This window comes from Streptomyces olivaceoviridis (genome assembly GCF_014650115.1).
Classification (GTDB): Bacteria; Actinomycetota; Actinomycetes; order Streptomycetales; family Streptomycetaceae; genus Streptomyces; species Streptomyces olivaceoviridis.
Genome location: NZ_BMUI01000023.1, coordinates 1 through 57671, shown reverse-complemented (window position 1 = coordinate 57671; position 57671 = coordinate 1). Strand labels below are relative to the sequence as shown.

At 72.2% G+C, this 57671-nt stretch carries 43 protein-coding genes, 8 tRNA genes, 1 pseudogene and 1 riboswitch (1 of these 53 running past the window's edge); of the genes and pseudogenes, 27 read left to right on the top strand and 25 right to left on the bottom strand.

All coding sequences use genetic code 11. The features are described from left to right. The 4 genes and pseudogenes from IE273_RS43975 to IE273_RS32860 all read right to left on the bottom strand — a co-directional run. A pseudogene (locus IE273_RS43975) lies at positions 1-449 on the bottom strand (DNA-binding response regulator); its annotated part reaches 76 nt to the left of the window's first position; the annotation flags it as partial. A gap of 114 nt (positions 450-563) precedes the next feature. After that, a tRNA-Gly gene (locus IE273_RS32870) sits at positions 564-636 on the bottom strand. A gap of 80 nt (positions 637-716) precedes the next feature. After that, a tRNA-Gly gene (locus IE273_RS32865) sits at positions 717-788 on the bottom strand. A 167-nt stretch (positions 789-955) separates the two neighbouring features. Beyond that, on the bottom strand, positions 956-1273 hold the full coding sequence (locus tag IE273_RS32860; protein ID WP_014673610.1) for a histone-like nucleoid-structuring protein Lsr2: 318 nt from the start codon (positions 1271-1273) through the stop codon (positions 956-958). Between the two features lie 310 nt (positions 1274-1583). Here IE273_RS32860 and purS point away from each other — a divergent pair, with 310 nt between their 5' ends. The 9 genes from purS (at position 1584) to purM (ending at position 11568) form a co-directional block, all read left to right on the top strand. Further along, positions 1584-1847 (top strand): phosphoribosylformylglycinamidine synthase subunit PurS, encoded by a 264-nt coding sequence (purS, locus tag IE273_RS32855; RefSeq protein ID WP_014673609.1) that lies wholly within the window; start codon positions 1584-1586, stop codon positions 1845-1847. Then, on the top strand, positions 1844-2524 hold the full coding sequence (gene purQ, locus IE273_RS32850; protein ID WP_189818787.1) for a phosphoribosylformylglycinamidine synthase subunit PurQ: 681 nt from the start codon (positions 1844-1846) through the stop codon (positions 2522-2524). Before purS ends, purQ begins: the two co-directional genes overlap by 4 nt. Then, positions 2521-4779: a phosphoribosylformylglycinamidine synthase subunit PurL gene (gene purL / locus IE273_RS32845; RefSeq protein WP_189818786.1), complete on the top strand. Its 2259-nt coding sequence runs from the start codon at positions 2521-2523 to the stop codon at positions 4777-4779. Before purQ ends, purL begins: the two co-directional genes overlap by 4 nt. Before the next feature lie 279 nt (positions 4780-5058). Beyond that, positions 5059-5409: an effector-associated constant component EACC1 gene (locus IE273_RS32840; protein ID WP_189818785.1), complete on the top strand. Its 351-nt coding sequence runs from the start codon at positions 5059-5061 to the stop codon at positions 5407-5409. Then, the gene (locus IE273_RS32835; protein WP_189818784.1) at positions 5406-7433 is read left to right on the top strand and encodes a caspase, EACC1-associated type; all 2028 of its coding nucleotides are present in this window, start codon (positions 5406-5408) and stop codon (positions 7431-7433) included. Before IE273_RS32840 ends, IE273_RS32835 begins: the two co-directional genes overlap by 4 nt. Positions 7434-7447: 14 nt before the next feature. After that, positions 7448-8245, top strand: coding sequence for a maleylpyruvate isomerase family mycothiol-dependent enzyme (locus IE273_RS32830; RefSeq protein ID WP_189818783.1), 798 nt, complete (start codon positions 7448-7450; stop codon positions 8243-8245). A gap of 131 nt (positions 8246-8376) precedes the next feature. Continuing rightward, positions 8377-8736, top strand: coding sequence for an META domain-containing protein (locus IE273_RS32825; RefSeq protein WP_229887769.1), 360 nt, complete (start codon positions 8377-8379; stop codon positions 8734-8736). A 202-nt stretch (positions 8737-8938) separates the two neighbouring features. Further along, entirely contained in the window at positions 8939-10468 is a 1530-nt protein-coding gene (gene purF, locus IE273_RS32820) for an amidophosphoribosyltransferase (protein ID WP_014673602.1), read from the top strand. Positions 10469-10500: 32 nt separating this feature from the next. Next, positions 10501-11568, top strand: coding sequence for a phosphoribosylformylglycinamidine cyclo-ligase (gene purM / locus IE273_RS32815; RefSeq protein WP_189818781.1), 1068 nt, complete (start codon positions 10501-10503; stop codon positions 11566-11568). A 66-nt stretch (positions 11569-11634) separates the two neighbouring features. Here the strand turns inward: purM and IE273_RS32810 are convergent, their stop codons facing one another. After that, on the bottom strand, positions 11635-11883 hold the full coding sequence (locus IE273_RS32810; RefSeq protein ID WP_014673600.1) for a DUF3073 domain-containing protein: 249 nt from the start codon (positions 11881-11883) through the stop codon (positions 11635-11637). Positions 11884-12173: 290 nt separating this feature from the next. Further along, positions 12174-13280, bottom strand: a complete 1107-nt coding sequence (locus IE273_RS32805) for a Leu/Phe/Val dehydrogenase (protein ID WP_189818780.1) — start codon at positions 13278-13280, stop codon at positions 12174-12176. Positions 13281-13480: 200 nt separating this feature from the next. Between IE273_RS32805 and IE273_RS32800 the strand changes: the two genes are divergently transcribed. Together IE273_RS32800 and bldC are read left to right on the top strand one after the other, a co-directional pair. Beyond that, entirely contained in the window at positions 13481-14323 is an 843-nt protein-coding gene (locus IE273_RS32800; protein ID WP_189818779.1) for a DUF8083 family protein, read from the top strand. Between the two features lie 519 nt (positions 14324-14842). Next, complete coding sequence (bldC, locus tag IE273_RS32795) at positions 14843-15049, top strand: developmental transcriptional regulator BldC (protein ID WP_003949541.1); 207 nt, start codon at positions 14843-14845, stop codon at positions 15047-15049. 474 nt (positions 15050-15523) lie between these two features. On the opposite strand, the gene IE273_RS32790 is transcribed toward bldC, so the two are convergent. From IE273_RS32790 to hrpA, 3 genes are all read right to left on the bottom strand, one after another. Then, positions 15524-15718 carry a DUF6274 family protein gene (locus IE273_RS32790; RefSeq protein WP_189818778.1) on the bottom strand — a complete coding sequence of 65 codons (195 nt, stop codon included), beginning with the start codon at positions 15716-15718 and terminating at the stop codon, positions 15524-15526. 186 nt (positions 15719-15904) lie between these two features. Then, a tRNA-Asp gene (locus tag IE273_RS32785) sits at positions 15905-15979 on the bottom strand. Positions 15980-16074: 95 nt separating this feature from the next. Then, a complete protein-coding gene (gene hrpA, locus IE273_RS32780; protein WP_189818777.1) occupies positions 16075-20019 on the bottom strand; it encodes an ATP-dependent RNA helicase HrpA in 3945 nt (1314 codons plus the stop codon). A gap of 87 nt (positions 20020-20106) precedes the next feature. On the opposite strand from hrpA, the gene IE273_RS32775 reads away from it, so the two are divergent. After that, a complete protein-coding gene (locus IE273_RS32775) occupies positions 20107-21165 on the top strand; it encodes an ABC transporter permease (RefSeq protein ID WP_189818776.1) in 1059 nt (352 codons plus the stop codon). Here the strand turns inward: IE273_RS32775 and IE273_RS32770 are convergent. From IE273_RS32770 to IE273_RS32750, 5 genes are all read right to left on the bottom strand, one after another. Further along, positions 21162-21482: a hypothetical protein gene (locus IE273_RS32770; RefSeq protein ID WP_189818775.1), complete on the bottom strand. Its 321-nt coding sequence runs from the start codon at positions 21480-21482 to the stop codon at positions 21162-21164. The two genes, IE273_RS32775 and IE273_RS32770, sit on opposite strands and share 4 nt — an antisense overlap. 87 nt (positions 21483-21569) lie before the next feature. After that, positions 21570-21643, bottom strand: a tRNA-Phe gene (locus tag IE273_RS32765). A 24-nt stretch (positions 21644-21667) separates the two neighbouring features. Next, positions 21668-21742: transfer RNA gene (locus tag IE273_RS32760), tRNA-Asp, on the bottom strand. Between the two features lie 36 nt (positions 21743-21778). Continuing rightward, positions 21779-21851 (bottom strand) — tRNA-Glu (locus tag IE273_RS32755). Positions 21852-21931: 80 nt separating this feature from the next. Continuing rightward, positions 21932-23488: a metallophosphoesterase family protein gene (locus tag IE273_RS32750; RefSeq protein ID WP_189818774.1), complete on the bottom strand. Its 1557-nt coding sequence runs from the start codon at positions 23486-23488 to the stop codon at positions 21932-21934. A 60-nt stretch (positions 23489-23548) separates the two neighbouring features. On the opposite strand from IE273_RS32750, the gene IE273_RS32745 reads away from it, so the two are divergent. From IE273_RS32745 to IE273_RS32725, 5 genes are all read left to right on the top strand, one after another. Next, positions 23549-23899, top strand: coding sequence for a metallopeptidase family protein (locus tag IE273_RS32745; RefSeq protein WP_058081062.1), 351 nt, complete (start codon positions 23549-23551; stop codon positions 23897-23899). 645 nt (positions 23900-24544) lie between these two features. After that, the gene (locus tag IE273_RS32740; RefSeq protein WP_189818831.1) at positions 24545-25060 is read left to right on the top strand and encodes a hypothetical protein; all 516 of its coding nucleotides are present in this window, start codon (positions 24545-24547) and stop codon (positions 25058-25060) included. A 235-nt stretch (positions 25061-25295) separates the two neighbouring features. Next, entirely contained in the window at positions 25296-27482 is a 2187-nt protein-coding gene (locus IE273_RS32735) for a DEAD/DEAH box helicase (RefSeq protein WP_189818773.1), read from the top strand. Between the two features lie 176 nt (positions 27483-27658). Continuing rightward, positions 27659-29164 (top strand): amino acid permease, encoded by a 1506-nt coding sequence (locus IE273_RS32730; protein ID WP_189818772.1) that lies wholly within the window; start codon positions 27659-27661, stop codon positions 29162-29164. Positions 29165-29263: 99 nt separating this feature from the next. Then, a tRNA-Lys gene (locus IE273_RS32725) sits at positions 29264-29336 on the top strand. Positions 29337-29467: 131 nt separating this feature from the next. Here the strand turns inward: IE273_RS32725 and IE273_RS32720 are convergent. Further along, positions 29468-30118 (bottom strand): hypothetical protein, encoded by a 651-nt coding sequence (locus IE273_RS32720; RefSeq protein WP_229887767.1) that lies wholly within the window; start codon positions 30116-30118, stop codon positions 29468-29470. Positions 30119-30323: 205 nt separating this feature from the next. On the opposite strand from IE273_RS32720, the gene IE273_RS32715 reads away from it, so the two are divergent. Beyond that, positions 30324-30668 carry a hypothetical protein gene (locus IE273_RS32715; protein ID WP_229887766.1) on the top strand — a complete coding sequence of 115 codons (345 nt, stop codon included), beginning with the start codon at positions 30324-30326 and terminating at the stop codon, positions 30666-30668. Here the strand turns inward: IE273_RS32715 and IE273_RS32710 are convergent. Together IE273_RS32710 and IE273_RS32705 are read right to left on the bottom strand one after the other, a co-directional pair. Further along, on the bottom strand, positions 30665-31291 hold the full coding sequence (locus IE273_RS32710) for a GTP cyclohydrolase II (protein WP_189818771.1): 627 nt from the start codon (positions 31289-31291) through the stop codon (positions 30665-30667). The two genes, IE273_RS32715 and IE273_RS32710, sit on opposite strands and share 4 nt — an antisense overlap. 97 nt (positions 31292-31388) lie before the next feature. Continuing rightward, entirely contained in the window at positions 31389-31916 is a 528-nt protein-coding gene (locus IE273_RS32705; protein ID WP_189818770.1) for a MarR family winged helix-turn-helix transcriptional regulator, read from the bottom strand. 85 nt (positions 31917-32001) lie between these two features. Here IE273_RS32705 and IE273_RS32700 point away from each other — a divergent pair, with 85 nt between their 5' ends. Next, positions 32002-33132 (top strand): dihydrofolate reductase family protein, encoded by a 1131-nt coding sequence (locus IE273_RS32700; RefSeq protein WP_189818769.1) that lies wholly within the window; start codon positions 32002-32004, stop codon positions 33130-33132. A gap of 74 nt (positions 33133-33206) precedes the next feature. On the opposite strand, the gene IE273_RS32695 is transcribed toward IE273_RS32700, so the two are convergent. Beyond that, positions 33207-33280 (bottom strand) — tRNA-Met (locus IE273_RS32695). Positions 33281-33404: 124 nt separating this feature from the next. Here IE273_RS32695 and IE273_RS32690 point away from each other — a divergent pair. The 3 genes from IE273_RS32690 to IE273_RS32680 all read left to right on the top strand — a co-directional run bounded on the left by IE273_RS32690 (position 33405) and on the right by IE273_RS32680 (position 37084). Then, positions 33405-34625, top strand: coding sequence for a PP2C family protein-serine/threonine phosphatase (locus IE273_RS32690; RefSeq protein WP_189818768.1), 1221 nt, complete (start codon positions 33405-33407; stop codon positions 34623-34625). A gap of 203 nt (positions 34626-34828) precedes the next feature. After that, a riboswitch (cyclic di-AMP (ydaO/yuaA leader) is annotated at positions 34829-34995 on the top strand. 10 nt (positions 34996-35005) lie between these two features. Continuing rightward, a complete protein-coding gene (locus tag IE273_RS32685; RefSeq protein WP_189818767.1) occupies positions 35006-36043 on the top strand; it encodes a M23 family metallopeptidase in 1038 nt (345 codons plus the stop codon). 96 nt (positions 36044-36139) lie between these two features. Then, positions 36140-37084 (top strand): aldo/keto reductase, encoded by a 945-nt coding sequence (locus tag IE273_RS32680; protein ID WP_189818766.1) that lies wholly within the window; start codon positions 36140-36142, stop codon positions 37082-37084. Positions 37085-37144: 60 nt separating this feature from the next. On the opposite strand, the gene IE273_RS32675 is transcribed toward IE273_RS32680, so the two are convergent. From IE273_RS32675 to IE273_RS32660, 4 genes are all read right to left on the bottom strand, one after another. After that, entirely contained in the window at positions 37145-38443 is a 1299-nt protein-coding gene (locus tag IE273_RS32675) for a PrsW family intramembrane metalloprotease (protein WP_189818765.1), read from the bottom strand. Between the two features lie 42 nt (positions 38444-38485). Next, positions 38486-39319, bottom strand: a complete 834-nt coding sequence (gene trmB, locus IE273_RS32670; protein ID WP_189818764.1) for a tRNA (guanosine(46)-N7)-methyltransferase TrmB — start codon at positions 39317-39319, stop codon at positions 38486-38488. A 33-nt stretch (positions 39320-39352) separates the two neighbouring features. Next, positions 39353-40570 carry an L-2-hydroxyglutarate dehydrogenase gene (gene lhgD, locus IE273_RS32665; RefSeq protein ID WP_189818763.1) on the bottom strand — a complete coding sequence of 406 codons (1218 nt, stop codon included), beginning with the start codon at positions 40568-40570 and terminating at the stop codon, positions 39353-39355. A 68-nt stretch (positions 40571-40638) separates the two neighbouring features. Next, entirely contained in the window at positions 40639-42063 is a 1425-nt protein-coding gene (locus tag IE273_RS32660) for an NsdA family TPR-like regulatory protein (protein ID WP_189818762.1), read from the bottom strand. Positions 42064-42799: 736 nt separating this feature from the next. Here IE273_RS32660 and IE273_RS32655 point away from each other — a divergent pair. Beyond that, entirely contained in the window at positions 42800-44875 is a 2076-nt protein-coding gene (locus IE273_RS32655; RefSeq protein ID WP_189818761.1) for an asparagine synthase-related protein, read from the top strand. A 210-nt stretch (positions 44876-45085) separates the two neighbouring features. Then, the gene (locus tag IE273_RS32650; RefSeq protein ID WP_189818760.1) at positions 45086-48475 is read left to right on the top strand and encodes an AfsR/SARP family transcriptional regulator; all 3390 of its coding nucleotides are present in this window, start codon (positions 45086-45088) and stop codon (positions 48473-48475) included. On the opposite strand, the gene IE273_RS32645 is transcribed toward IE273_RS32650, so the two are convergent. Together IE273_RS32645 and IE273_RS32640 are read right to left on the bottom strand one after the other, a co-directional pair. Then, positions 48462-50426 carry a sigma-70 family RNA polymerase sigma factor gene (locus IE273_RS32645; protein WP_189818759.1) on the bottom strand — a complete coding sequence of 655 codons (1965 nt, stop codon included), beginning with the start codon at positions 50424-50426 and terminating at the stop codon, positions 48462-48464. The two genes, IE273_RS32650 and IE273_RS32645, sit on opposite strands and share 14 nt — an antisense overlap. A gap of 385 nt (positions 50427-50811) precedes the next feature. Next, positions 50812-51588 (bottom strand): TetR/AcrR family transcriptional regulator, encoded by a 777-nt coding sequence (locus IE273_RS32640; protein ID WP_189818758.1) that lies wholly within the window; start codon positions 51586-51588, stop codon positions 50812-50814. A 376-nt stretch (positions 51589-51964) separates the two neighbouring features. Between IE273_RS32640 and IE273_RS32635 the strand changes: the two genes are divergently transcribed. Continuing rightward, positions 51965-53344 carry an NAD(P)/FAD-dependent oxidoreductase gene (locus IE273_RS32635; RefSeq protein WP_189818757.1) on the top strand — a complete coding sequence of 460 codons (1380 nt, stop codon included), beginning with the start codon at positions 51965-51967 and terminating at the stop codon, positions 53342-53344. Positions 53345-53476: 132 nt separating this feature from the next. Beyond that, positions 53477-55138 carry an ATP-binding SpoIIE family protein phosphatase gene (locus IE273_RS32630; protein ID WP_189818756.1) on the top strand — a complete coding sequence of 554 codons (1662 nt, stop codon included), beginning with the start codon at positions 53477-53479 and terminating at the stop codon, positions 55136-55138. Positions 55139-55422: 284 nt separating this feature from the next. Here the strand turns inward: IE273_RS32630 and IE273_RS32625 are convergent, their stop codons facing one another. Further along, on the bottom strand, positions 55423-56700 hold the full coding sequence (locus tag IE273_RS32625) for an MFS transporter (protein ID WP_189818829.1): 1278 nt from the start codon (positions 56698-56700) through the stop codon (positions 55423-55425). Positions 56701-56822: 122 nt separating this feature from the next. On the opposite strand from IE273_RS32625, the gene IE273_RS32620 reads away from it, so the two are divergent. Next, on the top strand, positions 56823-57371 hold the full coding sequence (locus IE273_RS32620; protein WP_014673551.1) for a MarR family winged helix-turn-helix transcriptional regulator: 549 nt from the start codon (positions 56823-56825) through the stop codon (positions 57369-57371). Positions 57372-57671: the final 300 nt, after the last annotated feature.

The window sequence follows — 57671 nt, the reverse complement described above, 5'->3', positions numbered from 1 at the left end:
GAGGAGTGGTTCCGCGCGGTTCCCGGTGACAGAGCGGCCCGCCCGGTGATCTCCGCGACCGGCGCTCCGTCGGCGGCCGGCTCCGGCGTCCCGGCCTTCCGCGCGGTCGGCGGGGAGCCCCCGGCGGAGATCGCGTCGGCGGCCAACTCGGGTTCCGCGGAGGGGTTTCCGGCGTGCGCGGTGCGGATGATCTCGGCGAGCCGCCGGCGTCAGCGGTCTTCGAGGCGAACCCGCGCACACCGACCACGGGCGCCCGTTTCGGATGCCTGGGCCGCCCGCGCCCGGTGACGGTCGGCACTTCGGCGGCCGGGCGGTTCGGAGCGCGGGGATGTGGCGACCCTCATACCCCGCACGCCCGGTATCCGGAGGGTCCAGGACGGCCATGTCGAGTCGGCGCGGGCGGTCGCCGGCGCCTCGGGGCCGTTCGCCGCCCCCGCGACGACAAACAGCGGTATCAGAGCACTCATCAGTGACTCCTTCCCCATGTGTCACGGACTCGGCTCTTTCCGCCCGGCGGGACGACGAAGAAGACCCCGGTCCAGTGGACCGGGGTCTCATTCCCGAGCGGACGACGAGGCTCGAACTCGCGACCTCAACCTTGGCAAGGTTGCGCTCTACCAACTGAGCTACGTCCGCACTGCTCCCGATCGGCTCCCACCGATCGGTGCGAACACCAGCCTACCTGATCCACAAGTGTGGTCGTGTCGGCGGTGCAGAGCGGGTGACAGGAATCGCACACTGCGCCTTCCCCCTGGAAGGGGGATGTTCTACTACTGAACTACACCCGCACGGTCCTCGGGATCCGGCCTGTCGGCCTCGCCCCTCGGCGTGTTCCAGACATTAGCTGATCAGCAGGGGGGTAGCGCAAGTCGAGTCCCCCACAGGCCCCGTATGCCCCAAGTGCACGGCCCCCAGGGCCCTCTGACGGACCCTGGGGACTCGCCCCTTCGCGGGCTCACTGCGCGGCGCTGAACGCCTCGTAGACCTTCTTCGGGATGCGTCCACGGGCGGGGACGTCCATCTTGTTGGCCTGGGCCCAGGCGCGGACGGCCGCCGGGTCCGGGGCGACCTCCGTCTGCTTGTACGCCTTGCCGGACCGCGACCGCTTGCGGCCGGCCTCGACGTAGGGCGCGAGCGCCTTGCGCAGTTTCTCGGCGTTGCTTTCGTTCAGGTCGATCTCGTACGACTTGCCGTCGAGTCCGAAGGCGATCGTCTCCGCCGCTTCCGAGCCGTCGATGTCGTCAAAGAGAGTGACCACGACCTTTTGCGCCACGAATATCGGTCCCTTCGTGCGGCACGTCGTTACAGCTCAACGCCGACGACATGCCGAGTATCGGCTATTGCCAATTCATTTGTACAGTGCCCGGCAATGCAAAGTGAAGCCCGACTAAATCCGTCCGCGTGTCCGGGCGCAATAGGTGTGGGGGACGGACTGTGGAACTTTCCCAGAACTTTTCATGGGCGTGCGGCTTCGACACCCGATCGTGACGCGCCTCACGTACTTTCCTCCAACTCTACTCGCGTAGAAATTTTGTGCGGGTAGTCTGAAGGAACCTGCTCAGCACCACACACCGGGAGTGCCAGTGGCACGCGTCGTAGTCGACGTCATGCTCAAGCCGGAGATCCTCGACCCCCAGGGCCAGGCGGTCCAGCGTGCGCTGCCGCGCCTGGGTTTCGAAGGGATCTCGGACGTACGTCAGGGAAAGCGTTTCGAACTGGAAGTTGACGGGCCGGTCGACGAGGCCGCGCTCGCGCGCATCCGCGATCTTGCGGAATCCTTCCTCGCCAACACCGTGATCGAGGACTTCACGGTCCGGGTCGACGAAGTCGCGGAGGCGGCCAAGTGACCGCTCGTATTGGCGTCGTCACTTTCCCGGGGAGCCTGGACGACCGGGACACCCAGCGCGCGATCCGTATCGCCGGGGCGGAACCGGTCGCCCTCTGGCACAAGGACAAGGACCTCAAGCAGGTCGACGCCGTCGTGCTGTGCGGCGGTTTCTCCTACGGCGACTACCTCCGGGCCGGCGCCATCGCCCGCTTCTCGCCGGTGATGGAGCCGCTCGTCGAGCAGGCGAAGGCCGGACTGCCGGTCCTCGGCATCTGCAACGGCTTCCAGATCCTCACCGAGGCCCACCTCCTCCCGGGCGCGATGCTCGGCAACGACCACCTCCACTTCATCTGCCGCGACCAGAAGCTGCGGGTGGAGAACGCGGAGACCTCCTGGACCGCCGACTACCGCGCCGGCCAGGAGATCCACATCCCGCTGAAGAACATGGACGGCCGGTACGTCGCCGACGAGTACACGCTCGACAAGCTGGAGGCGGAGGGCCGCGTCGCCTTCCGCTACATGGACTTCAACCCGAACGGCTCGCTGCGGGACATCGCCGGCATCACCAACGAGGCCGGGAACGTCGTCGGTCTCATGCCGCACCCCGAGCACGCCGTCGAGCCGCTGATCGGTACCGGTCGTACCGACGGGCTCCCGTTCTTCACCTCGATCCTCAAGAAGCTGGTCAACGCATGAGCCGGACGCCTCTGGACACGGTCGAGCACGCGGCCGCGACCCCCGACGTCGAGCTGCCCTGGGCCGAACTCGGCCTGAAGAAGGACGAGTACGAGCGGGTGGTGGAGATCCTCGGCCGCCGCCCCACCGGCGCCGAGCTCGCCATGTACTCGGTCATGTGGTCCGAGCACTGCTCGTACAAGTCCTCCAAGGTCCACCTGCGCCAGTTCGGCGAGAAGGCGCCGCAGAGCGACGCGCTGCTCGTCGGCATCGGCGAGAACGCCGGTGTGGTGGACGTCGGCCAGGGCTACGCCGTCACCTTCAAGGTCGAGTCGCACAACCACCCGTCGTACGTCGAGCCCTACCAGGGCGCGGCCACGGGTGTCGGCGGCATCGTCCGCGACATCATCGCGATGGGCGCCCGCCCGGTGGCGGTCGTGGACCCGCTCCGCTTCGGCGCGGCGGACCACCCCGACACCAAGCGCGTCCTGCCCGGCGTGGTCGCGGGCATCGGCGGCTACGGCAACTGCCTGGGCCTGCCCAACATCGGCGGCGAGGTCGTCTTCGACGCCTGCTACCAGGGCAACCCGCTGGTCAACGCCGGTGCCATCGGTGTGATGCGGCACGAGGACATCCACCTCGCGAAGGCCTCCGGCGCGGGCAACAAGGTCATCCTGTACGGCGCCCGGACCGGCGGCGACGGCATCGGCGGCGCGTCGATCCTGGCCTCCGAGACCTTCGACGACGCCAAGCCGTCGAAGCGGCCCGCCGTGCAGGTCGGCGATCCCTTCCAGGAGAAGCTGCTCATCGAGTGCACCCTGGAGGCGTTCCAGGAGAAGCTGGTCGTCGGCATCCAGGACCTCGGCGCGGCCGGTCTGTCCTGCGCCACCTCCGAGCTCGCCTCCAACGGCTCCGGCGGCATGCGCGTCACCCTGGACGACGTCCCGCTGCGCGACTCCACGCTCTCGCCCGAGGAGATCCTCATGAGCGAGTCGCAGGAGCGCATGTGCGCCGTCGTGGAGCCGGACAAGGTCGACCGCTTCCTGGAGATCTGCGAGAAGTGGGACGTCATCGCCACCGTCATCGGTGAGGTCACCGACGGCGACCGGCTGGAGATCTTCTGGCACGGCGAGAAGATCGTCGACGTCAACCCGCGCACGGTCGCGCACGAGGGCCCGGTCTACGAGCGCCCCTACGCGCGCCCCGAGTGGCAGGACGCCCTCCAGGCCGACGACGCGAACAAGCTGCCCCGCCCCGAGACGGGCGAGGAGCTGAAGGCCCAGGTCCTGAAGCTGGTCGGGTCGCCGAACCAGGCCTCCAAGAAGTGGATCACCTCCCAGTACGACCACTTCGTGCAGGGCAACACCGTCCTCGCCCAGCCGGAGGACTCCGGCATGATCCGCGTGGACGAGGAGACCGGTCTCGGCGTCGCCATCGCGACGGACGGCAACGGCCGCTACGCCAAGCTGGACCCGTACACGGGCGCCCAGCTCGCCCTGGCCGAGGCCTACCGGAACGTGGCGACCACCGGCGCCAAGCCGCTCGCGGTCTCGGACTGCCTGAACTTCGGCTCGCCCGAGGACCCGGCGGTCATGTGGCAGTTCGCGGAGGCCGTGCGCGGTCTCGCCGATGGCTGCCGGCAGCTCGGCACCCCGGTGACCGGCGGCAACGTCTCGCTCTACAACCAGACCGGCGAGGCCGCCATCCACCCGACCCCGGTGGTCGCCGTGCTCGGCGTGATCGACGACGTCGCCCGCCGCACCCCGGTCGCCTTCCAGGAGGAGGGTCAGCTGATCTACCTCCTCGGCGACACCCGGGAGGAGTTCGGCGGCTCGGCCTGGTCCCAGGTGATCCACGACCACCTGGGCGGTCTGCCCCCGCAGGTGGACCTGGAGCGCGAGCGCCTGCTGGCCGAGATCCTGATCTCCGCCTCCCGCGACGGCATGATCGACTCCGCGCACGACCTGTCCGACGGCGGTCTGGTCCAGGCCGTGGTGGAGTCCGCGCTGCTCGGTGGCAAGGGCGCGCGTCTGGTCGTACCCGACGGCCTGGACGCCTTCACCTTCCTGTTCTCCGAGTCGGCCGGCCGCGCGATCGTCGCCGTGCCGCGCTCGGAGGAGGTCCGCTTCAACGACATGTGCGGTGCGCGCGGTCTGCCCGCCACCCGGATCGGTGTCGTCGACGGCGACGCGGTCGAGGTGCAGGGCGAGTTCACCCTCCCCCTCGCCGAGCTGCGCGAGGCCCACGAGAACACGATCCCGGCGCTGCTGGCGTAGCGCACCCGGGGCCCACGGCCCGAACGGCACACCGAAGCCCCCGCCCGGACCCACGTCCCGGGCGGGGGCTTCCCGGCTCACCGGAGGGGGTCCTTGAGGACCCTTCCGGGTCCGAGGGACCGTCGCCGGGCAAGCGCGCGGTGGAGGTTCGGGGAGCGTCTTCGGCCGCAGGCGTAACCCCGTGCGGCTCGGGTAAGAAGGGGCTTGCCAACCCAGATGTGCGCGCGGGGTGGCGGGGGAGTCGGCGACATCCGTGAGTGAGCCCGGGGGAGCGGCCGGATGGAGATCAGGTTCGAGGCGGCCGGAGCCGCCCGCGAGGAAGAACTGCTGTCCCTGTACGACTGGCTGGCCGCCGACCGCGCCCTGCGCGGCCAGGTCCGGGTGACCCGGGTCGCCGAACCCGGCGCGGGCACCGGGCGGATGGGCCCGGGTGTCGACCTGGTCCTCGCGGTGCTGTCCGCCGCCAGCGGCCTGGGCCAGCTCCAGCTGTCGTACCTGGCCTGGCGGCAGAGTTCCAGGCCACAGTCCCGTATCACCATCGACGTCACCGGAGCCGACCCCGACCAGGTGGCCGAGCTGCTGCGCAGGTTCGGGCAGGACGGCGACGACGCGGACGGGGAGCCGCGGTGACCGACGCCAAGGACCCCGGGACGGTCGAGAGTTTCGGCCGGATCGACCCGGAGCGCTCCGCCTGCGTCCTGATCGGCGTGGACGACTACGCGCACCTGGACCCGCTGCGCAGCGTCAGGCTCAACCTCACGGAACTCCAGGCCGTGCTCACGGACCCGGAGATCTGGGGCATCCCCGACGACGGCCGGCGGATCCGTACGGTGTCCAACCCGACCTCACCGGCCGAGCTGGTCCGCCCGATCCGGGAGGCCGCCGCGCTCGCCGAGGACACCCTGATCGTCTACTACGCCGGTCACGGCCTCAGGGACCGCCACGAACAGCAGCAGCTGCTGCTCACCCTGCCGGACTCGGTCGAGGACCAGCCGGACACCTGTGTCCGCTCCGGCGACGTCCGCCGCGCCATCCGCGACACGGGCTCCGCGCTGCGCCGGGTCCTGATCCTGGACTGCTGCTACAGCGGGCAGGTGCTGACCGAGATGACGGACGGCCACCGGCACGTCGTCGAGATGGCCGTGTCGACGCTGAAGGACGTCGAGGGCTCCTACGTCATGACGTCCGGGCCGCGCGACCGGCCCTCGCACGCTCCCGACCCCAAGCGCTGCACCCTGTTCACCGGCGCCCTGGTCGACGTCATGCGCGAGGGGTTACCGGGCGGCCCGGAGCTGCTGGGTCTGCACGACCTCTTCCTGGAGGTCAAGAAACGCATCCTCACCCTCAAGCCCGAGGTGCCGCAGGAACCACAGGACCAGGACAGCAACGGCGTCGGCGCCCTCGGCTTCGTCCGCAACGCCGCCGTACGGTCCCGCTGGCCCCGGCCTGTCCAGCAGCCCCCTCCCACCCGCTGGCAGCGCATCCGCACCCCGGTCCTGTCGCTGACGGCCGGCGTCCTGGGTCTCGCCCTCGGCCTGGGCACCCCGCCCCTCGTCGACTGGTGGCACGACACCCACCCGGCAGCCGCCGCCGGTCCCTGCGCGGTCCCCTCGCCGTCCGACCCGGCGGCCCCCCGCGCGGTGCTCCTCGACCACTCCGACGCCCTGGACAAGAAGAACGTCTACTACGAGAAGATAGCGGGCCTGTCCGCCCTGGCCCTGGTCTCGCAGGGCGAGGACGTCAAGGCGCTGGCCCTCGCCGACAACACCCCGGGCCGGGTCTGGCCGCTCGCCCTCGGATCCCCCTTCGAGTTGCACCCCGTCCCCGGCACGTCGGTGCCGCTCCGCCGCGCCGACGGCACGAAGTTCCCGATCGACGGCGACTGGTACGACGGCGAGGGCATGGTCGTCGAGAAGGGCGGCAGGACCATGCTGATCGCCTCCGAGACCGGCCCGGCCATCCGCCGCTTCGACATCGCCGCCGGCCGGCAGATCGGCAAGGACCTCCCCATCCCGAAGGACCTGCGCTTCTGGCCCCGGGGCTCCGCGCAGACCGGCCGCAGCATCGAGTCACTGGCCGTCTCCCCGGACGGCCGCCACGTCTACGCCGGCTGGGAGGCCCCCCTGGCGAAGGACGGCGACCAGCGCGGCCGGGGCATCATCCGCATCCAGCGCTACACCGGAACGCCCGGCGGCAGCTACGCCCTGGACGGGCAGTACGCGTTCATGGCCGATGACGGCATGTACCTGTCCGAGCTGAGCGCCATCGACGACAACGGCAACCTGCTCGCACTGGAACGCCAGTACACCGCGGGACTGGGCTCGGAGATCCGGATCGTCCAGCTCTCCCTCGCCCACGCGCAGAACGTCACCGAACTGACCTCCCTGTGGCACCAGCCTGCGAAGATCTTCGCCCACGACGAACTGGTCGTCGACCTGGCCACCTGCCCCGTGGGCGGCCGAGGCCAGGTCGCCGCCCCGGCCTCGTCCGCCCAGCACCCGCTCCTCGACAACGTCGAGGGCATGGCCCTGGGCGAGACCTGGACGTCCGGCCGCTACAAGGGCTGGCACCCGCTGTACCTGGTCTCCGACGACAACGACAGCGACGACCAGATCACCCGTCTCTACGCGCTCGCGGTGAAGCTGCGCCCCTGAATAGGGTCACCGCCATGCCCACGGCCAAGAAACGCCCCAGGACCTACGACCCCGTCAAGACCCGTACGGCGGTCCTCGCCCAGTTCACGAACGTGCGGGACGCCGTCCGCACCCTCGGTCCCGAGCAGCTCGCCCTGCCGACCCGGCTCGGCGCCTGGACCGTACGGGACCTGATCGCGCACATCGGCATGGCGGTCACCGCCGTCCACCGGGCCCTGGAGCGGCCCGCCCCGCCCCGGCAGACCGTCACCGTGGTCGAGTGGCCGTTCTCCACCGGGTCGCACGCCGGCCGCATCGACGACGTCACCCGGGACCTGGCCACCGCCCACCCGGACCTCGGCGCCTACCTCGACGACGCCGGCCGGAGCCTGCGCGCCCTGCTGGACGAGCACCCCGGCGGCCGGCTGCTGGAGATCGGCGCGGGCGCCCTGCCGCTGGGCGACTACCTCGTCACCCGCGCCCTCGAACTCGTCGTCCACACCGACGACCTGAACGCCGCCGTCCCCGACCTTCAGGTGCCGTACGACCGGCAGGCCCTGGCCGCCGCCACCCGGCTGCTCGCCGACGCCCTCGCCGTGAAGGCGCCCGGCGGCTCCACCGAGGTGCGGGTGCCGCCGTACGCGGTCGTGCAGTGCGTCGAGGGCCCCCGGCACACCCGGGGCACCCCGCCCAACGTCGTGGAGACCGACCCGCTGACCTGGATCCGGCTCGCCACCGGCCGTACGGCCTGGGCCGACGCGCTGGCCGCCGCCGAGGTCAGCGCGAGCGGGGAGCGGGCGGACATCGGGGGGCTGCTGCCGGTCATGGCATAGCGGAACCCGGGCCCGCCCGCGTACGTCGAATCACCATGAACCGGTACAAGCGACGTGTGACCCTGGCGGTGGCCGCCGTGCTTCTCCCGTTCACGGTGGCCTGTGGCGGTGAGAAGGCGGACAGTAAAGCGGTGAGCGTCCAGCAGCCGGTGACCGGGATCGACTGGCGGGTCGACGGCATCACCGTCGGCGCCGCCACCCGGCACGCGCCCGCCACCGCCCGGCTCCGCATCGACGAGGACGGCAAGGCGGCCGGCAACCTGGGCTGCAACCACTTCAGCGCCCGCGCCACCGTGAGCGGGGACCGCATCACCATCGGTGACCTGCGCACGACCAGGATGGCCTGCGGCGAGGAGCGCATGGCCTTCGAGCGCGCCCTCGCGCGCATCCTCACCACCGGCACGCTCACCGCCAGGGCCGACGCCGGGAAGGCGACCCTCACCGACGGCGACGGCGACCGCGTCCACCTCAGCCGGAGCACCCCCGGATGATGTGCGACACCTCACTCACGAATGCGGCGAAGACGCCCGTGACCGGCCCTGTACGGCCCGCCCGGAGCGCCCGCCGGCCGCTGGAATACCGCTCTGACCAGGTGAAACGCGGAATCCCCCAAGGTGATCCAAACCGTCCGGCCCGTTAGGGGCGCGTATCCCCAATTCGGACCAGTGGTCGACCTCGCCTACACTCGGTTGCGTGCCACGTGGTGACGGTCGACTCAATCACGATCTGCTTCCCGGCGAGAAGGGCCCCCAGGACGCTTGCGGCGTCTTCGGCGTCTGGGCTCCGGGTGAAGAGGTCGCAAAGCTCACGTACTTCGGGCTCTACGCCCTCCAGCACCGGGGTCAGGAATCCGCGGGAATCGCGGTCAGCAACGGCTCCCAGATCCTCGTCTTCAAGGACATGGGACTGGTCTCCCAGGTCTTCGACGAGACCTCGCTCGGTTCCCTCCAGGGTCACATCGCGGTCGGACACGCCCGCTACTCGACCACCGGAGCCTCCGTGTGGGAGAACGCCCAGCCGACGTTCCGTGCCACCGCGCACGGCTCGATCGCGCTCGGCCACAACGGCAACCTGGTCAACACGGCGCAGCTCGCCGAGATGGTCGCCGACCTCCCGAACGACAACAACAGCCGCTCCACCCGGGTCGCGGCTACCAACGACACCGACCTGCTGACGGCCCTGCTGGCCGCCCAGGTCGACGAGGACGGCAAGCCGCTGACCATCGAGGAGGCCGCGCACGCGGTGCTCCCGAAGGTCAAGGGCGCGTTCTCCCTCGTCTTCATGGACGAGCACACCCTCTACGCCGCCCGTGACCCGCAGGGCATCCGCCCGCTGGTCCTCGGCCGGCTGGAGCGCGGCTGGGTGGTCGCCTCCGAGACCGCCGCGCTGGACATCACCGGCGCGAGCTTCGTCCGCGAGATCGAGCCGGGCGAGTTCGTCGCCATCGACGAGAACGGCCTGCGCAGCTCCCGATTCGCGGAAGCGAAGCCCAAGGGCTGTGTCTTCGAGTACGTGTACCTGGCCCGCCCGGACACCGACATCGCCGGCCGGAACGTCTACCTCTCCCGCGTGGAGATGGGCCGCCGGCTGGCCAAGGAAGCCCCCGTAGAGGCCGATCTGGTCATAGCGACCCCGGAGTCCGGCACTCCGGCCGCCATCGGTTACGCGGAGGCCTCCGGCATCCCCTTCGGCGCGGGTCTCGTGAAGAACGCCTACGTCGGGCGTACGTTCATCCAGCCCTCGCAGACCATCCGCCAGCTGGGCATCCGGCTGAAGCTGAACCCGCTGAAGGAAGTCATCAAGGGCAAGCGCCTGGTCGTCGTCGACGACTCGATCGTGCGCGGCAACACCCAGCGCGCCCTGGTCCGCATGCTCCGCGAGGCCGGCGCCGCCGAGGTCCACATCCGGATCTCCTCGCCGCCCGTGAAGTGGCCCTGCTTCTTCGGTATCGACTTCGCCACCCGCGCGGAACTGATCGCCAACGGCATGTCGATCGAGGAGATCGGCACCAGCCTCGGCGCCGACTCGCTCGCCTACATCTCCATCGACGGCATGATCGAGGCGACCACGATCGCCAAGCCGAACCTGTGCCGCGCCTGCTTCGACGGCGAGTACCCGATGGAGCTGCCGGACCCGGAGCTGCTCGGCAAGCAGCTGCTGGAGACCGAGCTGGCGGCCGGTCCGGCCGCGACCGCGGCGACCGACGCGATCCGCCGCCCGTAAGTTCTGCCGTACGACACGAAAGTTCTCACCCCATGTCTGAGACGACTGGTGCCAGCTACGCAGCCGCGGGCGTCGACATCGAAGCGGGAGACCGCGCCGTAGAGCTCATGAAGGAGTGGGTGAAGAAGACCCAGCGCCCCGAGGTCCTGGGCGGCCTCGGCGGCTTCGCCGGGCTCTTCGACGCCTCCGCCCTCAAGCGTTTCGAGCGCCCGCTGCTCGCCTCCGCCACGGACGGCGTCGGCACGAAGGTCGACATCGCGCGCCGGATGGGTGTCTACGACACCATCGGCCACGACCTGGTCGCCATGGTCATGGACGACATCGTGGTGTGCGGTGCCGAGCCGCTGTTCATGACCGACTACATCTGTGTCGGCAAGGTGCACCCCGAGCGTGTCGCGGCCATCGTGAAGGGCATCGCGGAGGGCTGTGTGCTGGCCGGATGCGCCCTGGTGGGCGGTGAGACGGCCGAACACCCCGGTCTGCTGGGCGAGGACGACTTCGACGTCGCCGGCGCCGGTACGGGCGTTGTGGAGGCCGACCGGCTGCTCGGCGCGGATCGCATCCGCACGGGTGACACCGTGATCGCCATGGCGTCCTCCGGGCTTCACTCGAACGGGTACTCCCTGGTCCGCCACGTGCTGCTGAACACGGCGGGCCTGGCCCTGGAGTCGGAGGTGGCCGAGCTGGGCCGCACCCTCGGCGAGGAACTGCTGGAGCCCACGAAGATCTACTCGCTGGACTGCCTGGCACTGACCCGCACGGCCGAGGTGCACGCCTTCAGCCACATCACCGGTGGCGGGCTCGCCGCGAACCTGGCCCGGGTGATCCCGGACGGGCTGCACGCCGTGGTCGACCGCTCCACCTGGACCCCGGGCGCGATCTTCGACCTGGTCGGGACGACCGGGAACGTCGAGCGCCTGGAGCTGGAGAAGACCCTCAACATGGGCGTCGGCATGATGGCGATCGTCCCGGAGGAGTCCGCGGAGGTCGCCCTCGCGACGCTGGCCGACCGGGGTGTCGACGCCTGGGTCGCCGGTGAGATCACCGAGCGGGGCGACAAGACCACCGGCGCGGAGCTGGTGGGGGACTACGCGGTCTGACCGGGCGGACAGCACAGAAGCCGGTCGGTGGCTGTGCCACCGACCGGACTGGTGCTCAGTGCAAGGTCAAGCGCCTCGACGGTGCTGTGCGGGACCCTCGTCCTCGTCCTCGTCGTCCTCATAGAGGTCGGCGTAGCGGGAGTACAGGTCGTCGTCGTCATGCTCATCGTCCGTGAAACGGTCGCCGTTCGGCGACTGATTCGACGTCGATGCGCCCAGCTCCTCGGCCAGGCGTGAGAGGTCCGTCCCGCCGCTGTTGTACTTCAGCTGGCGGGCGACCTTCGTCTGCTTGGCCTTGGCCCGGCCGCGCCCCATGGCTCGACCCCCTCAACGACGGGGCTCGACGGCCCCAGAGTCTGACACGCGTTCATGATCTGGAACGGACTCTCCATGGAGAGGCCGGTCCGTAGGGCTTCCACGGTACCTGAGCCCGCGCCCATACGGTACGTCGCCCGCAGCACGCGCGTGTGCCCAAGACCTTCGAGGCGCCCTGTCCTCGCTGGTCAGTGGCGATTTTAACCACTTATCGGGGAACGACCCGCCGGGGGAAGTGAGAGTTCTCTCTAAGTTCCCGCCGACGGGTACCGCTCATGTGTGCGATCGGCTCAGTGCGCGGCGCGGGTCGCGCGGGCGTCGGCCATCCGCTGCTCGGCGATCCGGTCGGCCGCGGCGGCCGGCGGAATCCCGTCTTCCTTCGCACGTGCGAATATGGCCAACGTGGTGTCGAAGATCTTCGCCGCCTTCGCCTTGCACCGGTCGAAGTCGAACCCGTGCAGCTCGTCGGCCACCTGGATCACCCCGCCGGCGTTCACCACGTAGTCCGGCGCGTAGAGGATCCCGCGGTCGGCGAGGTCCTTCTCCACACCCGGGTGGGCCAGCTGGTTGTTGGCCGCACCGCAGACCACCCGGGCGGTGAGCACCGGGACGCTGTCGTCGTTCAGGGCGCCGCCGAGGGCGCAGGGCGCGTAGATGTCGAGCCCGTCGACCCGGATCAGCTCCTCGGTGGTGGCGACGGCCGTGACCCCGACCGGGTACTGCTCCAGGATCCGCTGGACGGCGTCCACGCGCACGTCCGTGATCACGATCTCCGCGCCCTCGTCCCGCAGGTGCTTCACCAGGTGGCGGCCGACCTTGCCGACGCCGGCGACGCCGACCTTGCGACCGCGCAGCGAGGGGTCGCCCCACAGGTGCTGGGCGGAGGCGCGCATGCCCTGGTAGACGCCGAAGGCGGTGAGCACGGAGGAGTCGCCGGCGCCGCCGTTCTCGGGGGAGCGGCCGGTGGTCCAGCGGCACTCGCGGGCCACCACGTCCATGTCGGCGACGTACGTGCCGACGTCGCACGCGGTGACGTAGCGACCGCCGAGGGAGGCGACCATGCGGCCGTAGGCGAGGAGCAGCTCCTCGGTCTTGACGCGCTCCGGATCGCCGATGATCACGGCCTTGCCGCCGCCGTGGTCCAGCCCGGCCATGGCGTTCTTGTACGACATGCCGCGTGCGAGAGCGAGGGCGTCGGCGACGGCCTCCGCCTCGGTCGCGTACGGGTAGAAGCGCGTGCCGCCGAGGGCGGGGCCCAGGGCGGTGGAGTGGATGGCGATCACGGCCTTGAGGCCGCTGGCGCGGTCCTGGCAGAGCACAACCTGCTCATGGCCGCCCTGGTCCGCGTGGAACAGGGTGTGCAGGACATCAGCAGGCGCGCCGGTTACGTCGGTCACTGTGGTGACTCCTGTGTACTAGCGGCGAGTGGGGTGCGGTCCCCGTACGGGTGGCGGGGAACCGTGGCATGAGCGTAGAGCCTCGGTTCACTCACCATCCGCGCAGTGTTCAGGATCACTCTCCGGAGCCCGCTGTGCACGTATGCGCGTGGCACGATTTGCAGTGGTTTCGAGCCGGGTCCGATGGGGAGGGAGCAGGCGTGCCGAAGGTGTCCTCCGTGGTCGTCCCCTATGCCGCGTACCTGCGCGTGTACGAGCCGCTGGGCGCCTTCCCGGAGCCGGAGCGCGGTCACTGGGCGCGCTACGCCCGCCGCTCCGACCGCCCCTCGTACCAGGACGAGCTGCGTCGCTCCCTGGCCGGGCTGCTGCCCGTCCCGCCGATCGCGGTGCCGGTGCACGAGAGCAGCGACGCCTTCGTGCTGGAGGTCGACGGGGTGGTCTGCGTGTGCCCCTGGCGGACCCGGCTGCGCGGCTGGCAGGCCCTGGAGGAGCTGGCCGAGGAGCTGCCCCCGCCGGTGCTGGACGCGGTGCTGCCGCCGGTGGTGCGCCGGCAGGCCGCCCAGGACTACGAGCGCTGGCTCGCCCGCAACCCCGATGCCCGCCCGTGGATCCGCACGGCGACCTGGCAGGTGCCGCTGAACTGGTTCGTGCTGGTCTCGGACGAGGAGCGGCGGTACGACAAGGGGACCGCGGACGTGCCCCCGGTGCTGCGCTACCGCACGCCGATGGTGCAGGCCCGGCGCCGGGTGGCGAGGGCGCTGCGCACGCTGAAGGACACCGTCGAGGAGGGCCCGCTGATCGACGGTGTGGTGGACGTCGGCCGCTGGCTGGAGGAGTTCCATCCGCGCTCGCTGGTGGAGCTGGACTACGGCGGCCTGGTGCATGTGCTGCCGGCCGGCGAGCTGGAGGACGACCACTCGGCGGCGGACGTGGCAGCCGGGATCGAGGCGCTGCGCCGGGGTGACGGGGCGGCAGCCGGGGAGGCCTACGGGCGGCTGGTGGACCGGTGGCGGGCGGTTCGGGACCGGCGTTCCGCGAACTGAGTGACCTACGTCACGGTCAAATCGGTGGGGGAGGACGTACGTTCTACTCGCCTAGACCACCTGACGGGGCGTCGGTTCCAGTCCGGACGTATGTCTCAAGGGTGATGGACGGCACTTACCCGGCTCTTGCGCCTCTTGGCACCCCTCGTGCCAAAATAGGACAAGGAGTCCGGGGAGGGCTCCATCCGTCCACCTGTGCTCCATGTTGGGCGGATTTCTCAGCATTGCACGCTTTGGGGGGTCTGGTGACTCCTGATCGTCCTGTGACTGATCGTCACAGTGGCGTGACTGTCCGCTATGGCATGGTCCATCGGCTTCCGTCGCTGATGAACACCTGGGAGGGCAATTCCATCGGTTTGGCCGACGCGGCTGGACAGATGGTGTAGTTGTAGTGCCGAGGACAAGCCGTTCGTCCTATAACCGACTCGACTCGCGTCCGCCATTTCGGGCAACGCGGGTCAAGGTGCAGAATTTAGAGGAAAGAACCGAGAAGGTTCGGTTCTCCCGAGGAGGCCGCTCATGACCGCTCGCACCCCTGATGCCGAGCCGCTGCTGACCCCGGCTGAGGTCGCCACCATGTTCCGCGTCGACCCCAAGACGGTCACGCGGTGGGCGAAGGCCGGCAAGCTCACGTCCATCCGTACGCTCGGCGGGCACCGCCGCTACCGCGAGGCCGAGGTCCGCGCGCTGCTCGCGGGCATTCCGCAGCAGCGCAGCGAGGCCTGAACAACTCAATAACCGGGCAAGACGGTCGGTTCCCCCAACTGGCCGAGGCGCCCGAAACCCTAGCTCCAAGCGACGCGGGACCTGCCCCAACAGGCCCCTCGCCCAAGCCGAAGAGAACGTTGTAGGCAAGCGACACAGGGTGCGTCGTAGATCGCGCTGGACTCCGCCGGGTCCAGTGCGATCTTTTTTGTGCGCAGGTCGGGGCTGTGGGCGGCTCTTGTGAGCGTCCTTGTCGGAGTCTGGGGAGGGCTGTCGGAACGGCTGTGTGCGACCCCTGGGACCGGTGCAATTGCACATATTAAATTGACCCGTTGTATGACGGGGGTAAGTACCGCTGTTTCAAAAACCCATGCGGTGACTCCCGTCACATGCCTGGACGCTTGTTGCCTCCGGCTCGTATGCGTTAGAGGAGCGCCCGGACGGGGTGCGCGCCCCAGACTCCCACGCCTGTACGGAGGTTGGGGCCGGCGGAGGTCAGGTGCGACGAGCGGCCTCGCCGTCCTCGGGGGCCTCCTGCTCGGCCTCCTGGGCCTGCGGGGCGGCATCCATCGCCAGCCGCAGGAGATGGTGGCAGATGGGGCAGTGGCGGGTGAGGTGCCGGTAGGAGGAGGCGGCCGACAGGTGCGCCCTCAGGAGCGCCCGCGTCTCGTGCCTGACCGACGCCGCCATACGCCACCTCCGGGGGTCGCACAGGGGAAACGAGCCTGCTCCCTGAGTACCGAGGGAATGTGACGCCGTCAAGACGGCGCGGGCTCCGCGAGCCTCGCCCTCGCACGCCGGGCGGGCTGGTCCCGCCGGCCGGAGATACGACTGAGGCCCGCACTCCCTTGCGGGGTACGGGCCTCGGCCTCTATGCGGTCCTGACGGGATTTGAACCCGCGGCCTCCACCTTGACAGGGTGGCGAGCACTCCAAACTGCTCCACAGGACCAGGTTTCGCGGCGCTTTTTCCTGCGTTGCGCTGCGAGAAGAGACTGTACAGGAGGGTGAGGGTCCTGGTCGAACTCACCCTCCGTACGGGAGCGGTTACGGGACGGCCGCGTCGATCGCCTTGACGATCCGCTTGTCGGAGACGGGGTACGCCGTGCCCAGCGCGTGGGCGAAGTAGCTCACCCGCAGCTCCTCCAGCATCCAGCGGATGTCCAGGACGGCGGACGGCACCGGGCGGCCCTTGGGTAGCTGTTCCAGGAGCCAGGCGTACTCGTCCTGCATCTCGTGGACCTTCTCCATGCGGGTCGTGTCCCGCTGGACGTTCGTCGGCATCTGCTGGAGGCGCCGGTCGGCGGCCACCAGGTAGCGCATCAGGTCCGGCAGGCGCCCTATGCCCGCCCAGGTGACGAAACCGGGCTTCACGAGGGCGTCCAGCTGCTTGCGGACGTCCGTCAGGTTCGCGAGCAGCGTGGGGCTGCCGACGGCCTTCAGGCGGCGCTCACAGGCCTGCCAGGCGGCGAGGACCTGCTGCACCTGGGCGACCGTGCGGACCGTGGTGTCCACGATCTCCGCGCGCACCTTGTCGTACAGCTTCCGGTACGACTCCTCGTCCCACGCCGGCCCCCCGAAGTCCGCGATCAGCCTGTCCGCCGCGGCCATCGCGCAGTCGTCGAACAGGGCCTGGATCGAGCCGTGGGGGTTGGCCGAGAGGGCGAGTTTCTGGGCGTTCGTCAGCTTCTCGGACGCGAACTTCGCCGGGTTCACCGGGATGTTGCGCAGGATGAGGCGTCGGGTGCCCTTCCACATGGCCTCCGCCTGCTCCGCCTCCGTGTCGAAGAGGCGGACGGAGACCGTGTCGCCGTCGTCCACCAGCGCCGGGTACGCCTTGACCGGCTGGCCGGCCCGGCGTGTCTCGAAGACGCGGGTGAGGGTGCCGATCGTCCAGTCCGTCAGGCCCTTGCGCTCCAGGGACTCCCCGCCCTCGCGGGACGCGGTCGCCGCCGCGGCCTGCGACAGGGCCTCGCGTGCCTTCGGCTTGAGCTGGAGCTTCAGCGTCTCCAGGTCCTTGTCCTCGGCCAGCTTCCGGCGCCGCTCGTCGACGATCCGGAACGTGATCTTGAGGTGGTCGGGGACCTTGGCCCAGTCGAAGTCCTCCGCCTCGAACGGGACGCCGACCATCCGCTTCAGCTCGCGCGCCATCGTGACGGTCAGCGGCTCCTGGAGGGGCACCGCCTTCTCCAGGAACGCCTTCGCGTAGTTCGGCGCCGGTACGTAGTGGCGGCGGATCGGCTTCGGCAGGGAGCGGATCAGCTCCGTCACCACCTCCTCGCGCAGGCCCGGGATCTGCCAGTCGAAGCCCTCGTCCGTGACCTGGTTGAGGACCTGGAGCGGGATGTGGACCGTCACACCGTCGGCGTCCGCGCCCGGTTCGAACTGGTACGTCACCCGGAACTTGAGCTGCCCCTGCCGCCAGGTGTCGGGATAGTCGGCCTTGGTGACCGCCTCCGCGGACTCCCGGATGAGCATCTCCCGCTCGAAGTCCAGGAAGTCCGGCTGCTCGTGCCGCTTCCGCTTCCACCAGGAGTCGAAGTGGGCGCCGGAGACGACGTGTTCGGGCACCCGCTGGTCGTAGAACTCGAAGAGCGTGTCGTCGTCGACCACGATGTCCCGGCGCCGGGCGCGGTGCTCCAGCTCCTCGACCTCGCTGAGCAGCTTGCGGTTGTCGGCGAAGAACTTGTGGTGCGTGCGCCAGTCGCCCTCCACGAGCGCGTTGCGGATGAACAGCTCGCGGGAGACCTCCGGGTCGATCCGGCCGTAGTTCACCTTCCGCTGGGCGACGATCGGGACGCCGTACAGCGTGACCTTCTCGTACGCCATCACGGCCGCCTGGTCCTTCTCCCAGTGCGGTTCGCTGTACGTCCGCTTGAGCAGGTGCCCGGCGAGCGGTTCGACCCATTCCGGCTCGATCTTGGCGTTGACCCGCGCCCAGAGGCGGCTCGTCTCCACCAGCTCGGCCGACATCACGAACTTCGGCTGCTTCCTGAACAGCGCCGAGCCCGGGAAGATGGCGAACTTGGCGCTGCGGGCGCCCAGGTACTCGTTCTTGTTGCCGTCCTTCACGTCCTTCATCCCGACGTGGGAGAGGAGGCCGGCGAGGAGGGAGACATGGACGCGGTCGGCGGGGGCCTCGTCCTCGTTGAGGTGGATGCCCATCTGCTTGGCGACCGTGCGCAGCTGGGTGTAGATGTCCTGCCATTCGCGAATGCGCAGGAAGTTCAGGTACTCCTGTTTGCACATTCGGCGGAAGGACGACGAGCCGCGCTCGCGCTGCTGCTCGCGGACGTACCGCCACAGGTTCAGGTAGGCGAGGAAGTCGCTGGTCTCGTCCTTGAAGCGGGCGTGCTGCTGGTCGGCCTGGGCCTGCTTCTCGGCCGGGCGCTCACGCGGGTCCTGGATGGACAGCGCGGCGGCGATGACCATGACCTCGCGGACACAGCCGTTCTTGTCGGCCTCCAGGACCATCCGGGCCAGGCGGGGGTCGACGGGGAGCTGGGCCAGCTTCCGGCCGGTGTCCGTGAGCCGCTTGCGGGGGTCCTTCTGGGCCGGGTCCAGCGCGCCCAGCTCCTGGAGGAGCTGCACGCCGTCGCGGATGTTGCGGTGGTCCGGCGGGTCGATGAAGGGGAACTTCTCGATGTCGCCGAGGCCGGCCGCGGTCATCTGGAGGATGACGGAGGCCAGGTTCGTCCGCAGGATCTCCGCGTCCGTGAACTCCGGGCGGTTGAGGAAGTCGTCCTCGGCGTACAGGCGGACGCAGATGCCGTCGGACGTACGGCCGCAGCGGCCCTTGCGCTGGTTGGCGCTGGCCTGGCTGACCGGCTCGATGGGCAGCCGCTGGACCTTGGTGCGGTGGCTGTAGCGGCTGATCCGGGCGAAGCCGGGGTCGATGACGTACTTGATGCCCGGCACGGTCAGGGAGGTCTCGGCGACGTTGGTGGCCAGGACGATCCTGCGTCCGGTGTGCGGCTGGAAGACCCGGTGCTGCTCGGCGTGCGAGAGCCGGGCGTAGAGGGGGAGCACCTCTGTGAAGCGGTACTTCTTCTTCTCCAGCGCGTCCGCGGTGTCGCGGATCTCCCGCTCGCCGGAGAGGAAGACGAGGATGTCGCCCGGTCCCTCGGCCTGGAGTTCCTCCACGGCGTCGCAGATGGCGGTGATCTGGTCGCGGTCGGCGTCGTCCGAGTCCTCTTCGAGGAGCGGCCGGTAGCGCACCTCCACGGGATACGTCCGCCCGCTGACCTCGATGATCGGGGCGTCGCCGAAGTGCCGGGAGAAGCGCTCCGGGTCGATGGTCGCCGAGGTGATGACGACCTTCAGGTCGGGCCGCTTCGGCAGCAGCTGGGCGAGGTAGCCCAGCAGGAAGTCGATGTTGAGGGACCGCTCGTGGGCCTCGTCGATGATGATCGTGTCGTAGGCGCGCAGCTCGCGGTCGGTCTGGATCTCGGCGAGCAGGATGCCGTCCGTCATCAGCTTGATGAAGGTGGCGTCCGGGTTCACCTGGTCGGTGAACCGCACCTTCCAGCCGACGGACTCGCCGAGGGGCGTCCTCAGCTCCTCCGCGACCCGCTCGGCGACGGTCCGGGCGGCGATCCTGCGGGGCTGGGTGTGCCCGATCATGCCGCGCACGCCCCGGCCCAGCTCCAGGCAGATCTTCGGGATCTGGGTGGTCTTCCCGGAGCCGGTCTCACCGGCCACGATGACGACCTGGTGATCGCGGATGGCGGCCGCGATCTCGTCCTTCTTCTGGCTGACCGGCAGCTGCTCGGGGTAGGTGACGGCCGGCACGCGTGAGCGCCGCTCGGCCATCCGGGCCTCGGCCTTGCCGATCTCGCCGTCGATCTCGGCGAGGACGGTGGCACGGGCCTCCGGCTTACGGATCTTGCGTGCGCCCTCCAGCCGTCGCCCGAGCCGATGCGCGTCGCGCAGCGACAGCTCGGTCAGACGGGGGGCGAGGGTGCCGAGGGCGGGGGCGGGATGCGTAGACATACGCGGTCCAGGATCTCACCTGGGGCGAAAAACAAGCGAACGATTTGACCGGGGCGCGATGTCACGGCATGACCTAGCGTGGTCGATATGCCTGATTCCCCGCACGGAGACCACGGCCGCCCCCCGACCCGCGCGGAGCGCTGGGCGGCGTTCACGGCATCCCCCTTCCTCCCCGCCACGGTCCTGCTCCTGATCATCGCCGCCGCGGCCGGCTTCTTCGCCGGGTCCTACACGTACGCCATGGCGAACCCGACCCCGCACAGCATCCCCACGGCGGTGACCGGTGCCTACGACCAGCCCGCGGCCCGGCGGTTCGTCGACGGCATGGAGAAGGCGCTCGGCGCCTCCTTGAAGCTGCGGACGTACGCCAACCGGGAGGACGCGGTACGGGCGGTGGACCAGCAGAAGGTCTTCGCGGTGGTGGACGTGCCCGCCGGCGGCCGGATGATCACCCTCGACGTGTCGGGGGCGTCCGGTGCGACGGTGGCGCAGGTGCTGGGGGAGGCGGCGTTGAAGGTCGGCAAGGCCACGAGCATCACCGTGGTGCTCCACGACCTGAAGCCGTTGCAGAAGGGCGACCCGAGAGGTCTGGCCATCTTCTACATCTCCCTGGCCGCCGTGATCATCGGATTCATCGGCGCCATCCAGCTCAGCGTGCACGCGTCGGCGCTGAACCCGCTGGAGCGGATCTGCTTCACCGTGGCCTACGCCCTGCTCGGCGGGTTCGCGATCGCCGCGGTGGTGGACTGGCTGCTGGGGGCGCTGCGGCTGCCGTTCGTGGAGTCCTGGGCGATCCTCGCCTTCACCATGTTCACCTCGGGCATGGTGTTCACGATGTTCAACACCCTGTTCGGACGCTGGGCCATGCTGCCGACATGGGGGCTGATGGTGCTGCTGGGCAACCCGTCGTCCGGCGGTGCCGTCTCCTGGCCCCTGTTGCCGTCCGTGCTGGGGACGATCGGCCGCTGGCTGCCGCCCGGTGCCTCGGTGAACGCCCAGCACACGGCGGTGTACTTCCGCGGCAACCAGCACGTGTTCCCGTTCCTGGTACTGGCGGGCTGGGCGGTCGTCTCCTGCGCGGTCTTCCTGATCTGGCGGCACCGCCATCCGGGCGGCAGACCGCGCCGGCCGGCCCACGCGGCCTAGGAGGTGCGCTGGGCGGGCGGGGCCGGCGGGGTGGCCTCGGTGTGCCGGCGCGCCTGGCCCTCCCCGAGGGCGATCGACTTCGCGGTGTTGGAGACGGCCTTGATGCCCAGGTAGGCGGTGGTCGTGCTGCTGACGGCGGTGAACGCGGCGGTGAGGATGCCGACGATCACCGCTTTGTCCCCGTCGAGCTGCCAGACACCGAAGACGGCGACGGCGGCGATCGCCAGATTGCTGACGACGACCGCGAGCAGCCCGTACCGGGCCCGGTCCTTCTCCAGCTCGGTCTCCTGGATGGCTCTTCCCTGGTCCCGGCCCATGTCTCCCCCGCTGAACTTGGTCCCCGATACAGAGAGCCCCTCTCCAGTGATCCTGGAGAGGGGCTCAAGCCCTGGTGAGGGCGGTTGTGGCTGGGGCCGGGGTCGAACCGGCGACCTTCCGCTTTTCAGGCGGACGCTCGTACCAACTGAGCTACCCAGCCACGGTGTTTCACGTGAAACACCAGCGGTCCTGACGGGATTTGAACCCGCGGCCTCCACCTTGACAGGGTGGCGAGCACTCCAAACTGCTCCACAGGACCAAGCTTGCGTGCAACAGTGTCGCACACGGTATTGCGTGCCCCCAACGGGATTCGAACCCGTGCTACCGCCTTGAAAGGGCGGCGTCCTAGGCCGCTAGACGATGAGGGCTATCGGCCCGCCTGGGCGCTTCTCAGCGCGTCGGGGACGTGAGAAGCATATGGGATGGCGAGGGGTATCGCCAAAACGGTTTACGGCGAGGTGCCGGACGGGGTCGGTGAAGGGGAGCGCGAGGTGCCGGTGGCGCCCGGTTGGTTCCCGTCCGCCAGGTGGCGGCTGACCTCGGCCGTCGTGAGTCCCAGGCCCCCCAGCTTGATCGCGTCCCAGGCCTGGAGCCTGCGGCCGTCCCGGTCGAAGTAGAGGATCGAGGCCTCGATCGGGGCCGGGTACGTGTGCTCCACGGCCCGCAGCCCGCTGCCGCCGGTCGAGCCCTCCATGCGCAGCCGGGTGCCGTACGGCAGCAGCTCCGTTCCCTCGTGGTGGAGATGCCCGCAGAGCACCAGCGGCACCGTGCCGTCGGTCTCCCGGGCGGCGGACGGCTCGTGCGCGACCGCCACGTCCACGGGGGTGCCGGCCGTCCGCTGATCGCGCAGGGCGCTGGCCAGCCGGTCGCCCGCCAGTTGCTCGGACGCGGCACTGCCGGGCGCCGTCGAGCGGTCGGGGGTGAACTGCGGATCCCCGATGCCCGCGAAGCGCAGGCCCGCCACCGTCTCCGCCCGCCCGTCGTCCAGGACGCGCACGTTCTTCATGCGCTCCAGGTAGCGCTGGGTCGTCCGCGAGTCATGGTTGCCGCGCACCCAGACGTACGGCACGCCCAGGTCCCGGATCGGGTCGAGGAAGCCGTTCTCCGCCGCCGTACCGTGATCCATCGTGTCGCCGGAGTCGACGATCACGTCGACCTTGTACTGCTCCACCAGCGAGCCGATGATCTTCCAGCTCGCCGGGTTGAGGTGGATGTCCGACACGTGCAGGACGCGGATGGTGGAGGGGTCCGGCCGGTAGGCGGGGAGGGTGGAGGTGACGTCGTAGAGCTTCGTCACGTTCGTCACCAGGCGCGCCAGCTCCTTCTGGTAGACGTCGAACTCCGTGACGATGCTGCGGGCGTTGCCGACCACCGACGGTGCCGAGCTGAGCAGTCCGGAGAACCGCGGCTCCAGGACCGACTTCGGGTTCCAGGTGGCGTACGCCGACGCGCCCGAGGCGGCCAGCAGGGCCAGGGCCAGTCCGCCGGCGGCGAGGGCCCGGCGCGGGCGGCGGTACACGGCGAGGCCGAGGGCCGTGGCCCCGGAGACCACGGCGACGCAGGAGCGCACGGCCAGGTCCAGCGTGCCGTGCTCGACGTCCCGGGCGACCTCGTCCTGGAGGCCGGAGAGCCGCTCGGGGTGGTCGACCAGCGCCTGCGAGCGGAGCGGGTCCAGTTGGTCGACGTTCACGTCCAGGCGGACCGGCGCCGCATGGCTGTCCAGGCTGAGCGAGCCCAGCGGGGAGACGTTGATCTTCGTGCCGCCGCTGAGGGAGGGGCGCAGCGTCATCGTCGTGTCCATCGGGCCGACCGGGGCCCGGACGTCGCCGACGATCAGCAGGCCCAGCCAGGCGCCGACGAGGACGACCGTGGTGAGTCCCAGGGCGCGCAGCCAGGGGCTGGGACGGTCGGCGAGTTCCAGGGCGGGGAGCGAGCGGGGGCGGGCGGGGCGGTTCGGGTTCCGGTTCAGCATGGTGCTCAGGGCTGCGACGGGGACGCGGGCCATTGGTGCCGTATGCCCACGTCCCCTGGTGGATATGCGGCGGTGTTCCCGGACAATGACCCTGTGCTGGAGATGACGCGCGAGGAGTTCGAGGAACTGGTCGCCGAGGCGCTCGACCGGATCCCGCCGGAGCTGACGCGGCTCATGGACAACGTGGCCGTGTTCGTGGAGGACGAGCCGCCCGCCGACGACCCCGAGTTGCTCGGGCTGTACGAGGGCACCCCGCTCACCGAGCGGGGCGAGTGGTACGCCGGTGTCCTGCCGGACCGGATCACCGTCTACCGCGGGCCCACGCTCAGGATGTGCGACAGCCGTGAGGACGTCGTCGCGGAGACCGAGGTGACCGTGGTGCACGAGATCGCCCACCACTTCGGAATCGACGACGCCCGACTCCACGCCCTCGGCTACGGCTGAGCGCGGCGGCTGAGCGCGACGGCACGCACGGGCCGGGAAGCGTGTGCGGCGCCGATGACCGCATCGGGGAGCGCTGGTCCGTGCGTGAGGCCGGAGAGCCGCGCGGCGGGTGGACGGGTCCGGTGTGCCGGCGGGGATCGAGTCGGCCGGACGGGCGGGCGGGTCCGGGTGTGCCGGGCGGGTCCGGGTGTGCCGGGCGGGGGTCGGCTCGCGTGGCTGAGTGCGGGTCGTGGGTGCCGAGTGGGTGGGGCGTACGGGTGTGTGGGCGCTTGCGCTGGGCGTTATGGCCGCAGGGCCGGGCGTGGGTCCGTGCAGGCGGGCGGATGACCGTACGGGCGGGCGGGTCCAGGTGTGCCGGGCGGGTCCGGGTGTGCCGGGCGGGGGTCGGCTCGCGTGGCTGAGTGCGGGTCGTGGGTGCCGGGTGGGGTGGTGCGCGGGCGTGTGGGGGCGCGTGTGCGGGGCGCGGATCGGCTCGCGTGGCCGGGGCCGCGTGTGCTGGGCCGGGAGCGAGGTGCGTGGCCGGGTGCGGGGCTGTGTGCTGGGTGGGCCGGGTACGGGGCGTCGATGCGGGCGGGGCGCGTGTCCTCTTGTCGGCGGCGGGAGTTGGGGAGGTTGACTCCTTTCCTCGCCCCGGAGGTGGCCGCCGTGCGCCCCTTGTACGTACCCGTCCGTCTCGCCGCCGCGGTACTGGCCGTCACCGCCGCCGCCGGCTGTGTGAGCGTGGGCGACGACGGGGGCCGGGCCCGGCCCTCGCACTCGGCGGGGCAGCGCGGCGGCGAGGTGCCCGACGGCGGCCCGGTGGCCGGCGCGGGCGGTTTCGCCGGGGAAGGCGGTGAGCCCGGTGACGGCAAGCACGGGCACGGCGGCAAGGCGAAGCGGGGGAAGAAGGGCTCGGCGTCGGCCACCCCGTCCGCCGCGCGCAGCGCCTCCCACGCGCCGGCCGAGCCGGGCAGGACCGCCGACCCCGGCGAGCCGGTGCCGACGAACGCGCCGCCGACGCCCCCCGTCGTGACCTCCGCCCCGCCCGAGCCGCCGGCCTCCACCCCGCCGCCGCCCGTCACCGAGCCTCCGTCGGCCGAGCCGTCCTCGTCGGCCCACGAGGAGACGGGCCCGCAGCTGGTCCAGCGGGAGCCGGCGCCGGCGGCGGGCGTGCCGGCGTAGACGCGTGCGGCCGGACAGCGAGTGTGAGCTGCGCCTCTGCGGCTCCATTTGCCTTCGGGGGTGGTAGGTGCGTATGGTGGTAGATCGTTTGATCCCATTTGCCCGGCGCCACCACAGAGCGCGCCGTGTGGCGCGTACTCTCCTTTGCCGTGGCGGACCGCATTGAGGCGGTCGTGAGCGATTCACGGAGTTGACGGGCGCGTGCCGAAGAGACTCCGGAAGGTTTCGCATTCGCATGTCCGTGTCCAGCACTGACCAGATCGTCGTGTCCGAGAACGAGATCGAGATCGAGAACACCACCGAGATCGAGAACGCACTCGTCGACGAGACGACCGAGGTCACCGAGGCCCCCGAGGCCGCTGACACCCCCCAGACCACCTTCGCCGACCTCGGCCTCCCCGAGGGCATCGTGCGCAAGCTCGCGCAGAACGGCGTGACGACCCCCTTCCCGATCCAGGCCGCGACCATCCCGGACGCCCTGGCCGGCAAGGACATCCTCGGCCGTGGCCGCACCGGCTCCGGCAAGACCCTCTCCTTCGGCCTGCCGACCCTGGCCCAGCTGGCCGGCGGCCGTACCCAGAAGCACAAGCCCCGCGCGGTCATCCTCACCCCGACCCGCGAGCTGGCCATGCAGGTCGCCGACGCCCTCCAGCCGTACGGTGACGTCCTCGGCCTGAAGATGAAGGTCGTCTGCGGCGGCACCTCCATGGGCAACCAGATCTATGCCCTGGAGCGCGGCGTCGACATCCTCGTCGCCACGCCGGGCCGGCTGCGCGACATCATCAACCGCGGCGCCTGCTCCCTGGACGACGTGCAGATCGCCGTCCTGGACGAGGCTGACCAGATGTCCGACCTGGGCTTCCTGCCCGAGGTCACCGAGCTGCTCGACCAGGTCCCGGCCGGCGGCCAGCGCATGCTCTTCTCCGCCACGATGGAGAACGAGATCAAGACCCTCGTCGACCGCTACCTGAACGAGCCCGTCCTGCACGAGGTGGACGCGGCCCAGGGCGCGGTGACGACCATGTCGCACCACATCCTCATCGTGAAGCCCAAGGACAAGGCGCCGGTCACCGCCGCGATCGCCTCCCGCAAGGGCCGCACGATCATCTTCGTCCGCACCCAGCTGGGCGCCGACCGCGTCGCCGAGCAGCTGCGCGAGGCGGGTGTGAAGGCCGACGCGCTGCACGGCGGCATGACCCAGGGCGCCCGTACCCGCACCCTGGCCGACTTCAAGGACGGCTACGTCAACGTCCTGGTCGCCACCGACGTCGCCGCGCGCGGCATCCACGTCGACGGCATCGACCTGGTCCTCAACGTGGACCCGGCCGGCGACCACAAGGACTACCTGCACCGCGCGGGCCGTACCGCCCGTGCCGGCCGCACCGGCACGGTCGTGTCGCTCTCCCTCCCGCACCAGCGGCGCCAGATCTTCCGCCTGATGGAGGACGCCGGCGTCGACGCGGCCCGCCACATCATCCAGGGTGGCGCCGCCTTCGACCCGGAGGTCGCCGAGATCACCGGCGCCCGCTCCATGACCGAGGTCCAGGCCGAGTCCGCCGGCAACGCCGCCCAGCAGGCCGAGCGCGAGGTCGCCCAGCTCACCAAGCAGCTGGAGCGCGCCCAGCGCCGCGCGACGGAGCTGCGCGAGGAGGCCGACCGGCTGGTCGCCCGGGTCGCCCGCGAGCGCGGCGACGACCCGGAGGCGGCGGTGGCCGAGGCCCAGGCGACGGCGGCGGAGCAGCTGACCGTGGCCGAGGAGCCCGTGGAGCGCGAGACCGAGCGCGAGGAGCGTCCGGCGGCTTCGGCGCCGTACGAGCGCCGGGAGCGGCGGAACTTCGACCGTGACCGTGGCTTCGAGCGTCGTGACGACCGTCGGGACGACCGCGGTGGCCGTTCCTTCGAGCGTCGCGAGGACCGGGGCGAGCGCCGTCCGTTCGACCGCGACCGGGACCGTGACCGTGGCTTCGAGCGTCGTGACGACCGTCGGGACGACCGCGGCGGCCGCTCCTTCGAGCGCCGCGACGACCGCCGTCCCTTCGACCGCGACCGGGACCGTGACCGTGGCTTCGACCGTCGGGACGACCGCGGTGGCCGTGGCTTCGAGCGTCGTGACGACCGTCGGGACGACCGGGGTGGCCGTTCCTTCGAGCGCCGTGAGGACCGGGGCGAGCGCCGTCCGTTCGACCGTGACCGGGGTGGCCGTTCCTTCGACCGCCGTGACGACCGTGGCGGCTTCCGCCGGGACGAGCGCGGTGGCCACCGGGGCAGCGACCGTCCGTTCAACCGCGACCGCCGCGACGACCGCCCGGGTTTCCGCTCCGCCGGTCACGACCGTCCCTACGGCCGTCGTGACGACCACCGCGGCACCGGCGGCTCCTTCGGCCGCCGCGAGGACAAGCCGCGCTGGAAGCGCAACGGCTGACACGGCATCGGCTGACAGCCACCGCATCGGCCGGCACCCCGGCGGGTGACGCCGGGTGAGACAGGGCGAGGGCCCGTACGACACCGTTCGTACGGGCCCTCGCGCATACCCGGGCCACCGATTTCCGGTCACCGAGTGACGCATGTCACGTGCCCGGTGGGGGAATTGCTGGGGGCATGACAGATGACGTGAGCGCCGGTGGCCTGTCGGACGAGGAACGGCTGGCCCAACTCGGCTACACCCAGGTCCTCGCCCGCCGTATGTCGGCGTTCTCGAACTACGCCGTCTCCTTCACGATCATCTCGGTGCTGTCCGGCTGCCTGACCCTGTACCTGTTCGGCATGACCACCGGCGGCCCCGCGGTGATCACCTGGGGCTGGGTGGCGGTGGGCCTGATGACGCTGTCCGTGGGCCTGTCGATGGCCGAGATCTGCTCGGCCTACCCGACCTCTGCGGGCCTGTACTTCTGGGCGCACCGCCTGGCGCCCCCGCGTTCGGCGGCGGCCTGGGCGTGGTTCACGGGCTGGTTCAACGTGCTGGGCCAGGTGGCGGTGACCGCCGGCATCGACTTCGGCGCGGCCTCCTTCCTCGGCGCCTACCTGAACCTCCAGTTCGGCTTCCGGGTGACCCCCGGCCGCACGGTGCTGCTGTTCGCGGCGATCCTCCTCCTGCACGGCCTGCTGAACACCTTCGGCGTCCGGATCGTCGCGTTCCTGAACAGCGTGAGCGTGTGGTGGCACGTCCTCGGCGTCGCGGTGATCGTCGGCGCGCTGGCGCTCGTCCCGGACCACCACCGGTCGGCGTCCTTCGTCTTCACGCACTTCGTCAACGAGACGGGCTGGGGCAGTACCCCGTACGTGGTGCTCCTGGGCCTGCTGATGGCCCAGTACACCTTCACCGGGTACGACGCCTCCGCCCACATGACCGAGGAGACCCACGACGCGGCCACCGCGGGCCCGAAGGGCATCGTCCGCTCCATCTGGACGTCGTGGATCGCGGGCTTCGTCCTCCTGCTGGGCTTCACGTTCGCGATCCAGTCGTACGACGGGGCACTCACGTCGCCCACCGGCGCACCGCCCGCCCAGATCCTCCTGGACGCCCTCGGCGCCACGGCCGGCAAGCTCCTGCTGCTGGTGGTGATCGGTGCCCAGCTCTTCTGCGGCATGGCCTCGGTCACCGCCAACAGCCGCATGATCTATGCCTTTTCCCGGGACGGCGCGCTGCCCTTCTCCCACCTCTGGCACACGGTCAGCCCGCGCACCCGGACCCCGGTGGCGGCGGTGTGGCTGGCCGCGCTCGGAGCCCTGGCCCTGGGCCTGCCGTACCTGATCAACACGACGGCCTACGCCGCGGTGACGTCCATCGCGGTGATCGGCCTGTACATCGCGTACGTCATCCCGACCTTCCTCCGCGTCCGCAAGGGCGCCGCGTTCACCCCCGGCCCCTGGCACCTGGGCCGCTGGTCCCGCCTCATCGGGGTGATCTCGGTGACCTGGGTGCTGGTGATCACCGTCCTGTTCATGCTCCCGCAGGTCTCCCCGGTCACCTGGACGACGTTCAACTACGCCCCGGTCGCCGTCCTTGTCGTCCTCGGCTTCTCGGCGACCTGGTGGCTGGCCTCCGCCCGCCACTGGTTCCTCACCAGGCGCCCCGCACCCGCTCCCATCCCGGCCGAAAAGTAACCATCCCCCCACACCGGTGACATCCGACGTGGCCGTGTCCCCGATACCCGATCGGCGACACGGCCTCGTCCGGCTATGCTCGGACAGGCAACATCGCACGGGCCGTTAGCTCAATTGGCAGAGCAGGGGACTTTTAATCCCTTGGTTGTGGGTTCGAGTCCCACACGGCCTACCGTCCGCGGGCCCCGGGGGGCACCCCCTCCGCCCCGCGGCACAGCGCCCGGGACGGCTTCGGCCGGCTCGGGCGCTGTCGCGTTCTCCGGGGGCGCTGCCGCCGGTGCGCCTGCGCCGGCCCCTGAGCCGTCAGTACCTCTGCGCCTTGGCCAGTTCGGCGGTCAGATGGGGCTCGGGAGGCTTGTGGCTGATGGCGTAGCGCTCCGCCTTCTGCCCCGGCTTGACGTTCTGCGCCCCCACGACGACGGTCTCCACGACCTTGCCGTGGGAGTCGCTGAAGTCCACCTGGACCGCGAAGGACGCGGGCTTGTCGGTGCGGTTGGTCATCGTGACGAGGAGAGCGCGGACGTTGTGGGTCTGGGACAGGGGGACGCCCGTCATGGAGACGTCGTTCGTCGCGTTGCCCCGCCCCTTCACCTTGGCGAGCTGCTTCTGGGCCTCCGCGCGGGCGCGCTCGGTGTCCGCGGACACGGATGCCTCGAACTCGGACGCGCGGGCGGAGGCCGACGAGGCCGCGGCGGAGGCGGAGGCGCTGGCCTCCGCCTTCTTCGACTCCGCCCAGGACGACATGCCGGACGGCACGGTGCCGGAGAAGTTCGACGTGGCGGGCGCGGTCGGGGTGGAGGTGCCGACCCCGCCGTTGCTGTTGCCGTTGCCGCACGAGGCGACGGCCAGTACACCGGTGAGCGCCGCGCCCACGCCGTACACGACCGGCCTCAGGCGTGAGCGTGCGGTGCGGGACGACGCGGCGTCCTGGCCGGTCACGTTGGATTCCGACACGGCGACCTCCACGGTGATGCGGGCACGGGTCCGTCGGTCCTGGTACAGACCAGAAATATGGTCATACAAGGTGGGCTGATGCGCGATCCGGGCTCCGCCGCTCCGCCGCCCCGTGAGCCCTGAGGAGCGCGCTCACCCCGGCCCTGAGCAGGCGGTCCGTCTCCGGTTCCGGCAGGGGCAGGACGCCGTAACGGGTGTGGGGCTGTTGGCGTGGCAGACCGGCATGGCGGGGGTCGCGCTCTGGCGGATCGTCGTCGCGGGCGCGGTGATGGGCGTCGGCGCCGGGATGACGCTGATGCCGGCGATGACGACCGCGACCCGTGGCCTGCCCCCGGACCGGCTGCCCGGGGCGAGCACCGCGCTGAACACCGCGCCGAGCGTCACCACCCGGCTCGCCGCGTCGGCCGGTACGGCCCTGCTGTCGGTGGTGCCGGCCTCGGCGGGCCCGTCGCCGGCCGGTTTCCGGCTCACCCGCACCGTGACGGCGGCCCTGCTCCTCCTCGGTGTCCTCTCGGCCCGCCGGCTCCCCGGCCGCTCCGCCGCCGGCTAGCCCGCCGTCAGTTCGGCCAGCGGCAGGGTGTGCTGGGTCTGGAGCACCTTCGCGCGCAGGTAGCGGACGTTGTGGGGGGTGGTGAAGACACCGGTCGGCACCCGGTCCCGTACCGCGATCCCCAGCGAGCGCAGCTGTGCGGCCTTGTCGGGGTTGTTGGAGAGCAGGTCCAGCTCGGTGATGCCGAGGGCGCCGAGCATCTGGGCGGCGGCCGTGTAGTCGCGGGCGTCCTCCGGCAGACCGAGGGCGGCGTTCGCCGCGTAGGTGTCGAGGCCCTCGTCCTGGAGGGCGTACGCGTCGAGCTTGTTGTAGAGGCCGATGCCCCGGCCCTCCTGGCGCAGGTAGAGCAGGACGCCGCCGCGGCCGGCGATGCGCTCGACCGCCTCGCGCAGCTGCGGTCCGCAGTCGCAGCGGGCCGAGCCGAAGACGTCCCCGGTCAGGCACTCGGAGTGCAGGCGCACCAGCGGGACCGGGCCGGGCTCGCCGAGGACGACGGCGAGGTGTTCCCGGCCGTCGGTGAGGCCGTGGAAGGTGACGAGTTCCGCGTCGGCGCCGTAGCCGTCGGCGAAGCGCAGCGGTACCCGGACGCGGGCGCGCGGGGTGGCGGCGGGGATGTCGGGCATGCGGGTCCTCCGGGACAGTTGCTTCAGATTTGAAGCAGCGGTTCGCAGGGACCCTACCTCTGCTTAAAAGTTAAAGCAATCGGCGGGTCCGGCCCGTTCAGGAGGACGCCGGGGACGACGAGCAGGACGAACGGCGCCGCCAGGGGACGTCCTCGGCGCCGGACGCGTCGTCCTCGCCCTGGAGGCCCCGCGCGATCCCCGTGCAGATCTCCTCCAGCTGCCCCACCTGCTCCGGGGTGAGCCGGTCGAACAGGGTGCTGCGGACCGTCTCGACATGCCCGGGTGCCGTACGCTCCAGGACGGCCACCCCCTCGTCCGTCAGCATGGCGAGCGAGCTGCGCTTGTCCCAGCGGCAGTTCTCCCGGCGCACCAGGCCGTCCCGCTCCAGCCGGGTCACCACGTACGTGAGCCGGCTGCGCGTGATCTTCAGCCTCTCGGCGAGATCGGTCATGCGCAGCCGCCGGTCGGGGGCCTCGGAGAGGTAGGCCAGCACCGAGTAGAACAGGTGCGGCATGCCGCCCTCCTGCTGGAGCTGCCGGTCGATGGCGTCCTCCAGGAGGCGGGAGGCGGCCATGTAGGCGCGCCAGGCGCGCTGCTCCTCGGGGGTGAGCCAGCGGGTCGTCATGCCGCCAGTGTAAGTTTGTTTAAAACTTGAACCAAGCCCGTCCGCCCGGACGAGTGAGGTCCGCCTCCGCGAAGAGAGGGCGCCGATGCCCCTGCCGTACGTGCTGCTGTCCGCCGCCGTCTCCCTCGACGGCTACCTGGACGACACCAGCCCCGAACGCCTGCTGCTGTCCAGCCCGGCCGACTTCGACCGGGTCGACGCGGTACGGGCCTCGGTCGACGCGATCCTCGTCGGCGCCGGCACGATCCGCGCCGACAATCCCCGCCTGCTGGTCAACTCCGCCGAGCGGCGCGCGGCCCGGGTGGCGGGGGGCAAGCCGGAGTACCCGCTGAAGGTCACGGTCACCGCCACCGGCGACCTCGACCCGGACGCCAAGTTCTGGCACACCGGCGGCGACAAGATCGTCTACACCACCGACCAGGGCGCCGAGCGGGCCGCCCGCCGCCTCGGGCGCACCGCCGACGTCGTTCCGCTCGGTCCCGCCCTGGACTGGCGGGCCCTGCTGGAGCATCTGCACGACGTGCGCGGCGTCGGTCGTCTGATGGTCGAGGGCGGCGGCACGGTCCACACCCAGCTCCTGCACCAGGGCCTCGCCGACGAACTCCAGCTGGTCCTCGCCCCGCTGTTCGTCGGCGACCCCGCGGCGCCCCGCCTGTTCGGGCCGGGGGCCTACCAGCCCGGACGGCTGCGCCTGCTCGACACCCGCCGGATCGAGGACGTCGTGCTCATGCGGTACGTGCCGACGGCGCCCGGCACCGGGGCGGTCGCCACCGCCGCCGACCGCCACTGGCTGCGGACCGCCTGTGAACTGGCGGCGCAGTGTCCGCCGTCGGAGACGGCGTTCAGCGTCGGTGCGGTGGTGGTGGCCGCCGACGGTACGGAGCTGGCGCGGGGGTACTCCCGTGAGGGCGCCGATCCGGTGGTGCACGCGGAGGAGGCGGCGCTCGCGAAGATCGCTCCCGCCGATGCGCGGCTCGCCGGCGCCACGGTGTACAGCAGCCTGGAGCCCTGCGCCCGGCGCGCGTCCCGGCCGGCGCCCTGTGCCGAGCTGATTCTCCGGGCCGGGGTGCGCAGGGTGGTCACCGCGTGGCGTGAGCCGGACACGTTCGTGGTGGGGGCCGACGGAAGCGGGGTCCTGGTCGCGGGGGGCGCGCGGGTCGTCGTGCTTCCCGAACTGGAGGGACTCGCCAAGGCGCCGAACGCCCACGTGCTGTGAGCGCCCGCCCGGGCCCTGGGCCGGAAACGACTCAGGGCCCGGAATCCGCTGGATTCCGGGCCCTGAGTCTTCAGTAGCGGGGACAGGATTTGAACCTGCGACCTCTGGGTTATGAGCCCAGCGAGCTACCGAGCTGCTCCACCCCGCGTCGTTGTGACTCCAGTGTACGCCATGCGCGGGACCGCTCGCACACCCCTTTCGGCCCACACCGGTCGCCGCCCGCCCCGGGGCCCGGAAACCTGGAGGTACGTCGGACAACCGGGAGACACGCGGTGCGCCCTGGAAAGGTGGAGGAGAGCCCGTACGCCAGGGCGGGCGGCCGGCTCCCCGGCGACCCCGTGCCCGACCCGGGCCTCGGCGACGAACCGGTGCCGGTGCGCGCCCGCCGCCGTCCGGGCCCCCGTGCCCTGGCCCGCGCCCTGCCCGCCCTGCTCATCGCCTGCGGTGTCCTGTACGGCCTGCTCGCCCCGGACGACTTCACCGCCGTCCCGTTCTTCACCGCGGCCCCGCTGGTCGCCGCGCCCCTGTCGTCGTTGCGCACCACCGTCCTGACCGGCCTCGCGTCCCTCGCCGCCGCCTACGCCGTGCACACCGACGCGGGGGTCCATCCGGCCGTGGGCACCCTCACCGACGTGGTCACCGTCGCGACGGTCGCCCTGCTGGCCGTCGCCATCAACCGGGTGGTCCGCCGGGGCGACCGGCGGCTCGCCTCCGCCCGGGAGATCGCCGAGGCCGCCCAGCGGGCCGTCCTGCCGGAGCCGGACGAACGGATCGGCGGCTACGAGATCGCCGCCTGCTACGAGGCGGCACGGCAGGACGCGTTCATCGGCGGCGACCTGTACGCGGTGCAGGACAGCCCGTACGGCGTCCGGCTGGTCGTCGGGGACGTGCGCGGCAAGGGCATGGGCGCGGTCGCCGCGGTGGCCGTGGTGATCGGCGCGTTCCGGGAGGCGGCCGAGCAGGAGGCCACGCTGGAGGCGGTCGCCGAGCGGCTGGAGCGGGCGCTGGCCCGCGAGGGCACCCGGCGCGACGGGATCGACGCCTTCGAGGGGTTCACCACCGCGGTCCTCGCCGAACTCCCGCACGGCGACGACGTCGTACGGATCGTCAACCGCGGCCATCCGCCACCGCTGCTGCTGCACGCCGACGGCACCCTGCGCACCCTGGTCCCCGCCGAGCCCGCGCTGCCGCTCGGCATGGGCGACCTCGGCCTGTGGCCGGACCGGGCCACCGAGACCGCCTTCCCGAGCGGCGCGACCCTGCTGTTCCACACCGACGGCCTGTCCGAGGCCCGGGACACCCACGGCCGGTTCTACGACCCCGAACGGCGCCTCGCGGGGCGCACCTTCGCCGGCCCGGCCGCGCTGGTCGGCCGGCTCGCCGAGGAGGTGCGCCGGCATTCCGGGGGCGGCATGACCGACGACATGGCGCTGCTCGCCGTACGACGGCCCGCAACATCACCGACGGTCACCGGGCGAGCGCCGTGCGCATAACATCTGAGTCACCATCAAAACCGAAAGTGACTGCTGAACGGGGCCGATGCCCGGTCAACTCGCCCGCTTTGGCGGGGTAGTGGCCGATAACTCCGCCGGTAAAGACGTGAATGATCAAGCTGAACGGCTTGGAAAGTGACTGGCAGGTCTATTAACGTTCGATAACGCAGCGCGGTCGTCACAGCCGTCACAAGAGGCGGCTCCGTGCGCACGCGCCGAATCCCGCAAGGGAGCCGGGGAACCACCACCCTGGGGTGAATCACGCGGATGCCGCCGTGAACTCACGGAGTCCACGACCGGTATACGCGCGTAGGAGACCTTCCTGCTCCGAACCCGTCAGCTAACCCGGTAGGCGAAAGGAAGGAAAGGAGTACGCCCGCGTGGCGTCCAACCGGCCTGTCCCAGAAGCCCCGTTCATACCGGCACAGCGCGAGCCCGAGACCTTCGGGTACGGCTCCTACCAGGCCGAGGAGGGCCCCTGGGAGGAGTGGAACCCCACCGAGGAGTCCGTCGCCCCGGTACGCGGCCGGCACCGCGTCGCCAAGCAGCGCGGCGGCTTCGCGCGCAGCTCCACCGTCCTGGGCGTCGGCGTCATGGCCGCGGTCGGCGCGGGCGGCATGGCCAGCGCCAACACCGGCAAGCCGCCGGTCTCCATCTCCCTGCCGGACCTGCCCTCGGTCGGCTCCCTCTTCGACGACGACTCAGCCGACCACCAGCCGGCCCAGGCCGCCACGGCCACGCTGAGCACCGTCGGCGTGACCACGGCCGCCGACGAGGACGGCGCCGACGCGGGCGAGGCGCTGCGCAACCGGATCATGGCCCAGGCCGAGCAGCAGCAGGGCCAGGCCGAGAGCAAGGCCACCGCCGCCGCGGTCGCCGCGGCCGAGAAGCAGAGCGCCGAGGCCGCAGCCCAGGCCGAGAAGGAGGCCGCCGCCAAGGCCGCCGCGGCCAAGGAGAAGGCGGAGGCCGCCGCCGAGAAGAAGGCCGAGGAGGAGCGGCTGGCGAAGCTGGCCGAGCAGTACACGCTGCCCACCTCCTCGTACACGATCACCTCGACCTTCGGCCAGGCCGGCGGGATGTGGTCCTCCGGCCACCACACCGGTCTCGACTTCGCGGCCCCCACCGGCACCCTGATCAAGGCCGTGCACAGCGGCACGATCACCGAGGCGGGCTGGGCCGGCTCCTACGGCTACCGCACGATCCTCACCCTGGACGACGGCACCGAGCTGTGGTTCTGCCACCAGTCCTCGATCAGCGTCTCCGTCGGCCAGAAGGTGACCACCGGCGAGGTCATCGGCCGCGTCGGCGCGACCGGCAACGTCACCGGCCCGCACGTCCACATGGAGGTCCACCCCGGCGGCCAGCCCACCGGCATCGACCCGATGGCGTGGCTGCGCGACAAGGGCCTCACCCCCTGACAGTCCCGTCCCGCGCGGGAACCCTCGCGGGAACTTGGCGGGAACTCGGGCCCGGCGGTGGGATGCGATCACCCACCGCCGGTGTTGACATGACGTATGACGTCACTTCGTAAACTCGGCTCTTCCGATCTAGAGGTCTTCCCGCTCTCCCTCGGCGGCAACGTCTTCGGCTGGACCGCCGACGAACAGACCTCCTTCGCCGTCCTCGACGCCTACACCGCGGCGGGCGGCAATTTCATCGACACCGCCGACTCCTACTCCGCCTGGATCGAGGGCAACCAGGGCGGCGAGTCGGAGACGATCATCGGCAAGTGGGTCAAGGCCCGCGGCAACCGCTCCGAGGTCGTCATCGCCACCAAGGTCAGCCAGCACCCCGAGTACCAGGGCCTGTCCGCCGCCAACATCAAGGCCGCCGCCGACGCCTCCCTGCGCCGCCTGGGCACCGACCACATCGACCTCTACTACACCCACTTCGACAAGCCCGAGGTGCCGGTCGAGGAGATCATCGGCGCGCTGGACGAGCTGGTGAAGGCCGGCAAGGTGCGGCACATCGCCGCCTCCAACATCAGCCCCGAGCGGCTGCGGGCCTCCCTCGACTTCTCCGACCGCGAGGGCCTCGCTCGCTACGTCGCCGTCCAGCCGCACTACAACCTGGTCTCCCGGGACACCTACGAGGGCCCGTTGCAGGACCTCGTCGCCCGCGAGGGTCTGTCGGCCGTCCCGTACTTCTCCCTCGCCTCGGGCTTCCTCACCGGCAAGTACCGGCCCGGCAAGACCGTCGACAGCGCCCGCGCCGAAGGAGCGCAGAAGCACGCGGAGTCCGAGCGCGGCCAGAAGGTCCTCGCGGCCCTGGACGAGATCGCCGCGGCCCACGAGGCCCCGGTCGCCACGGTCGCCCTGGCCTGGCTCGCCGCCCAGCCCACGGTCACGGCCCCGATCGCCTCGGCGAGGACGGTCGAACAGCTTCCGGCGCTGCTGGGGGTGGCGGAGCTGAAGCTGACGGAGGCCGAGGTGGCCCGCCTGACGGAGGCGTCCGCCTAGGCCGTCCCACCGCGACGGCGCGGCCCGGCGGTGCCGGAGGACCCCCGTCAGCCCCCGCGACTACGTCCGGTACGGGTTGTACGCGGGGTACGGCACCGCCGGATACCCGTACGGCGCCACCGCCCCCCAGTAGCCGGGCGCCGGAACGGACGCCCTGCTCGCGTACTCCAACGCGGGCCGGGCCACACCCCTGCGCTTCCACAGCTCGTCCAGCAGCTCACGCTCCCGGACGACGAAGTCGGGCCCGGCCTTCCCGTTCCGCCCCCGGTGCCGCAGGAACGCCAGCGAGGTCGCGCACGCCTCGTACCGGGCCACCTCCCGCGCCGCCTGGCGCCCGTGGTGGTGCCGGGCGTAGTCCCGGGCCATCCGGCGCGCCCGCATCGACCCGAGCGCGAACGGCTCGGCCGGCCCCAGCCACCCGGCCAGCACGTACGTGGGCAGCTCCGCCCGCACGGTCCGCAGCTCCCGCTGCCGGGTCCGGATCGCGAGCCAGGTCACCACCGCGAACGCGGGCACCATGAAGGCGCCGTAGACGGCGAAGAAGCCGTACTCGCCGAAGGTGGAGGAGCCGTTCCAGAAGGCGTGCATGCCCATCGCCAGCAGCAACCCGCAGACCGGCAGCAGCACCCGCCGCGCGTGCTGCCGCTCGGCGGACAGCGCGGCGACGCCGAAGCCGATGCCGGTGAGGACGGTGAACAGGGGGTGCGCGAACGGGGACATCACGATGCGCACGAAGAAGGTGGCGGCGGTGACGGAGGCGATGCCGCGGTCGCCGGTGAGCTGGTCGGTACCGAAGGCCGTACCGAGGTAGAGGATGTTCTCGGTGAACGCGAACCCGGTGGCGGTGACGCCCGCTATCACCACCCCGTCCACGATCCCGGTGAAGTCACGCCGGCGGAAGAGGAACACCAGCAGGACGGCGGCGGCCTTCGCGGACTCCTCCACGATGGGGGCTATCACGGTGGCGCCGAGCGTGTCGGCACTGGCCGGATCCGCGGTCGAGGTGGCTATCCACTTGGTCGCGAAGCTGTTGGCCACGATGGCTATCAGCGCCGCCGCACAGGCCCCCCAGGCGAAGGAGAAGACCAGGTTCCGCCAGGGGCCCGGCTGCACCCGGTCCAGCCACCGGAAGGCGGCCATCAGCCAGGGCACGGGCAGCACGGCGAGCCCGAGACCGACGAGGAAGCCCTCCGTGCCGGTCTGCCGCCGTACGAGCGCGAGGATGACCAGGCCGGAGAGGGCCAGCAGGGAACTCAGTGCTCCGTACCGCACCCACCTGCGCTGCCACCAGTGCGGGTGGCGGAGCACACCGCCGCCGGGGCTCGGGGGATACGTCGGAAACGGAGGACTGGTGGCCACGGCATCGACCCTAACGGTGGCGGGACGAGGGGCTGGAACGGATTATCGGTCCTGCTCAGCGGTGCTGTGCGGGACACGCCGGAACAGCAGGTCGTTCACCACATGTCCCTTGTCCAGTCCCTGTCCCTCGAAACGGGTCAGTGGCCGGAACTCCGGGCGCGGTGCGAAACCGCCGTCCGCCTGGGTGTTCTCGAAGCCGGGGTGCGCGGTGAGCACGTCCAGCATCTGCTCGGCGTACGGCTCCCAGTCGGTCGCGCAGTGCAGGAGCGCGCCGGGCCTCATCCGGGACGCGGCGAGCGTCAGGAACTCGGGCTGGATGAGCCGCCGCTTGTGGTGCCGCTTCTTGGGCCAGGGGTCGGGGAAGTAGACGCGCAGCCCGTCCAGCGAGTCCGCGCGGAGCATCTCCCGGAGCAGGATGATCGCGTCGCCGTTGCCCACCCGGATGTTGGACAGGCCGTTGCGGTCGGCGAGACCCAGCAGGTTCCCCTGGCCGGGGGTGTGCACGTCGACGGCCAGGACGTTGGTGTCCGGGTCGCCCGCGGCCATCCGCGCGGTGGCCTCGCCCATCCCGAACCCGATCTCCAGGACCACGGGCCGGTCGTTGCCGAACAGCTCGCCGAGGTCGATCACCCGCTGCCCGTCGATGTCCAGCCCCCATGCGGGCCACAGCCGCTGCAACGCGTCCGCCTGCCCGGCCGTCACCCGGCTCCGCCGCGGCTGGAAGCTCCGGATCCGCCGCTCGAAGTGCGACCCGGCCGGATCGGCCTTGGGCCCGTCGGGGAAGCGCGGCTCGCCCTTGGCCCGGGTGTGCCGGACGGGGACACCGGGGCTGTGGGGGGCCGGGGGCGGGGCGGGGGCGTTCAGGGAGTCAGACACAGTACGACCGATTTTACGGGTGCCGACGGGCCACTACAGCGAGCCGAGCATCGCCAGCGCCCGGCGCCCGATCTCCCGCCCGATCGGCAGCGAAGCCGTGGCCGCCGGCGAGGGCGCGTTCAGCACGTGCACCGCCCGCGCCCCCTCCCGGATCAGGAAGTCGTCCACCAGCGTCCCGTCCCGCAGCACCGCCTGCGCCCGCACCCCGGCCGGGGCCCGCACCAGATCCCCGGCCTCCACCCCGGGCAGCAGTCTTCGCACGGCCTCCAGGAACGCGCCCTTGGACACCGACCGGCGCAGCTCACCGGCGCCGTACCGCCAGTGCCGCCGGGCGATCGCCCAGGACCCCGGCCACGCGACCGTCCCGGCCAGCTCCCGGGGCCGTACGACCCCCCAGTCGTACCCCTCACGGGCGAGCGCCGGCACCGCGTTGGGCCCGATGTGCACGCCCCCGTCGATCCCGCGCGTCAGATGCACCCCGAGGAACGGGAACGCCGGGTCCGGTACCGGATACACCAGCCCCCGCACCAGTTCCGGCCGCGCCAGCTCGTAGTACTCCCCGCGGAACGGCACGATCCGCACCTCGGGGTCGTCGCCGGTCAGCCGCGCCACCTCGTCGCAGTACAGCCCGGCGCAGTTCACCAGCACGCGCGCGCGTACGACGTCCCCGGCCGCGGTGAGCACGGCCACGCCCCGCTCCGGCCGCCGGTCCACGCGCACGACCCGGGCGCCGTAGCGGATCTCCGCCCCGGAGGCCCGCGCCAGCTCGCCCGCGACGCCCACGAAGTCGCACACCCCGGTCGTACCGACGTGTATGGCGGCGAGGCCGCGCACCTGAGGTTCGTACTCGGTGATCTGCGCCGGTCCCAGCTCCCGCACCGGGATGCCGTTCTCCCGCCCCCGCTGCACCAGCGCGTGCAGCCGTGGCAGCTCGTCCCGCTCGGTGGCGACGATCAGCTTGCCGGTGACGGCGTGCGCGATGCCGTACTCGGCGCAGAACTTCACCATCTCGGCGGCGCCCCGCACCGCGTACCGCGCCTTGAGCGAGTCCGGCCGGTAGTAGATCCCGCTGTGGATGACCCCGCTGTTGCGCCCCGTCTGGTGCCGGGCCGGCCCCGGCTCCTTCTCCAGCACGATCACGCGCGTACCGGGCGCGGCCCGGGTGATCGCATACGCGGTCGACAGCCCGACGATCCCCCCACCGATGACGAGCACATCACAGTCGTACGCCCCGGCCCGCACCTGCACCACCTCCGCCTCCGATAGTGCACTGCGCCACTGACAGCGGCTTCAAACGCCGGGTGCGGCAGTGTCCCTCTCTACGCCGGAGCCATCAGCAGGGGCCGGGCCCGCTCCCGCAGCTCCACCACCCGCGGCTCGTCCCCGTACGGCTCCAGCCGGTGCAGGAGGTCCTTCACGTACTCCGTCGTCCGTGCCGACGAGATCCGCCCGGCCACCTCCACGGCCCGCACCCCCTGCTCGCACGCCGCGTCGAGGTTGCCGGACTCCAGCTCGGCGACCGCGGAGACGACCAGCCTGAGCCCGTGCGACCGCACGAACTCCTCCGTGGGCTTCGACAGCGCCTGCTCGGTGAACCTCCGCACCTGACGCGGCGCCTTCAGGTCCCGGTAGCACTCGGCGGCGTCCGCGGCGAACCGGTCGTACCCGTAGAAACCGAGCCAGGACGGGTCGTTGTCGCCGGGACGGGACCGTTCCAGCCACCCCTCCGCCGCCTTCAGTGCCGCGCCGGCCGCCTGCGCGTCTCCCGCGCGCGCGTGTGCCCGCGCCTCGACCAGCCGGAAGAAACTCATCGTCCGCGCGGTCGCCAGCCCCCGGTTCCGCTCCAGCGCGGCCTGCGCCAGATCGACCCCCTCGTCGCCGAAGCCCCGGTAGGTCGCCTGCAACGACATGGAGGCGAGGACGTAGCCCCCCAGCGGGACGTCCGCCGCCGCCCGCGCGAGCCGCAGCGCCTGGATGTAGTACCGCTGCGCGGCCTCCTGCTGCCCGGTGTCGAAGGCCATCCACCCGGCGAGCCGGGTGAGTTCGGCCGAGGCACCGAACAGGGCGCGGCCGACCTCGTCGGAGTAGGAGCCGAGCAGCAGCGGGGCCGCCTCCACCCGCAGGCACTCCGGCACCATCGACGAACGCCAGTCCCCGCCGCCGTACTTGGAGTCCCACCGTCTGGCGTCCTCGGCGGCCTCCCGGAGCTTCTGCACATCACTGTGGCCGACTTTGATCGATGCGCCGGACCCCTCGGCGGAGCCCGCCTCCCGCGCGACCGAGCTGTCGGCGGGGGTTATCAGCCAGCGTGAGGCGGGCGTCGCGTACGCGCTGACGGCGAACGACCCGGCGAGCGACTGCCAGATCCCGCCGGAGCCGGCGCGGCGGCCGGCGAGGTCGAGGCGGTACAGCTCCGTCGCGGACTTCACCGCCTGGCCCACGTCCCTCGGGAAGGCGAGACCCACTTCGGGCGCGGGATCGGCGTCCGCCAGGCCGATCTCGTGGAGCGGCACCGGCCGGCCGAGCTTCTGACCGATGGCGGCGGCGATGAGGTGCGGCGCCGCACCCTGCGGCACCATGCCCTTCGACACCCAGCGCGCCACGGACGTCTTGTCGTAGCGAAGCGTCAACCCGCGTTGCGCGCCAAGGTCGTTGACGCGGCGGGCGAGTCCCGCGTTGCTGATTCCCGCGAGGGCGAGAACGGCGCCGAGCTTCTCGTTCGGCCCGCGTTGCTCCCTGGACATGAGCCACCCCTCGACACAGACGGCTGCCGCGCTGGCATAACCACGCGGCATTCGTAAACCCAGCGTAGTTCGCCGCATCCCAAGCGTTAAGGGGCATTGTTCCGGTTGGCGGGATTGTGGTCCGTACGCAAGTCCGGGCCCTGTACGCACCGTGCACGGTCTGTCGCCGCGTGCCCCCGCACGTGTGGCCGTGCGCCCGCCCGTGCGCTCTTCTCCGGCCACCCGGGGAGCGGTTCCATGGCTTCTGCGTGGGTCGGCCCGCTGTACTGGATCCAGTGGGCTGGGGGACACCGCCACCTTCATCCCCGCGGGTGGCGGACCGGTCCGGGAGGCGATGCCCGCCTCCCGGACCGTGCGCGCGCGTGGACCGCCGCGCGCTCCGCAGGCCTGTACGGAGCGTGCTCATCTCCGGTGCCCCTCCAGTTAATTGGCTGAAAACCACCCTCTGTCGTGTGCGCTCAATTGCCGCTCCTACCATGCAACTTGAGGGCGTGAAGGGCGGCTTGGGGGAGCGCACAGGGGGCGCATTCGCGCCGGGCCCGTGCGGTACCGCCCGGACGGCACCCATCCCGCGGACACCGGTCGCCCGCCAACTCCCCAGGCCGGCCGCGCGTGTTTCCCTGGATTTTCCCTCGATCGAAGGCGGTGCCGCCGTCCCTCTCCCGCGCGCCCTTCATGGCAGCATGGGGTCCGGTTCGTACGGTGCACTGTTTGTCCACAGCCTGTGGAGGCGTCGATGCGGTGGTTGGTGGGGTGGAGCAGCACCGCCGCGGGCGCCGCCGGGATCGGCTCCGCAGGTGCCGTCGGATACGACGGCGAGACCCTGCACCCGGTCGGCTCCCACCCCCTGTGGGGCGACCCGGACCCGCTGTGGGCCGTCGGCGACTGGCGCCCGGACGAGGTGCGCGTGGTGCACGCCGACGCACAGAACCGGATCGCCGTCCTCGGCATCTGCGGTGCCACCGACGAGGAGCTCAGGCGCGGCCTGTTCACCGCGCGCGGGGGCGCGGTGCGCCATCTGACCACCTGGCCCGGCAGCTACACGGCCGTCGTCCAGGCCGGCCGCCGCATCACCGTCTGCGGCGATCTCGCGGGCGCCCGGCCGGTGTTCTACACCCCCTGGGCCGGCGGCACCGCCTACGCCACCGCCGCGCTGCCCCTCGCCGACCTCGTCGAGGCCAACCTCGACTTCACCCACCTCGCCGCCCTGCTCGCCGCCCCGGACGTCCCGGCCGCGCTGCGCGACAGCACCCCGTACGACGGTGTGCGGCGCATTCCGCCGGGGCACGCGTTGGTGCTGCGCGCCGGGGCGCGGGAGGTCGCCGGGTACGAGCCGGTCGCCTCCCTCGCCGTGGCCGCGCCCCCGGCCGAGCCCGGCCGCGCCGTGGACGCCGTCCGGGACGTGCTCGTGGAGGCCGTCCGCACCCGGCTGTCGGCCCCTCGGCACGTGCCCGACCTGGACCCCGGGCCGGTGCCCGGCATGGGGCCGGCGGAGCGGCGGGCCGCGCGCGGGATGCCGGTCCCCGGCATCGGCGCCGACCTGTCCGGCGGCCCCGCCTCCGGCACGCTCGCGCTGCTGGCCGCCGGGCTGCCCGGCCGACCCGGCACGCTCCTCGGCCACGGTACGGGCGCGGGCGAACGGCTCCTCGCCGTCACGTTCAACGATCTGACCGCGACCGGCCGCGAGGCCGAACTGGAGCGCGCCGGTGCCCTGGCGGCCAATCCCCGGCTGCACCACGTCGTGGTCACCGGCGGCGAGGAGACCCTGCCGTACGCCGACCTCGACGGCCCGTTGACCGACGAACCCGGCCCCTCCCTGGTCCAAGCGGCCCGGCACCGCGCGCGGCTCGCCGCCGGCAGCGCCGACCACTTCACCGGGCACGGCGCCCGCCAGGTCCTGGACGCCCACCCCGCCCGCCTCGCCGACCTGCTGGTGGACCGCAAACGGCGCCACCTGGTCCGGCCGGTCGCCGCGCTCGCCCGCGCGGACGGCTCCGTGATGGTCCCCGCGCGCGTGTACAGCGCAGCCCGGCGCCTGGCCCGCACCCCCTACCGGGCGGGCCTGGAGGTGCTGGCCGAGCGGCTGATGCGGCGCCGCTTCGACGAGCCCAAGGGGGCGGTCGACGCGTCCCTCGCCGCGCTGGCCTGGGCGAGACCCGGGCCCGCCGCCCGGTGGCTGACGGGGGAGGCGCTGGCTGAAGTATCGGTTCTGCTCCAGGCGGAGGCGGACCGCTCGGCGACCGGCGTACAGCGCCCCGGCGACTACCGCGCGCGTGCGGCACTCGCCCGGCACGCCGCCGATCTCCGCGTCCTGGAGCAGGCCGCGGAGATCCGCTCCCAGCGGCTGCACGCGCCGTTCCTCGACAACCAGGTCGTGCGCGCCTGCCGTGACCTCCCCGAGGCCCTGCGCGTCCAGCCCGGCGCCCGCGCCGCCATCCTCCGTACGGTCCTGGAGGGCGCCGGCGTCACCGACCTCCCGCCCGGCTGGGGCGCGCCCTCCCACGCGTCCTCGGCGGCGGCCGCGCGCGCGGGGCTGCGGACGGCCGCCGACCCCCTCCTGGACCTCTTCTCCACACCGCTGCTGGCCGACGCGGGCCTGGTGGAGGCGCGTGTCGTCCGCAAGGCCCTGCGCTCCGCCGCGGCGGGCGAGGCCCTTCCCCTGGACGGCCTGGCCGACCTCGTCTCCCTCGAACTCTGGCTCCGCCGCCTCCTCTCCCGCCGCGGCACCTGCTGGACGGGCACCCCGACCCGCTCCCGCGCGGTCCCTTCGGGGATCCAGCCGAGGCGCAGCGCGCTCACGCCGGGAGGGTGAGCGGTGGGGGCCGAGCGGTGGGGCGTGAGCGTGGGGGCGTGAGCGTGGGGGCTGGGCCCGCCGCGCGTCCGCGGGTCCGTCGCGGCCGGTCGCGCAGCACCCCCCGCGCCTTCGGGACGCGTCCGGCCGCGGGCAGCCCTGCCGGGCACCGGGAGCCCCGAGAACCGAAACCCCCGTGCCCCGTCCGCCACCCCCCGCCACAATGACCAGGTGCGGTACAGAATCCTGGGCGTGACCCAAGCGGCAGACGACCAGGGCACCCCCGTACCCATCGGCGGCCGGCGCCTGCGGACACTCCTCGCCGCCCTGGCCCTCCGCCCCGGCCGCACCACCGCCCCCCACGCCCTCGTCGAGGAGATCTGGGCGGACGACCCGCCCCAGGACGCCCCCGCCGCCCTCCAGGCCCTCGTCGGCCGCCTCCGCCGCACCCTCGGCCGGCACACCATCGCCTCCACCCCGGGCGGTTACCGCCTCGAAGCGGCCGAGGACGAGGTGGACCTCCACGTGTTCGAACGCCTCGCCCACACCGGCACCCAGGCCCTCACCGCCGGCGACCCGGCCACCGCCCACCGCACCCTCACCCAGGCCCTCGCCCTCTGGTACGGCCCGGCCCTCGCCGACCTCCCCGACCGCACCGCCGCCGCCCGCCCCGAGGCACTGTGCCTGGAGGCGGCCCGCGCCCGCGCCGCCGCGGCCCTGGCCCTCGGCCGCGCCCAGGAGGCCGTACCGGAGCTGCGGGAACTGACCACCGTCCACCCGTACGACGAGCCCCTGCACGCCCTCCTCATCCGCGCGCTGCGCGACGCGGGCCGCCCGGCCGACGCCCTCGCCGCCTACGAGTCCGCCCGCCGCACCCTCGCCGACTCCCTCGGCACCGACCCGGGCCCGGAACTCCAGTCCTTGCACGCCTCGTTGCTGAAGCAGGAGCCCCTGGACGCCCACGGGTACCCGGAGACCGCCAAGCCCGTGCACACCGCCGAGCACCTGGAGTCCCCCAAGCCCGCGCACACCCCCGAGCACCCGGTGCATCCGGCATACCCCGCGCCCCCGAAACCCCCCGAGCGCACCGGCAATCTCCGTCCCCGCCTGACCTCCTTCGTCGGGCGGGAACCGGAGCTCGCGGCCATTCGTTCCGACGTGCACAGGGCCCGCCTGGTCACGCTCACCGGACCGGGCGGCTCGGGGAAGACCCGCCTCGCCGAGGAGGCCGCCGCACCACTGCCCTCGGCCTGGCTGGTCGAGCTCGCCCCGCTCGACCGGCCGGAGGCGGTGCCCGGCGCGGTGGTCAGCGCGCTCGGTCTGCGCGAGACCGTGCTGCTGACCAACGAGCTGGCGACCCCGCAGGCCGACCCCACGGCCCTGCTGATCGAGTACTGCGCCCCGCGCGGCCACCTCCTGATCCTTGACAACTGCGAGCACGTCATCGGCGCGGCAGCCGCCCTCGCCGAGACCCTCCTCACCCACTGCCCGGGGCTCACGATCCTCGCGACCAGCCGTGAACCCCTGGGCGTCCCCGGCGAGTCGGTGCGCCCGGTCGAGCCCCTCGTCCCGGAGCAGGCGCACCGCCTCTTCGCCGAGCGCGCCAAGGCCGTCCGTCCCGACGCCGACGCGGTGCTCGGTGACACCGAGGCCGTGGCGGAGATCTGCCGCCGTCTGGACGGGCTGCCGCTGGCCATCGAGCTGGCCGCGGCCCGGCTCAGGCTGCTGACCCCGCGCCAGATCGCCGACCGCCTGGACGACCGCTTCCGCCTGCTCACCTCCGGAAGCCGCACGGTCCTGCCCCGCCAGCAGACCCTGCGCGCGGTCGTCGACTGGTCCTGGGAGCTGCTGGACGAGCGGGAGCGGACGGTCCTGCGCGAGGCGTCGGTGTTCGCCGGCGGCTGGGACCTCGCGGCGGCCGAGGCCGTGTGCACCGGCCCGGCGGCGGACCTGATCGGCGCGCTGGTCGACAAGTCCCTGGTGGTCGCCGCCCCGCACGACCCGGACGGCACCGGTTCCGGCACCGGCATGCGGTACCGCATGCTGGAGACCATCCACGAGTACGCCACCGAGCGCGCGGCCGAGGTCCCCGGGCTGCGCGCGGCGGCCGAGCGACGCCACCGCGCGTGGGTGCGTGCGCTGGTCGAGGAGGCGGAGCCACGGCTGCGGTCGGCGGCCCAACTGCCTTGGATCGCCCGCCTGGAGACCGAGATGGACAACATCCGCGCGGCCCTGGACCGCGCCGTCCGCGCGGGCGACGAGGCGGAGGCGGGCGCCGTCGTCCTGGCCACCGGCTGGTTCTGGTGGCTGCGCAACCACCGTCAGGAGGCGGTGGCCTGGGTGCGGCTGGTGCTCCGCCTGGGCATCGCCCTGGACACCCTGCCCGCGGGCGCGCCGGCCGACGAGGTGAGGGCACGGGCGAAGACCACCGACCCGGTGGGCGCCTTCCTCGCCGCCCCCGACGGCGAGGCCGGGCATCCGCTGCGCGAGCTGCGGATGGACCTGCGGATGCTGGACCTGTTCCTCACCGCCGAGACGGGCACGGAGACCCTCGCGGCCGACGAACGGACCCGGGAGTACCTCGCGCGCGTGCGAGCGGCCTACGAAGGCGGCGGACCGCAGGCCGCCCGGCTCCCGGGCATCATCTGGCCGCTGACCTCCTACTACCTGGGCGGCCCCACGGACATCCGCCCGCAGATGACGCAGTGCGTCGCCAACTGCCGCCGCTACGGCGGCGACTGGGAACTCGGTGTCGCCCTGATGTACCGCGCCCATGTGACCGTCGACTCCCCGGGCAACCTGCGGGGCGTCGACGAGGACCTGGCCGAGCTGCGGACGCTCGGCCGGCGCGTCGGTGACCGCTGGATGCGGGCGCAGATATGCGGCGCGGCCGGCGAGGCGGCCCTGGTCCGGGGCGGGTACGAGGAGGCGCGCGCCGAGTACGAGGAAGCGCTGCGGCTCGCCTACGAGGTGGGCGCCTACGCCGAGTCGCCGTTCCTGATCGCCCGGCTCGCCGAGATCTCCTACCGTTCCGGCGACCGGGAGGCCGCGCTGGCCGCGCTGGACGAGGCGGAAACGGCCGCCGACCGGTACGCGGTACCCGAGTCCCGGGCCTTCGTGCTGCTCCTGCGCGCCCACATCGCCCTGCACGACAACCAGCACGCGCAGGCCCGCGAGCTGTACGAGGCGACCCGCGCGGTGATCCGGGACGGCACCCCGCCCCCGCAGTTCGTGGCGGCCCAGCGGATGGTCGAGGCGCTGATCGCGGCCGACGAGTCGGGACCCGCGCACGGGCTGTCGATCCTGGTGGAGGCCCTGCGCGAGGCCGTGGACCACCGGTGCGCCGAGTCGATCACGGCCGGCCTGGTGGACGTGGCGGCCGGTCTGCTGGCCCGGCTCGGCGATCTGCCGGGCGCGCTGCGGCTGTTCGCCGCCGCGGACCACTGGCGCGACGGCCTCGACCGGCCCGAACCGGAACGCGGCGAGGCCGCCCGGGTGCGCGCCACGGCCCGCGCGGCCCTCCCGGCCGACCGCTACGCCGCCGAGTGCGCCCGGGGTGACTCCTTCGGCGTGGCGGACGTCCTGTGCGAGCTGGGCGCCGGGACGGCTAGCGGCAGGTGAACCGGGACTCCGCCCAGTCCGCGAGCGCCGCCCGGTCCAAGCCGTTGCCGTGCGGTTCCACCACGAGCCGTACGGTCCCGCGCCCGGTGAGGTCGACGTGGACGGAGACGGCCGGGTCGCGGCCCTTGACCATGCCGGACCGCCACAGCCGCACCCCGTCGGCGTAGACGGAGAAGGAGACCTTGCCGAGGCCGGGCGTCATGTCGTCCACGCCGGCCAGCGCGTCGTACGCGGTGCACTGCCGGTTGAGGGCGATGGTGACGGAGGAGTCGCCGTGGACGGTGACCCCGCGCGCGTACCGCTCGCCGCCGACGGACATGCCGTACCGCTGCCACACCCAGCTGCTCTCGCCGAGCGCGATCTCGGGCCGGGTGCCGTCGCCGACGACGTCGAAGCGCAGCTCGCTCAGCTCGTAGACGGTGGGCGCCGGCGGCGGAGCGGGCGTCGGGGTCGGCTTGGGTCTCGGCATCGGCGTGGGGGTGGGCGTGGGGGTGGGCGTGGGTGCGGGCGGCGGGACGGGCTCGGGGGCCGGCTTCACCGGGGCTGTCGGGGCTGTCGGGGCTGTCGGGGTGGGCGTGCGGGCAGGCGTGCCGGCGGGCGTCGGCGCCGGTTCGGGAGCGCGGGCGACGGGCTTCGGCGGGGGCGTGCGCGGAGGCGGTGCGGGCGCGGGCGTCCGGGGCCGTACGACCGGCGCGGACACCGACGGGGAGGGGGCAGGCGCCGGCTGGGCGACCTCCTTCGCCGGACGGCCGTCGTTCACCAGGGCCAGCGCGACCGCGGCGGCGGCCACCGCGACCACACCGGCCGCGATGCCGGCCTTCACCGGCGCCCCGAGTCCCTCGGAGGCCGCGGCACCGCCCGCGCCGCTCGCCCCGCCGGACGAGCCGCCGGCCGCGGCGGCGGCGCCGGCCGCCCCGGCCCCCGCGCCGCCGGCCACGATCCCGAGGGCCTTGGCGTACCCGGCGGCCCCGAACCAGCCGATGACCGCGACCGGCACGACAGCGGGGATACCGCTCGCGACCTCTTCGATCTGCGCCGCCGCCAGCCGGCACTTGGCGCACTCCTCCAGGTGCTTGCGCAGGCCCCGCTCGGCGCGGACGCGCAGCTTGCGGCGGGCGTAGCCGCCGAGCTGGTCGGCGTAGCGGGCGCACTCCTCGTCCTGGGCGAGGGCGGCGCTGACGTGGGCCTGGAGGTACGCCTGCTTCAGCCCCTCGCGCGCGCGGCTGGCGAGCACCCGGGTGCCGTTGGCGTCCAGCCCGAACAGGACGGCCACCTCGCTCGGGGACTCGTCCTCCACCTCGGTGTGCCACAGCACGGCCTGCCAGCGTTCGGGCAGCGAGCGGAAGGCCCGCATGGCCATGGACTGCTCGGCCTCGTGCAGGGCGCGGGCGTCGGCGCCGAGACCGAGGCCCGCCCCGGAGGTGCCGATGAACGCGGTGTCGTCGGGGGCTTCCGGGACCCGGGCGGCCTGCTGGATGAAGAGGGCGAAGTCGTCGACGAGTTGCTCCCGCCGGGCGGATTTCGTCCAGTGGGCGGCGACACGCCGGACCGAGGTCAGCAGATAGGCCCGTACGGCGTGTTCGGGCCCGGAGCCGCCCCGCACCGCTTGCAGCATCCGCGCGAACACCTCGGCGGTGAGGTCGTCGGCGGTGTGCCCGTCCCGGCAGCAGGTGCGGGCGTAGCGCCGTACCGCGTCGGCGTGCCGTCGGTACAACTCCTCGTAGGCGGAGTCGTCACCGCCGCGCATCCGCTCGATCAGCTCGGTGTCGGCGGGCGGCGTCCCCCGGGGCGGCGGCACGCTTCCCCCACGCTGGGCGGGCACGTTCCCGTCACGGCCCCCGCCGGAGGAAGCCGGCCGTCCGCCTTGGTGCGGCACCTGGGGTGAGGTCAGCTCCCGAGTCTCCGCGTCCCCGTCGTCACCGCGCGACCCGTCCCACCCGTCAACGCCCATCGCGGACAGCCCCCGACCCCGGCTCAGCCCAACCCGTCAGGCCTCAGCCTGCCACACCGAACTCCCCCGAAGCCCCCCGCGCGCACCCCATCCACTCATCCGAGCGCACGTGCCCCCACATCCCCCGAACACCCCTCGAACGCCCAGCCGCCGCAGCCGATGCGAGGGCCACCCAACGGAGAAGGGGGGCGCGGGACGGCGTGGGTGCGCCCCACCACCGCCCCACGCCCCCACACCCACGACGGGGCAGCGGCCGTACGGCGCGACCCGCAGCCGCCGACGGCGCACCCGCCCCGCAAAGGCCACCGGCACCACCCGACCGCGACAGCCGCGCGGGTGGTGCCGGTCAAGGACGGGACGCCCCCGAAGGCAGGCCGAGGCCCGGCTACGACCGGGACCTCAGCCCCTCCAGCAGGATGTCCAGCAACCGCGCCGACGCCTCCGCCTGCTGCGCCGCGTCCGGCAGCGACGGCGCCGCCGTGGCGATCACCAACAGCACGTCACCCACGGACACGTCCGTCCGCAGCTCACCCGCCGCCCGGGCCCGGTCCACCAACTGCCCGACCACGTCGAGCAGCGCCCCGGCCCCGGCGTCATCGGCCACCGCGGCCTCCTGCGCCACGAGCCGCAGCTCGGCACTGCCCGGCTGCACCCGCTGCTGCGGCACCCGAGCCTCTCCGGCGAGGCCGAACGCCTCACCGGCCGCTCCGGCATCACCGGAACCGGCGGAGCCGACCCGCAGCACCTGCGGCGGCAGCAACCTCCCCGCCCCGGACGCCACGGACGTCCGCAGGAACCGCGACAGCGCCGACCACGGCTCGTCCTCCTGCCCGAGCGCCGCCCGGGCCTGCTCGGTCAGCCGGGCCGTCTCCTCCTCGGCGATCCGCCGGACCAGCACGTCCTTGCTGGGAAAGCGCCGGTACACCGTGCCGACCCCGACCCGGGCCCGCCGCGCCACATCTTCCATCGGCGCGCCGTACCCCAGCTCGCCGAACACCTCACGCGCCGCGCGCAGCACGTGCTCCAGGTTGCGCTGTGCGTCCACCCGCAGCGGGGTCGTCCGCGCCGTGTCCGCGCGTCCACTGCCCACCGCCGCGCTCATCGCCTTGCCGCCGGGTGCGACGGCCGCTGCCGATGCCCAATGCGTGTCCTGAACATGCATGTGTTTCCCCCGGTAATGACGTCTCCCCCCGGAGACTCCCCGCAACTGAACGCGAGGTGCGCGGAACTGGCTTCGGTCCCGACCGGATCCGCCCGTCGCGGACCCGTTCGACCACATTCCCTACACCCCGTCGACACACGAACATAGTTGAGAGGAAGTCAATTCAGAAGGGGCAGGTTCCGTACAGTGCGCCCCCCGATCGGAGTACGGGGTGTATACATCCCGATTCCCGCCCTTCGCCCCCTGTCGCCCGCCCCCGCTGACCTGCCCCCTTTCGTCCCGCGCGGACGCCGCGGCCGGTCGTGCGCACACCGGACCGCCGGTCACACAAATTGTCGGGGCTGTGGACAAACTCCAGCGGCGGGTGCGTCATGGGATGGTGAAGGAACGTGCGCGCATTCTGGTTGTCGGCGGCGGCTACGTCGGGATGTACACGGCCCTGCGCCTCCAGCGGAAGCTGAGGGCCGAGCTGAGGAGGGGCGAGGTCGACATCACCGTCGTCACCCCCGATCCCTACATGACGTACCAGCCGTTCCTCCCCGAGGCCGCCGCCGGCTCGATCTCCCCGCGCCACGTCGTCGTACCGCTGCGCCGCGTCCTGGACCACTGCCACGTCGTCGTCGGCGAGGTCACCTCGATCGACCACGCCGTACGCACCGCCGCCGTCACCACCCTCGCCACCGCCGAGGACGGCAGTACCGCCGAACTCCTCGGCTACGACGAACTCGTGCTCGCCCCCGGTTCGGTCTCCCGCGCCCTGCCCATCCCCGGCCTCGCCGAGTACGGCATCGGCTTCAAGACCGTCGAAGAGGCCATCGGCCTGCGCAACCACGTCATCGAGCAGATGGACATCGCCTCCTCCACCCGCGACCCGGCCGTCCGCGACGCCGCCCTCACCTTCGTCTTCGTCGGCGGCGGCTACGCGGGCGTCGAGGCCCTCGGCGAGCTGGAGGACATGGCCCGCTACACCGCGCGCTACTACCACAACCTCCGCCCCGAGGACATGAAGTGGATCCTCGTGGAGGCCACCGACCGCATCCTCCCGGAGGTCGGCCCCGAGATGGGCCGGTACACCGTCACCGAGCTGCGCCGCCGCAACATCCAGGTGCTGCTGGACACCCGCCTGGAGTCCTGCGCCGACCGCGTCGCCGTGCTCAGCGACGGCCAGCGCTTCCCGACCCGTACGCTCGTGTGGACGGCCGGCGTCAAACCGCATCCGCTGATCGCCGCCACCGACCTGCCGCGCACCGACCGCGGCCGGCTCCGCTGCACCGCCCAGCTCACCGTCGACGGCACCGAGCACGCCTGGGCCGCCGGCGACGCCGCCGCCGTACCCGACGTCACGGCCGCCGAACCCGGCACCGAGACCGCCCCCAACGCCCAGCACGCGGTCCGCCAGGCCAAGGTCCTCGGCGACAACATCGTGCGCTCCCTGCGCGGCGAGCCCCTCCAGACGTACGCGCACAAGTACGTCGGCTCGGTCGCCTCCCTCGGCCTGCACAAGGGCGTCGCACAGGTCTACGGGCGCGAACTGAAGGGCTACCCTGCGTGGTTCATGCACCGCCTGTACCACCTCAGCAGGGTGCCCACCGTCAACCGCAAGGCCCGGGTGCTCGCCGAATGGACCCTCGCCGGGCTCTTCAAACGGGAGATCGTCTCGCTCGGTTCACTCGAACACCCCCGAGCGGAGTTCGAACTCGCGGCCGGTGGAAATCCTCCTCACGACCCCTCCGACGACCCGAAGGGGTCGTCCTGACCGGACTCAGGAACTCCACGGCCCGCCCCGGCGTCTGACGGTTGTCGCCCGCCGCGGCCCGCTCCCTGCCAGACTGCCCTACGACGTCGGACGGGCACCCGCCCGCCCTAGCACCCACGAGGCTTTCCCCAAGTGAACTTCACGCGCTGGAGCGCCCGGCTCCCCGGAACGCAGCGCCGCGCCGCCGCGCGGACCGAGACGGCGGTCTCCCCGGACCGGCGGGGGGAAGGCTCCGTGCCCGCGGCCCGCGCCGAACAGCCCGCCGACGGCACAGCCCCGGTACCCGCCGTCGACGAACTGCCCGCGCGTGACGTCCTGGACCGCGTCCCGGCCCTCGTCGCCCTCCTCCACGGCCCCGACCACCGCATCGCCTACGTCAACGACGCCTACACGACGGCCTTCGGCGCCCGCGCCACCGGCGCGACCGCCCGCGAGGCCCTGCCCGAACTCGCCGAACTGGGCCTGCTCCCGCTGCTCGACCAGGTGCTGCGCAGCGGCAGGCCCCGCACCCTGAAGTCCCGCAAGGCCGTCGACGGCCGCTCGTACACCTTCACCTGCACCCCCGTCGCCGAGGACGGCGACCGCGCCGCAGGCGGCGGCGCGGTCCTCGTCTTCGCCACGGACGTCACCGACCACGCCGAGGCCGCCGAGCGCCTGCGCGCCAGCGAGCGCCGCCAGCGCGAGACGGCCGTCACCCTCCAGCGCTCCCTGCTCCCGCAGGAACTGGAACAGCCCGACGACCTGCGCATCGCCGCCACCTACCAGCCCGGCGGCACCGAGGCCGCGGTCGGCGGCGACTGGTACGACGTGATCACCCTCGGCGGCGGCCGGACCGCCCTCGTCATCGGCGACGTCATGGGCCGCGGGGTGCGGGCCGCCGCCGTCATGGGCCAGCTCCGCACGGCCGTCCGCGCCTACGCCCGCCTCGACCTGCCCCCGCACGAGGTCCTGCAACTCCTCGACGGCCTCGCCGCCGAGATCGACGCCAACCAGATCGCCACCTGCGTCTACGCCGTCCACGACCCGAACGAGGGCCGCCTGGTCTACGCGTCCGCCGGCCACCTGCCGATCCTGGTCCGCGACGAGAACGGCACGGTCTCCCGCGCCGACGAACCCACCGGCCCGCCGCTCGGCACCGGCGGCTGGATGCATTCCTCCGGCTCCATCGCCCTCGGCCCCGGCTCCACGGCCGTCCTCTACACCGACGGCCTGGTCGAGCGCCGCGACGCCGACCTGGACGAGGGCATCGCCGCGCTCGAAGGCGCCCTCGCCGGCGCGACCGGCAGCCCCCAGGTCGTCTGCGACCGCCTGGTCCGCTCGGCCGGCGTCACCGCCGACCACGACGACGACGTCGCCGTCCTCGTCCTCCAGCACCCCGCGCGGACCGGCCCCGACGGCGACCTCTTCCGCAACGCGGCCCTCGAACTCCTCGGCGGCGTCGAAGCGGCCCCCCGCGCGCGTGCCTTCGCCTCCGGCGTCCTCACCAGCTGGCGCTTCCCCGCCGAACTGCACGACCTCGGCGTCCTCGCCACCAGTGAACTGGTCGCCAACAGCCTCCAGCACGGCACCCCGCCCATGCGGCTCCGCCTCCGCCGCACCGACCGCCGCCTCATCGTGGAGGTCACCGACGGCGACGACCACCTGCCGAGGCGCCGTCGCGCCGGGCCCGGCGACGAGTCGGGCCGGGGCATCGCCATCGTCGCGACGATCGCCTCCAGCTGGGGCTGTCGCCGCGCCCCCGGCGGCGGAAAGGCGGTGTGGTGCGAGTTCGTCCTGCCGAAGGCGAAGCACTGACCGGTGGCCGGACCCGCCGGCGCGGCAGCGCGGTCACGCGCCCGCCCGGTGCCGGAAGCCGACCGCGGCAGAAGGATCCGGCGTACCGAGCGACGCGCCCGAGATCTCCGAGGGATACGACACCTGCTCCGCCCCGATCATGACGCCGTCCCTCGGCGAACCGCTGGACGCCGAGGACCCGCGCCCCGGAGCCACCGACCCGGACCTCGCCACCCGCCGACCGACACGCCCGGCACACGACGACGGCCGTCACCCGGAGGTGACGGCCGTGACGCACCGCGGGCTCACGCGTCCGCGGGCACCGGTCCCGTGGACGCCCCGCCCCGGGTGACCACCCGGGTCCCGCGCGCCAGCCAAGGCCGGTCCTGTACGGCGGTGAGCCGACGCCCCAGCCACAGCGCCAGGACGGTGATCCCCAGCGAGAACAGCAGGAAGGTCACGATGTACGGCCCGGGCAACGAGGCCCCGAGCGGACCGCCCACCGCCGGACCGACGGCCAGTGCCAGCTGCTTGACCAGGGCGAACGCCGAGTTGTACTGCCCGGCCATGCCCTCCGGCGCCAGATCGGCGACCAGCGGCGCGACCGTCGGCGACAGCATCGCCTCGCCCAGCCCGAACAACGCGTACGTCGACACGAACGCGGCCGTGGCCATCTCCTGGCTGCCGTGTCCCAGCCCCGCGTACCCGGCGGCCAGCCAGGCCACGGCCCAGATCACCCCCACCGCGGCGATGACCCGGGACCGCCGGCGCCGCTCCACGAACTTCAGCACGACGAACTGGGCGACCACGATCATCAGCGTGTTCGCGGCCAGCGCGGTACCCAGCGCGGACGTGGAGATCCCGGCCGCCTCCACGCCGTACGCGCTCAACCCCGACTCGAACTGCCCGTAGCAGGCGAAGAAGATCACGAAGCCCAGCACGGACAGCTGCACCATCGCCCGGTTCCCGAGCAGCTGCTTCCAGCTTCCCTTCGCCGACCCCGCCGGAGCGCCCGCCAGGCGCGGCGAGTGCGGCATCCGCACGGTCGCCAGCACGCCGACCAGCAGCAGGAACATCGCCGCCTCGATCGCGAACAGCAGCGTGAACGACGACACGCGCGTGGTGTCGACGAGGTGGCCGCCGATGAGACCGCCGACGCCCAGCCCCAGGTTCTGGAGGAAGAACTGCATCGCGAACGCACGCGAGCGCGTGTCCGCCGAGGAGCAGTCAACAATCATCGTCGCCAGCGCCGGCTGCATCACGGCCTGCCCGGCCCCGAGCGCCGCGGCGGACAGCAGCACACTCGCGGCGCTGCCCGCCAGACCGAGGCTCAGCGCGCCCACGGCGGCGGTCACCAGGGCGGCGACCAGGACCGGCAGCGGGCCGCGCCGCACGATCGCCCGGCCGGCGAACGGCAGCACGATCAGCGCGGCCACGGCGAAGACGGCGAGCACGAGACCCGCCGTCATGGCTCCCAGTCCCCGCACCTGCGCCACATAGACGTACAGGTAGGGGACGGTGAAGCCGAGCCCGAACGCGCTGAGTGCGTTGCCCACGTGGATCCGGCGCATCGCCGCGCCCATCGCCCTGGTCACGTTCACCTCTCTCACTAGTTAGACCTGAAGACTTCGAAGCTAAACTTCAAAGCTAAAGAGTACATGGTCAAGGACTTCAAGGCAAAGGACTCCCGTGCGATACTGCGGCCATGGCCGACACCCCCGGCGTCACAGAGCCGACGCTCGAAGAACAGATCGCCGCCTACCAGCGCGAGTTCCAGGGCCTGGACCCCCAGGTCGAGAAGATCGTGTCGGCGCTGTCCCGTCTGAACCGCCGGATGAACGTCGCCTACGGCCGCCAGACCGCCGCCCTCGGCATCAGCAACGCCGAGTGGGAGGTCCTCAAGGCGCTGGTCCTCTCCGGCGCCCCCTACCGCATGGGCCCCAGCGAGCTGGCCAAGCGGCTCGGCCTCACCCCGGCCGCCATGACGCACCGGATCGACCGCATGGTCACCGAGGGACTGGTCACCCGGGAGCGCGACGAGTCCAACCGCGTCCGCGTCATCGTGGAGCTGACCCCCGAGGGCCGCGAGAAGTGGCTGGAGGCGATGCGCCTGGCGACGGTCTTCGAGGAGGACCTGCTCCAGGACCTCACTCCGGCGGAGCGCGCGGTGCTCGGTGAGGTCCTGACCAGACTGCTGCGCCGGGTGGAGCACGCCCAGCCGGACGCCGGCGGCCGGCTCAGCGACCTGGACTGACGCCCCCGGAAAAGATCTTGACAGCAGGGTGTTGACACGCCCCTGCTCGATCCGTAAAGTTCTTCGGGTTGCCGCGGAGCCGTAACGGTTCTTCGGTGGCACCTCAGCCGCCCTGAGCGGCACCCCTCACACCTTCAGCACGTTCCCTCCTCCGGGTTGATTTCGGCGCGCCCGAATTCAATTCGAATAGGGACTCGGCGGCCCGATTGGGAATCGCCGGGCGGATCCGCTAAGGTTTGAGACGTCGGAACGGCCCAACGGCCGGGAGGACAACCCCCGCTGACTGGGGATCAGACACCG

Bases quoted from the DNA above. Each gene is read 5' to 3' on its own strand.
- purL (WP_189818786.1), top strand. From the start codon at position 2,521: ATGAGCCGGACGCCTCTGGACACGGTCGAGCACGCGGCCGCGACCCCC.
- hrpA (WP_189818777.1), bottom strand. From the start codon at position 20,019: ATGTCTACGCATCCCGCCCCCGCCCTCGGCACCCTCGCCCCCCGTCTG.
- IE273_RS32730 (WP_189818772.1), top strand. From the start codon at position 27,659: ATGACAGATGACGTGAGCGCCGGTGGCCTGTCGGACGAGGAACGGCTG.
- IE273_RS32840 (WP_189818785.1), top strand. From the start codon at position 5,059: ATGGAGATCAGGTTCGAGGCGGCCGGAGCCGCCCGCGAGGAAGAACTG.
- IE273_RS32705 (WP_189818770.1), bottom strand. From the start codon at position 31,916: ATGACGACCCGCTGGCTCACCCCCGAGGAGCAGCGCGCCTGGCGCGCC.
- IE273_RS32640 (WP_189818758.1), bottom strand. From the start codon at position 51,588: ATGCATGTTCAGGACACGCATTGGGCATCGGCAGCGGCCGTCGCACCC.
- IE273_RS32830 (WP_189818783.1), top strand. From the start codon at position 7,448: ATGCCCACGGCCAAGAAACGCCCCAGGACCTACGACCCCGTCAAGACC.
- IE273_RS32660 (WP_189818762.1), bottom strand. From the start codon at position 42,063: ATGTCCAGGGAGCAACGCGGGCCGAACGAGAAGCTCGGCGCCGTTCTC.
- bldC (WP_003949541.1), top strand. From the start codon at position 14,843: ATGACCGCTCGCACCCCTGATGCCGAGCCGCTGCTGACCCCGGCTGAG.
- IE273_RS32770 (WP_189818775.1), bottom strand. From the start codon at position 21,482: ATGGGCCGGGACCAGGGAAGAGCCATCCAGGAGACCGAGCTGGAGAAG.
- IE273_RS32810 (WP_014673600.1), bottom strand. From the start codon at position 11,883: ATGGGGCGCGGCCGGGCCAAGGCCAAGCAGACGAAGGTCGCCCGCCAG.
- IE273_RS32750 (WP_189818774.1), bottom strand. From the start codon at position 23,488: ATGGCCCGCGTCCCCGTCGCAGCCCTGAGCACCATGCTGAACCGGAAC.
- IE273_RS32790 (WP_189818778.1), bottom strand. From the start codon at position 15,718: ATGGCGGCGTCGGTCAGGCACGAGACGCGGGCGCTCCTGAGGGCGCAC.
- IE273_RS32620 (WP_014673551.1), top strand. From the start codon at position 56,823: ATGGCCGACACCCCCGGCGTCACAGAGCCGACGCTCGAAGAACAGATC.
- IE273_RS32735 (WP_189818773.1), top strand. From the start codon at position 25,296: ATGTCCGTGTCCAGCACTGACCAGATCGTCGTGTCCGAGAACGAGATC.
- IE273_RS32655 (WP_189818761.1), top strand. From the start codon at position 42,800: ATGCGGTGGTTGGTGGGGTGGAGCAGCACCGCCGCGGGCGCCGCCGGG.
- IE273_RS32635 (WP_189818757.1), top strand. From the start codon at position 51,965: ATGGTGAAGGAACGTGCGCGCATTCTGGTTGTCGGCGGCGGCTACGTC.
- IE273_RS32700 (WP_189818769.1), top strand. From the start codon at position 32,002: ATGCCCCTGCCGTACGTGCTGCTGTCCGCCGCCGTCTCCCTCGACGGC.
- IE273_RS32625 (WP_189818829.1), bottom strand. From the start codon at position 56,700: ATGGGCGCGGCGATGCGCCGGATCCACGTGGGCAACGCACTCAGCGCG.
- IE273_RS32775 (WP_189818776.1), top strand. From the start codon at position 20,107: ATGCCTGATTCCCCGCACGGAGACCACGGCCGCCCCCCGACCCGCGCG.
- IE273_RS32645 (WP_189818759.1), bottom strand. From the start codon at position 50,426: ATGGGCGTTGACGGGTGGGACGGGTCGCGCGGTGACGACGGGGACGCG.
- purM (WP_189818781.1), top strand. From the start codon at position 10,501: ATGTCTGAGACGACTGGTGCCAGCTACGCAGCCGCGGGCGTCGACATC.
- IE273_RS32680 (WP_189818766.1), top strand. From the start codon at position 36,140: ATGACGTCACTTCGTAAACTCGGCTCTTCCGATCTAGAGGTCTTCCCG.
- IE273_RS32710 (WP_189818771.1), bottom strand. From the start codon at position 31,291: ATGCCCGACATCCCCGCCGCCACCCCGCGCGCCCGCGTCCGGGTACCG.